The 54018-nt window shown below is 70.1% G+C and carries 59 protein-coding genes, 1 tRNA gene and 4 pseudogenes (2 of these 64 cut by a window edge); 22 read left to right on the top strand and 42 right to left on the bottom strand.

Features of this window, described 5'->3' with window-relative positions:
• A protein-coding gene (locus tag SALPAC2_RS24975; protein WP_018217707.1) for an arginine deiminase crosses the window boundary here: on the top strand, nt 1-719 show its 3' portion. 502 nt of this gene lie to the left of the window's left edge; only the last 719 of its 1221 coding nucleotides appear in the window; the start codon falls outside the window, past its left edge; it ends in the stop codon at nt 717-719.
• Between the two features lie 83 nt (nt 720-802).
• On the opposite strand, the gene SALPAC2_RS0116300 is transcribed toward SALPAC2_RS24975, so the two are convergent.
• The 12 genes from SALPAC2_RS0116300 to SALPAC2_RS26290 all read right to left on the bottom strand — a co-directional run bounded on the left by SALPAC2_RS0116300 (nt 803) and on the right by SALPAC2_RS26290 (nt 11898).
• Nucleotides 803-1687 (bottom strand): DUF5926 family protein, encoded by an 885-nt coding sequence (locus tag SALPAC2_RS0116300; protein WP_018217706.1) that lies wholly within the window; start codon nt 1685-1687, stop codon nt 803-805.
• Nucleotides 1688-1748: 61 nt separating this feature from the next.
• Nucleotides 1749-2225 (bottom strand): ATP-binding protein, encoded by a 477-nt coding sequence (locus tag SALPAC2_RS0116295; RefSeq protein ID WP_018217705.1) that lies wholly within the window; start codon nt 2223-2225, stop codon nt 1749-1751.
• A gap of 64 nt (nt 2226-2289) precedes the next feature.
• Complete coding sequence (locus SALPAC2_RS0116290) at nt 2290-3747, bottom strand: sensor histidine kinase (protein WP_018217704.1); 1458 nt, start codon at nt 3745-3747, stop codon at nt 2290-2292.
• Nucleotides 3748-3800: 53 nt separating this feature from the next.
• Nucleotides 3801-4592, bottom strand: a complete 792-nt coding sequence (locus SALPAC2_RS0116285; RefSeq protein ID WP_018217703.1) for a glycerophosphodiester phosphodiesterase — start codon at nt 4590-4592, stop codon at nt 3801-3803.
• Nucleotides 4593-4601: 9 nt separating this feature from the next.
• Nucleotides 4602-4937, bottom strand: a complete 336-nt coding sequence (locus SALPAC2_RS0116280; RefSeq protein WP_018217702.1) for a rhodanese-like domain-containing protein — start codon at nt 4935-4937, stop codon at nt 4602-4604.
• Between the two features lie 48 nt (nt 4938-4985).
• On the bottom strand, nt 4986-5927 hold the full coding sequence (locus tag SALPAC2_RS0116275; RefSeq protein ID WP_018217701.1) for an LCP family protein: 942 nt from the start codon (nt 5925-5927) through the stop codon (nt 4986-4988).
• Between the two features lie 229 nt (nt 5928-6156).
• A complete protein-coding gene (locus tag SALPAC2_RS0116270; RefSeq protein ID WP_080636937.1) occupies nt 6157-7464 on the bottom strand; it encodes an LCP family protein in 1308 nt (435 codons plus the stop codon).
• Nucleotides 7465-7534: 70 nt separating this feature from the next.
• Nucleotides 7535-8512, bottom strand: coding sequence for an NAD-dependent epimerase/dehydratase family protein (locus SALPAC2_RS0116260; RefSeq protein WP_018217698.1), 978 nt, complete (start codon nt 8510-8512; stop codon nt 7535-7537).
• Nucleotides 8513-8673: 161 nt separating this feature from the next.
• Nucleotides 8674-10347: a solute symporter family protein gene (locus tag SALPAC2_RS0116255; RefSeq protein ID WP_018217697.1), complete on the bottom strand. Its 1674-nt coding sequence runs from the start codon at nt 10345-10347 to the stop codon at nt 8674-8676.
• Nucleotides 10325-10702, bottom strand: a complete 378-nt coding sequence (locus SALPAC2_RS0116250; RefSeq protein WP_018217696.1) for a DUF485 domain-containing protein — start codon at nt 10700-10702, stop codon at nt 10325-10327. The genes SALPAC2_RS0116255 and SALPAC2_RS0116250 overlap by 23 nt, the downstream gene beginning before the upstream one ends.
• A gap of 135 nt (nt 10703-10837) precedes the next feature.
• Nucleotides 10838-11545 (bottom strand): flavin reductase family protein, encoded by a 708-nt coding sequence (locus tag SALPAC2_RS0116245; RefSeq protein WP_018217695.1) that lies wholly within the window; start codon nt 11543-11545, stop codon nt 10838-10840.
• A gap of 131 nt (nt 11546-11676) precedes the next feature.
• Nucleotides 11677-11898, bottom strand: a complete 222-nt coding sequence (locus SALPAC2_RS26290) for a hypothetical protein (protein ID WP_109745392.1) — start codon at nt 11896-11898, stop codon at nt 11677-11679.
• A gap of 191 nt (nt 11899-12089) precedes the next feature.
• Here SALPAC2_RS26290 and SALPAC2_RS0116240 point away from each other — a divergent pair, with 191 nt between their 5' ends.
• From SALPAC2_RS0116240 to SALPAC2_RS0116230, 3 genes are all read left to right on the top strand, one after another.
• Nucleotides 12090-12875, top strand: coding sequence for a helix-turn-helix domain-containing protein (locus SALPAC2_RS0116240; protein WP_018217694.1), 786 nt, complete (start codon nt 12090-12092; stop codon nt 12873-12875).
• Nucleotides 12872-13057, top strand: coding sequence for a DUF397 domain-containing protein (locus SALPAC2_RS0116235; RefSeq protein ID WP_027657299.1), 186 nt, complete (start codon nt 12872-12874; stop codon nt 13055-13057). Before SALPAC2_RS0116240 ends, SALPAC2_RS0116235 begins: the two co-directional genes overlap by 4 nt.
• A gap of 155 nt (nt 13058-13212) precedes the next feature.
• On the top strand, nt 13213-13401 hold the full coding sequence (locus SALPAC2_RS0116230; RefSeq protein WP_018217692.1) for a DUF397 domain-containing protein: 189 nt from the start codon (nt 13213-13215) through the stop codon (nt 13399-13401).
• A 101-nt stretch (nt 13402-13502) separates the two neighbouring features.
• Here SALPAC2_RS0116230 and SALPAC2_RS0116225 read toward each other — a convergent pair whose 3' ends face one another.
• From SALPAC2_RS0116225 to SALPAC2_RS0116210, 4 genes are all read right to left on the bottom strand, one after another.
• Nucleotides 13503-14753, bottom strand: coding sequence for a hypothetical protein (locus tag SALPAC2_RS0116225; RefSeq protein WP_018217691.1), 1251 nt, complete (start codon nt 14751-14753; stop codon nt 13503-13505).
• Entirely contained in the window at nt 14746-15309 is a 564-nt protein-coding gene (locus SALPAC2_RS0116220) for an RNA polymerase sigma factor (RefSeq protein WP_026184794.1), read from the bottom strand. The genes SALPAC2_RS0116225 and SALPAC2_RS0116220 overlap by 8 nt, the downstream gene beginning before the upstream one ends.
• 95 nt (nt 15310-15404) lie before the next feature.
• A complete protein-coding gene (locus SALPAC2_RS0116215) occupies nt 15405-17096 on the bottom strand; it encodes a hypothetical protein (protein ID WP_018217689.1) in 1692 nt (563 codons plus the stop codon).
• A complete protein-coding gene (locus SALPAC2_RS0116210) occupies nt 17081-17848 on the bottom strand; it encodes an ABC transporter ATP-binding protein (RefSeq protein ID WP_018217688.1) in 768 nt (255 codons plus the stop codon). The genes SALPAC2_RS0116215 and SALPAC2_RS0116210 overlap by 16 nt, the downstream gene beginning before the upstream one ends.
• Nucleotides 17849-17972: 124 nt before the next feature.
• On the opposite strand from SALPAC2_RS0116210, the gene SALPAC2_RS26285 reads away from it, so the two are divergent.
• Nucleotides 17973-18473: a SigE family RNA polymerase sigma factor gene (locus tag SALPAC2_RS26285; protein WP_026184793.1), complete on the top strand. Its 501-nt coding sequence runs from the start codon at nt 17973-17975 to the stop codon at nt 18471-18473.
• Nucleotides 18466-19320, top strand: a complete 855-nt coding sequence (locus SALPAC2_RS0116200; RefSeq protein ID WP_018217686.1) for a hypothetical protein — start codon at nt 18466-18468, stop codon at nt 19318-19320. Before SALPAC2_RS26285 ends, SALPAC2_RS0116200 begins: the two co-directional genes overlap by 8 nt.
• Nucleotides 19321-19363: 43 nt before the next feature.
• Here the strand turns inward: SALPAC2_RS0116200 and SALPAC2_RS26280 are convergent.
• The 6 genes and pseudogenes from SALPAC2_RS26280 to SALPAC2_RS0116175 form a co-directional block, all read right to left on the bottom strand.
• A pseudogene (locus SALPAC2_RS26280) lies at nt 19364-19765 on the bottom strand (sodium:solute symporter family transporter); the annotation flags it as partial.
• A pseudogene (locus SALPAC2_RS24965) lies at nt 19765-20370 on the bottom strand (hypothetical protein); the annotation flags it as partial. The pseudogenes SALPAC2_RS26280 and SALPAC2_RS24965, both read right to left, overlap by 1 nt.
• A gap of 67 nt (nt 20371-20437) precedes the next feature.
• Nucleotides 20438-20803 (bottom strand): annotated as a pseudogene (locus SALPAC2_RS24960) (ATP-binding cassette domain-containing protein); the annotation flags it as partial.
• 245 nt (nt 20804-21048) lie between these two features.
• Complete coding sequence (locus SALPAC2_RS27350) at nt 21049-22020, bottom strand: trypsin-like serine peptidase (protein WP_162561357.1); 972 nt, start codon at nt 22018-22020, stop codon at nt 21049-21051.
• Between the two features lie 252 nt (nt 22021-22272).
• Nucleotides 22273-23907, bottom strand: coding sequence for a sodium/solute symporter (locus SALPAC2_RS0116180; RefSeq protein WP_018217682.1), 1635 nt, complete (start codon nt 23905-23907; stop codon nt 22273-22275).
• A 2-nt stretch (nt 23908-23909) separates the two neighbouring features.
• Nucleotides 23910-24314 (bottom strand): DUF485 domain-containing protein, encoded by a 405-nt coding sequence (locus tag SALPAC2_RS0116175; protein ID WP_018217681.1) that lies wholly within the window; start codon nt 24312-24314, stop codon nt 23910-23912.
• An 83-nt stretch (nt 24315-24397) separates the two neighbouring features.
• Here SALPAC2_RS0116175 and SALPAC2_RS0116170 point away from each other — a divergent pair, with 83 nt between their 5' ends.
• A complete protein-coding gene (locus tag SALPAC2_RS0116170; protein ID WP_397540872.1) occupies nt 24398-25264 on the top strand; it encodes a prepilin peptidase in 867 nt (288 codons plus the stop codon).
• A gap of 4 nt (nt 25265-25268) precedes the next feature.
• On the opposite strand, the gene SALPAC2_RS0116165 is transcribed toward SALPAC2_RS0116170, so the two are convergent.
• The 4 genes from SALPAC2_RS0116165 to SALPAC2_RS0116150 form a co-directional block, all read right to left on the bottom strand.
• Nucleotides 25269-26021, bottom strand: a complete 753-nt coding sequence (locus SALPAC2_RS0116165) for a LytR/AlgR family response regulator transcription factor (RefSeq protein ID WP_018217679.1) — start codon at nt 26019-26021, stop codon at nt 25269-25271.
• The gene (locus SALPAC2_RS0116160) at nt 26018-27244 is read right to left on the bottom strand and encodes a sensor histidine kinase (protein ID WP_018217678.1); all 1227 of its coding nucleotides are present in this window, start codon (nt 27242-27244) and stop codon (nt 26018-26020) included. Before SALPAC2_RS0116160 ends, SALPAC2_RS0116165 begins: the two co-directional genes overlap by 4 nt.
• An 84-nt stretch (nt 27245-27328) precedes the next feature.
• Nucleotides 27329-28894, bottom strand: coding sequence for a sugar transferase (locus SALPAC2_RS0116155; RefSeq protein WP_026184792.1), 1566 nt, complete (start codon nt 28892-28894; stop codon nt 27329-27331).
• Between the two features lie 266 nt (nt 28895-29160).
• Nucleotides 29161-30021, bottom strand: coding sequence for an Fpg/Nei family DNA glycosylase (locus SALPAC2_RS0116150; protein ID WP_026184791.1), 861 nt, complete (start codon nt 30019-30021; stop codon nt 29161-29163).
• 24 nt (nt 30022-30045) lie between these two features.
• Here SALPAC2_RS0116150 and SALPAC2_RS0116145 point away from each other — a divergent pair, with 24 nt between their 5' ends.
• Nucleotides 30046-31242, top strand: coding sequence for a glycosyltransferase (locus SALPAC2_RS0116145; protein WP_018217675.1), 1197 nt, complete (start codon nt 30046-30048; stop codon nt 31240-31242).
• Here SALPAC2_RS0116145 and SALPAC2_RS0116140 read toward each other — a convergent pair.
• The 3 genes from SALPAC2_RS0116140 to SALPAC2_RS0116130 are packed head-to-tail and all read right to left on the bottom strand — an operon-like array spanning nt 31231 to nt 33717.
• Nucleotides 31231-31947, bottom strand: a complete 717-nt coding sequence (locus SALPAC2_RS0116140) for a CDP-alcohol phosphatidyltransferase family protein (RefSeq protein ID WP_018217674.1) — start codon at nt 31945-31947, stop codon at nt 31231-31233. The genes SALPAC2_RS0116145 and SALPAC2_RS0116140 overlap by 12 nt on opposite strands.
• Entirely contained in the window at nt 31931-32998 is a 1068-nt protein-coding gene (locus tag SALPAC2_RS0116135; protein ID WP_018217673.1) for an iron-containing alcohol dehydrogenase family protein, read from the bottom strand. Before SALPAC2_RS0116135 ends, SALPAC2_RS0116140 begins: the two co-directional genes overlap by 17 nt.
• A complete protein-coding gene (locus tag SALPAC2_RS0116130) occupies nt 32986-33717 on the bottom strand; it encodes a phosphocholine cytidylyltransferase family protein (protein WP_018217672.1) in 732 nt (243 codons plus the stop codon). Before SALPAC2_RS0116130 ends, SALPAC2_RS0116135 begins: the two co-directional genes overlap by 13 nt.
• 213 nt (nt 33718-33930) lie before the next feature.
• Between SALPAC2_RS0116130 and SALPAC2_RS0116125 the strand changes: the two genes are divergently transcribed.
• From SALPAC2_RS0116125 to SALPAC2_RS0116115, 3 genes are all read left to right on the top strand, one after another.
• Nucleotides 33931-34320, top strand: coding sequence for a CBS domain-containing protein (locus SALPAC2_RS0116125; protein WP_018217671.1), 390 nt, complete (start codon nt 33931-33933; stop codon nt 34318-34320).
• Between the two features lie 85 nt (nt 34321-34405).
• Entirely contained in the window at nt 34406-35500 is a 1095-nt protein-coding gene (locus SALPAC2_RS0116120; protein ID WP_018217670.1) for an aminotransferase-like domain-containing protein, read from the top strand.
• A gap of 155 nt (nt 35501-35655) precedes the next feature.
• Nucleotides 35656-36804: a magnesium and cobalt transport protein CorA gene (locus SALPAC2_RS0116115; protein WP_018217669.1), complete on the top strand. Its 1149-nt coding sequence runs from the start codon at nt 35656-35658 to the stop codon at nt 36802-36804.
• Between the two features lie 7 nt (nt 36805-36811).
• On the opposite strand, the gene SALPAC2_RS0116110 is transcribed toward SALPAC2_RS0116115, so the two are convergent.
• Complete coding sequence (locus SALPAC2_RS0116110) at nt 36812-37639, bottom strand: hypothetical protein (RefSeq protein WP_018217668.1); 828 nt, start codon at nt 37637-37639, stop codon at nt 36812-36814.
• Between the two features lie 117 nt (nt 37640-37756).
• On the opposite strand from SALPAC2_RS0116110, the gene SALPAC2_RS0116105 reads away from it, so the two are divergent.
• Both SALPAC2_RS0116105 and SALPAC2_RS0116100 read left to right on the top strand, forming a co-directional pair.
• Nucleotides 37757-38287 (top strand): peptidylprolyl isomerase, encoded by a 531-nt coding sequence (locus tag SALPAC2_RS0116105; RefSeq protein ID WP_018217667.1) that lies wholly within the window; start codon nt 37757-37759, stop codon nt 38285-38287.
• 59 nt (nt 38288-38346) lie between these two features.
• Nucleotides 38347-39258 (top strand): rhomboid family intramembrane serine protease, encoded by a 912-nt coding sequence (locus tag SALPAC2_RS0116100; protein WP_026184790.1) that lies wholly within the window; start codon nt 38347-38349, stop codon nt 39256-39258.
• Between the two features lie 3 nt (nt 39259-39261).
• Here SALPAC2_RS0116100 and SALPAC2_RS0116095 read toward each other — a convergent pair whose 3' ends face one another.
• Complete coding sequence (locus SALPAC2_RS0116095) at nt 39262-39702, bottom strand: PH domain-containing protein (RefSeq protein ID WP_018217665.1); 441 nt, start codon at nt 39700-39702, stop codon at nt 39262-39264.
• A gap of 68 nt (nt 39703-39770) precedes the next feature.
• On the opposite strand from SALPAC2_RS0116095, the gene SALPAC2_RS0116090 reads away from it, so the two are divergent.
• The 5 genes from SALPAC2_RS0116090 to SALPAC2_RS0116070 all read left to right on the top strand — a co-directional run bounded on the left by SALPAC2_RS0116090 (nt 39771) and on the right by SALPAC2_RS0116070 (nt 44440).
• The gene (locus tag SALPAC2_RS0116090; protein ID WP_018217664.1) at nt 39771-40943 is read left to right on the top strand and encodes a thiolase family protein; all 1173 of its coding nucleotides are present in this window, start codon (nt 39771-39773) and stop codon (nt 40941-40943) included.
• A gap of 120 nt (nt 40944-41063) precedes the next feature.
• On the top strand, nt 41064-41582 hold the full coding sequence (locus tag SALPAC2_RS0116085; RefSeq protein WP_018217663.1) for a hypothetical protein: 519 nt from the start codon (nt 41064-41066) through the stop codon (nt 41580-41582).
• 69 nt (nt 41583-41651) lie between these two features.
• Nucleotides 41652-42338, top strand: a complete 687-nt coding sequence (locus SALPAC2_RS0116080) for a response regulator transcription factor (protein WP_018217662.1) — start codon at nt 41652-41654, stop codon at nt 42336-42338.
• On the top strand, nt 42331-43803 hold the full coding sequence (locus SALPAC2_RS0116075; RefSeq protein ID WP_018217661.1) for a sensor histidine kinase: 1473 nt from the start codon (nt 42331-42333) through the stop codon (nt 43801-43803). The genes SALPAC2_RS0116080 and SALPAC2_RS0116075 overlap by 8 nt, the downstream gene beginning before the upstream one ends.
• A gap of 61 nt (nt 43804-43864) precedes the next feature.
• Nucleotides 43865-44440: a hypothetical protein gene (locus tag SALPAC2_RS0116070; RefSeq protein ID WP_018217660.1), complete on the top strand. Its 576-nt coding sequence runs from the start codon at nt 43865-43867 to the stop codon at nt 44438-44440.
• Nucleotides 44441-44505: 65 nt separating this feature from the next.
• Here SALPAC2_RS0116070 and SALPAC2_RS0116065 read toward each other — a convergent pair whose 3' ends face one another.
• Entirely contained in the window at nt 44506-45396 is an 891-nt protein-coding gene (locus SALPAC2_RS0116065) for a transketolase family protein (RefSeq protein WP_018217659.1), read from the bottom strand.
• Entirely contained in the window at nt 45396-46124 is a 729-nt protein-coding gene (locus SALPAC2_RS0116060; protein WP_026184789.1) for a hypothetical protein, read from the bottom strand. Before SALPAC2_RS0116060 ends, SALPAC2_RS0116065 begins: the two co-directional genes overlap by 1 nt.
• A 46-nt stretch (nt 46125-46170) precedes the next feature.
• Between SALPAC2_RS0116060 and soxR the strand changes: the two genes are divergently transcribed.
• Nucleotides 46171-46608 (top strand): redox-sensitive transcriptional activator SoxR, encoded by a 438-nt coding sequence (gene soxR / locus SALPAC2_RS0116055; protein ID WP_018217657.1) that lies wholly within the window; start codon nt 46171-46173, stop codon nt 46606-46608.
• A gap of 54 nt (nt 46609-46662) precedes the next feature.
• Here soxR and SALPAC2_RS0116050 read toward each other — a convergent pair whose 3' ends face one another.
• Entirely contained in the window at nt 46663-47640 is a 978-nt protein-coding gene (locus SALPAC2_RS0116050) for an NAD(P)H-quinone oxidoreductase (RefSeq protein WP_018217656.1), read from the bottom strand.
• A gap of 147 nt (nt 47641-47787) precedes the next feature.
• On the opposite strand from SALPAC2_RS0116050, the gene SALPAC2_RS0116045 reads away from it, so the two are divergent.
• A tRNA-Ser gene (locus SALPAC2_RS0116045) sits at nt 47788-47874 on the top strand.
• 394 nt (nt 47875-48268) lie between these two features.
• Here the strand turns inward: SALPAC2_RS0116045 and SALPAC2_RS28355 are convergent.
• The 5 genes and pseudogenes from SALPAC2_RS28355 to SALPAC2_RS24935 all read right to left on the bottom strand — a co-directional run.
• Nucleotides 48269-48835: pseudogene (locus tag SALPAC2_RS28355) on the bottom strand (DUF6346 domain-containing protein); the annotation flags it as partial.
• 123 nt (nt 48836-48958) lie between these two features.
• Complete coding sequence (locus tag SALPAC2_RS24945; protein ID WP_018217654.1) at nt 48959-49744, bottom strand: DUF6346 domain-containing protein; 786 nt, start codon at nt 49742-49744, stop codon at nt 48959-48961.
• 15 nt (nt 49745-49759) lie between these two features.
• Nucleotides 49760-50773, bottom strand: a complete 1014-nt coding sequence (locus SALPAC2_RS0116030) for a hypothetical protein (protein ID WP_018217653.1) — start codon at nt 50771-50773, stop codon at nt 49760-49762.
• A complete protein-coding gene (locus SALPAC2_RS24940) occupies nt 50770-51084 on the bottom strand; it encodes a type VII secretion target (RefSeq protein WP_033661833.1) in 315 nt (104 codons plus the stop codon). Before SALPAC2_RS24940 ends, SALPAC2_RS0116030 begins: the two co-directional genes overlap by 4 nt.
• Nucleotides 51081-51470, bottom strand: coding sequence for a YbaB/EbfC family nucleoid-associated protein (locus SALPAC2_RS24935; protein WP_018217651.1), 390 nt, complete (start codon nt 51468-51470; stop codon nt 51081-51083). The genes SALPAC2_RS24940 and SALPAC2_RS24935 overlap by 4 nt, the downstream gene beginning before the upstream one ends.
• A 309-nt stretch (nt 51471-51779) precedes the next feature.
• Here SALPAC2_RS24935 and SALPAC2_RS0116015 point away from each other — a divergent pair, with 309 nt between their 5' ends.
• The gene (locus tag SALPAC2_RS0116015; RefSeq protein WP_018217650.1) at nt 51780-52223 is read left to right on the top strand and encodes a hypothetical protein; all 444 of its coding nucleotides are present in this window, start codon (nt 51780-51782) and stop codon (nt 52221-52223) included.
• 3 nt (nt 52224-52226) lie between these two features.
• Here the strand turns inward: SALPAC2_RS0116015 and SALPAC2_RS0116010 are convergent, their stop codons facing one another.
• Complete coding sequence (locus tag SALPAC2_RS0116010; RefSeq protein WP_026184787.1) at nt 52227-52544, bottom strand: hypothetical protein; 318 nt, start codon at nt 52542-52544, stop codon at nt 52227-52229.
• Between the two features lie 189 nt (nt 52545-52733).
• On the bottom strand, nt 52734-53330 hold the full coding sequence (locus SALPAC2_RS0116005) for a hypothetical protein (RefSeq protein WP_033661832.1): 597 nt from the start codon (nt 53328-53330) through the stop codon (nt 52734-52736).
• A gap of 76 nt (nt 53331-53406) precedes the next feature.
• On the opposite strand from SALPAC2_RS0116005, the gene SALPAC2_RS0116000 reads away from it, so the two are divergent.
• Complete coding sequence (locus SALPAC2_RS0116000) at nt 53407-53853, top strand: NUDIX domain-containing protein (RefSeq protein ID WP_033661831.1); 447 nt, start codon at nt 53407-53409, stop codon at nt 53851-53853.
• An 85-nt stretch (nt 53854-53938) separates the two neighbouring features.
• Here the strand turns inward: SALPAC2_RS0116000 and SALPAC2_RS27990 are convergent, their stop codons facing one another.
• Nucleotides 53939-54018, bottom strand: partial view of a hypothetical protein gene (locus SALPAC2_RS27990; RefSeq protein WP_080636936.1) — the 3' portion only. The gene runs 259 nt beyond the window's last position; only the last 80 of its 339 coding nucleotides appear in the window; its start codon lies beyond the right edge, outside the window — the gene reads right to left on this strand; the stop codon is at nt 53939-53941.

Genomic DNA, 54018 nt, shown 5'->3' with positions numbered 1-54018 from the left:
GTCGGGCCGCCGTCACCAGCCTGGCCATGCCCGCCCGGCGGCGGGAGAGCACGCTGACCGACATCATCTACCGCCACCATCCACGTTTCGCCGGCACCGAGTTCGCGTACCACCCGGGGATGGAGCATCTGGAGGGTGGGGACGTGCTGCTGCTCGCCCCCGGCGTACTGGCGGTCGGGGTGGGCGAGCGGACCACGCCAGCGGGTGCCGAGCGCCTTTCCCGCCAGGTCTTCGCCGCAGAGCTGGCCCACACCATCCTGGTCGTACCGATCGCCCAGGAGCGGGCCACCATGCATCTCGACACCGTCTGCACGATGGTGGACACCGATGCGGTGCTGATGTACCCGAACATCGCCAGCACGCTCGTCGCGTACACGGTGATCGCCGGTGCCGACGGCGACGATCCGCGGGTGCAAGGACCGGCGCCGTTCCTGCGGGCCGCCGCGGACGCGATGAACCTGGACCAGCTTCGAGTGATCGACACCGGCCTGGATCCGGTGACCGCCGAGCGGGAACAGTGGGACGACGGCAACAACACCCTCGCTCTGGCGCCCCGGCTCTGCGTCAGCTACGAGCGGAACACGGAGACCAACGCGCAGCTTGAGCGGGCCGGTATCGAGGTCGTCCCGATCGCCGGCTCGGAGCTGGGCTCCGGGCGGGGCGGCCCCCGGTGCATGTCCTGCCCGCTACTCCGCGCCCCCCTCGGCCGGGGAGACTGAGCCGGCCGCGCACCCCCGTTGCCCCCTCACCTCCACCGGCCGCGCACCCCCGCTGCCCGTTCACCTCCGACGTCCGCGTGGACTCAGCGGAGGGCGAGCTGGCGGCCGAGGAGCCCGTGGCGGGCCCGCCGGGCCGCCGCATCCAGGGGGGCGGTGGCTGCCAAGGCCGCCGCGTAGCGTTCGGCGAACTCGGCCACCGGCTGCTCCCAGTGGCTGGCCGGGGTCTCCTCCGGGAGGTCCCAGACCGGCACGAGGCGGCCGTGCGCGCGGAACATTCCGGCGAACTTCGTCTCCGCGCCCAGGGTCAGGGTGCCGGCCACGCTGAGGCGGGCCAGCGCGTCCAGGGCGGCGTCCTCGTCGTCGGGGAGCACCCACCGGACGTGTGCCTTCTCCGGGACCTGGCACCAGTAGGCGGCGCGGGCCGCGGTGAGCCGCACGGTTGGGTAGATCGCGGAATCGGCCCGCTCCAGCGACGCCTGCACGGTCGGATCGTCGGCTGAGTCCGGGTCGAGCCAGAACTGGAAGCTCTGGTGCAGGGTGATCTCCAGTGGAGCGTCAACCAGCACGTCCGGTAGCCGGGGCCCCGGGCCGGGCAGCGGCGGCACGCCGACCTGGCGGCCCGGCTCGGTGCGCAGCGCGCAGAGCAACGCCTCGGCCAGGTCCCGGGAGACGTCACCGGACTGCTGATGCCGCTGGAGGCCGAGCAGGACCCGACCGGTTGGCTGCACCATCGCCGGTGCCGCCGCCGGCAGGACGGTGGCCAGCAGGACCTCCCGCTCACCGAACTCGGTCACCAGGTCGGGGGCGAGGCGCAGTGGTGCGGTTGCGGCCGGCACGAGCTCGCGTAGGGCGATCCACTCCGGCTCGTCGGTCAGGCCCTCGAAGGGGCGGGGCACGAAGATGTCCCGCACCTTCTCCCGTTTCCCGGTGGTGTCCGCGGCCCGCTGGCTCTTTCGACGCTTGCTCACGGTCGGACAGCCTAGAGGGCCGCGTGGGCTGACGGGGGCCGGACCCACCCGGCCCCGCCGGTCAGGCGATCACCAGATCCGGTCCGTCGAAAGAGTTACGGTCGGACTGCTGTCCGGCCGGCTCGGACTGCTCTCCGATCGGCTCGGCCGGACTTCCGAACGGCTCGAACTCAGCCCAGACGCTCTGCCCGAGGCCATCCCGGTCAACCCCCCAGCGGCTGGACAATCCAGCGACGATGTGCAGGCCACGGCCATCGGGTGCGTCGGGAGCGATGGCCCGGATCCGCGGCTCGACGGGGGCGCCACCGTCAGTCACCCGTAGCCAGATCCGTGGGCCCATCGGGGTGGGGCGCAGCCGCCAACCCACCCGGATCACCCCGCCCGGCAGTGGGTCGGCGTGCCGTACGGCGTTGCCCACCAGCTCTGCGAGGACCGCCACGAGATCGGCGAGCAGCGCTGGCGGTACGGCGGCGCCCAGCTCGCTGGCGAGCCAGTGCCGCGCCTGCCGGGCTCCCACCCCGTCGTGGGGAACCACCACGCACCACGTCCGTTCGGGACTATCCGTCAACACCGTCGCCCTTCACCCCCCACCGCCCCCCTGGTCACCCGTGGGGCAGCCGTACCTCTGCGACCGTACCGCCACCGGCCTTCGGCCGGAGACATACCCGTCCATTTTGTTGCTCCACGATGCGGCGGACGAGAAAGAGGCCGAGCCCGGCTCCGGGGAGGCGATGGCGATCGCCGGAATCGCCCTGCCAGTACTGGTCGAACGCCCGCTCCACGTGCTCCGGACGGATGCCGACGCCCTGGTCGGTGACGCGGACGGAGACGGTCTGGCCGTCGGTACCGGCGGTGATCGTGATCGGACTGGTGGGGGGTGAGTACTTGCCGGCGTTGGTACACAGCTCAGTGAGGACCGTCGCCAGACTGGCCCGGTGACCGAGCGCCCAGGGCAGGCCGACCGGCGCGGTGAGGGTGATCCGGCGCCGCAGCTCGGCGGGGAGCTCGGTCACCGCCGCCCGCAGGGCGTCGCCCAGGTCGTACGGAGCGGGCGGCGCCCCGCCGGAACCCGCCTCGGCGGTGGAGGAGAGGAGCCGGTCGACGAGGCGGGCCAGTTCGTTGGCGCGCTGCCCGATCTTCTGGGCGGCCAGCTGCCGGTCGGCGTCACTCAGCGCCTCCCAGTGATCGGTGAGGGTGTCCGCGTACCCCTTGATGACAGTCACCGGGGTGCGCAGCTCGTGGCTGGTCACCGCGACGAAGAGGTCGTGGTCGGCGATGCTCTGCTGCTGGTCGGTGATATCGCGGAAGGTGACCACGCGGAGCGTTCCGGGCCCCGGCAGCTCTTCCGAGGTGACCCGCAGCCAGCGACCGTCCGGCAGCCGGTGGTCGAGTGCCTGCCCCGGCGGGGGAAGGGGGAACGGCACAGGCCGGCTGAGTACGTCGGTGACCGCGTGGCCGGTGAGCTGGGCGGCGGCGGGATTCCAGAGTCGGACGCGGGCCTCGCGGTCCACCACCGCCAACCCGTCGGCGAGCGCGGCCACGATCGGTCCGTCAACGTGCACCGGCAGGCCGCGTTGGTCGCCGTAGAGGTGGGCGATGCAGGAGGCGACGTAGGCGATGACGCACTGGTGGTCCGGGCCCGGTTGGTCCTCGCCGGCGGGGTAGAGGGCGTGCAGGCTGCCCACGGTGTGCCCGCTGATCTCGGCGCGGGACAGCACCATCTGGGACCCGGTCGGGCCGTTGAGCTTCGTCCCGAGCCGGCCGCTGAGGCGGTCCGTGTCGAGCTGGTGGACTCGGGGTCCGGAGAGCAGACAGCGGGCGTCCGGGTCGTCTGCCGGCAGGGGATGGCCGAGGGTCCATTCGACGGTGCCGGTGGCGGCGATCACCCGTCCACCGGTGGAGGTGAACTCGACGAAGGCCAGCCCGGCGGCCCCCAGCGCCTGCTGGACCACCCGGAGGAGCTGGTTGAGTGCCGTCGCGCCAGCCTCGCCCGCGTTGATCATTTCGATCACCGCGGTGTGGCCGTTGATCAGAGCAGAGAAGTCCGTGCGTCTCGGCATGCCCCGAGTGTGCCCCGCCGACCGGATCCGGGACAGGCCCGTTGGTCCCACGCTCAGCCGCGGAGCCGGGTGAGGGTGGGGGCCGGCCGGTCGGTGATGATGCCGTCCACCCCGGCGTCCAGCACCAGCTCCAGGTCGCGGGGTTTGTTGACGGTCCAGACGTACACCTGGTTGCCGGCTGCCCGCAGCGTGGGGATCAGGGTGGGGTGGGAACGCACCAGCGCGAGGCCGGGACCGGCGATCTGGATGCCGAACGGCAACCGACTCAGCCGAAACCCGCGCGGCAACCTGTCCAACAGCAGCACGGCGGGCAGCGCGGGGGCCAGCGCCCGGAGTCGCCGCACCGCCAGCAGGGAGAACGACATGACGGTGACCTGGAGCGGGTGGTCGGGCCTCGGCACGGTCAGCCCGTGCCGTTCGAGTAGCGCGACGAGCCGGCGTTCGACGTTTCGCCCGTACCGGGACGGGTGTTTGGTTTCGATCAGCAGCCGGACCGGCCGGCCGGCGGCGCGGGTCGCTTCCAGGAGCCGGTCCAGGGTGAGCAGCCGCAGGTACGACTCGTCCAGCACCTCGTCGCCGTCGGCTCGGGCTGGTCCGGGATGCCAGGACCCGAAGTCGAGCCCCTCCAACTCGGCGAGCGTGCGGGTGCTGACCGGGCCGTGCCCGTTGCTGGTGCGGTCCAGGCGACGGTCGTGTACGCAGACGAGGTGCCCGTCGCGGGTCAGCCGAACATCGCACTCCAACCCGTCGGCGCCCTCGTCGAGGGCGCGTAGGTACGCGGCCAGCGTGTGTTCCGGTAGGTCGTACGACGAGCCGCGGTGGGCGAAGACCAGGGGGTGGGCCATGACGTGCGGCTACAGGACTCGGCCCGGCTGTCCGTCGCCGCCGACCACCGGCCGGCCCGTGGCGGCCCACTCACCCATCCCGCCCTCGACATTGCGCACCTGCTCCCAGCCGTTGCGCAGGAGGTAGGTGACGACCTGCGCGGAGCGCCCGCCGGATCGGCAGATGACGGCCACCTCGCGGTTGTCGGGCACTTCGGACAGCCGGGTGGGGAGCTGGGTCATCGGCAGGTGGTGGGCGCCGGGTGCGTGGCCGGCGAGCCACTCGTCGTCCTCGCGGACATCGAGCAGGTACGCATCGTCGTTGATATCAGTCACGGTCACGGTGGGTACGCGGGGTCCGAACACGGCTTCCAGCTTAGGGGCGGGGCGCTCCGGGTGGGTGTTGCCGGTCGGTCAGAGCTGCGTGACCCACCGGGGGTTGGCCCGGGCCCACTGCGGCACCCGTTGGTTCTGGATCGCGGTGAAGATCCCGGCACCGCCCTCTTCCAGGACGACGTAGGAGACCTCGTCGATGGTGAGCGGGTAGGACGGCAGCCGGATCCCACGTAGGGAGTCCGCCGGCAGGTCCCGCAGCGCGAGAATCAGATCCGCCAGGGGTACGCCGTTGGTGTCCACCGTCAGCGAGTTACCGACCGCCCGGATCACCTGGTCCAGGCGGACCGGGTTGGTTCGGATCGAGGTCTCGGAGGTGCGCTGCAGTATCGCCCGGATGAGCTGCTGCTGGTGGGCCTGCCGGTCGTAGTCGCCGTTGGGCAGGTCGTAGCGCTGGCGAGCGAAGTCCAGCGCGGTACCGCCGTCCATCTCCTGGCAGCCGGGGGTGAACACCCGGTCGGTGTGGATCGAGCGGAACTGGGTGTCGACGCAGATGCGTACGCCGCCGAGGTGGTCGATGACGTCGCGGAAGCCGGAGAAGTCGACCTTGACGGCGCCGTCGAAGCGGATCCCGGTGAGTTGGGCGAGAGTCGCGGAGAGGAGTTGGGTGCCGGACTCTCCGCCACCGCCGAGTTGGTACGCGGCGTTGATCTTGTCTTCCCCGCCGCCGAAACCGGGAGCGGCGGGGATGATGACCCGAAGGTCCCGGGGTACCGACATCAGGAACGCCTCCCGCCCGCCGGCCGGGACGTGCACGATGAGGATGGTGTCCGACCTTCGGTCGGCGGTGGCGCTGCTGCTCCGCCAGCGGTCGGTCCCGATGAGCAGGAAGTTCAGCGGACCGTCCAGGTCGGTCCGGCTCCGTCGGGCGTCCGCGTCGAGCAGTTTCTCCCGGGTCACTGTCTGGTCGTACCGATGGGCGAGCCGGTAGAGGCCGACGGCCGCGAGGCTGGCCAGGATCACCAGCGCGAGGCCGACGCCGAGGAGGAGGCGGGGCCAACGTGGCCGTCCGCGCCGGACGCCCGCGTCGGCCCGCTCCTGTCCACCCCTCGACCTGGACGTGGTTCCTCCCCGCCACCGTCTGTGAGTAATCCTCGCATCAGGCTACGGTTCGGCGCCCCGCTGGCGGGTCCGTTCGCTGGATCCCAACCCGGTCGGGTCTACGTCGGCGGCGCTGCCCCGGCGGGTGGGGTCAGCTGTCGGCGTCGCTCTCGTTCGCCGCAACCCAGTCGGCCATGCTGTCCGCGGAGATGGCCTGGTACATCGCGAGCGCCTGCTCCCGGTCGGAGACCACGACCGATTCGCCGTTGATGTTCTGGCTGCCGTTGTGCGGGCTGGTCATGAAGGTCAGATTCTCCCCCCGCAGGCTGCGGAACTGGAGGGCCATGTCGATCAGGGAGAAGTCCTCGTCAACGGTGACCGCGGCGGTTACCGCCTTGAGGAAGTCGTTCATCTTGATCGGGTTGGTGAGCGTTCCGGTGCTGGCCGCCTTGTTCATCAGCGCGCGCAGGAACTCCTGCTGGTGCCGCATCCGGTCGAAGTCGCCCCGGGTGAACTGCTTGCGCTGCCGGACCCAGTCCAGCGCCTCGGCGCCGTCCATGTGGTTGACGCCCTCGGTGAAGGTCCGGTAGGGCTTGTGGATCGAGGTGATCGTCTTCTCCACGGTGAGATCAACGCCGTCGAGCGCGTCCGTGACCTCCTCGAACCCGCCGAAGTCGATCGCCATGACATGGTCGAGACGGACATCGGTGAAGCACTCCACGGTGCGGACCGCCAAGGGGAGGCCGCCGAACGCGAAAGCAGCGTTGATCTTCCGCCGCTGCCCCGAGTCGCAGCCCGCGCTCGCGCTCTCCGGGATCGGCACGTACAGGTCACGGGGGATCGACACCAGGTATGCCTCCTGGTGGTTGCTGGGAATGTGCATCACCATGATCGTGTCGGCGCGCCACTCGCCGCGTTGGTCCATCGGCGCGTCCGGATCCCGGGAGTCCGTGCCGACGAGGAGGATGTTCAGCGCCCCATCAACCGTCTTGACCGGCCGGTCCTCGGTTTCCCCCGGCGGGAACGGGTTGGTCCGGGCGAGGTCGTTGTCGAGGCCGCGGGCGTAGAACCAGGCCCCGGTGCCGGCGAGTAGCGCGCAAACCAGCACCGCGACTCCGGTCACCAGTGCGATCCGACCCCAGCGAGGACGCGGGCCACGCCGGCCCGGACGGCCCGGACCGGGGCGACCACTCGGGCCACCCGGGCCACCCGGGCCACCGGGGCCACCCGGGCCACCGGGGCCACCCGGGCCACCGGGGCCACCCGGGCCACCGGGACCACCCGAGCGGCCGGGACCGCCAGGGCCGAGAGGCCCGCCACCGGTCGGTCCGGCCGGCGCGGGGTGCCAGCCCGCCGGTGCGGGGCGGGCACGTCCGGTGGTGGGGCCGGGCACCCGGGCCCGCCCGGAGCTGCGGCTCAGGTGCGGGAACGGGTACGCGGCGGCGGTGGTCGCTGACATGCGAGTCAGGGTACGTCGGGATGCTGTAATCCGGTGACACCCCGATTCGGCGACGGGTGCCCGTGCGCGGCTACCCGAGCCGGTCGCGGAAGTACGCGATCGTGCGGCGCAGGCCCTCCTCGGGCGTAACCTCCGGCTCGAAGTCGAGGAGTTCCCGGGCCCGGGTGAGATCCGGTCGACGCATCTTCGGATCATCTGCGGCCCGAGAGACATAGGTCACCTCAGAGTCGCTCCCGCAGAGTGACACGATCGACTCCGCCAGTCGACGCATGCTCAGCTCGTGCTCGGTCCCGCAGTTGACCGGCCCGGTCTCGGTCGAGTCCAGCAGCAACAGGATGCCCCGCACCAGATCATCGACGTAGCAGATGGAGCGGGTCTGATCCCCGGTGCCGTGCACGGTGATCGGCTCGCCGCGCAGGGACTGGGCGATGAACGTCGGGATCGCCCGGCCGTCGTCCGGCCGCATCCGTGGACCGTAGGTGTTGAAGATCCGGACAATGGCGACATCGGCCCCCCGGCTCCGGTGGTACGCCATCGTCGCCGCCTCGCCGAACCGCTTCGACTCGTCGTAGACGCTCCGGATCCCGATCGGGTTGACGTTGCCCCAGTACGTCTCCCGCTGGGGGTGCTCCAACGGGTCCCCGTACGCCTCGGAGGTGGAGGCCAGCAGGAACCGGGCACCGTCGGCGACCGCCCGGTCCAGCAGGTGCAGGGTGGCGACCGAGCCGACCCGGAGGATCTCCACCGGCAGCTTCTCGAAGTCGGTGGGGCTGGCCGGCGACGCCATGTGCAGAATGGCGTCGAACCGTTCGGCGAGGGCGGGGTGGTGCTCGGGAAGCCCGTCGGAGATATCCGCCTCGACGAGCGTGAAGGTCGACGTCTCCGCCAGGTGGGCGACGTTCTCCTTGGAGCCGGTCACGAAGTTGTCCACCGCCACGACCGTGCAGCCACGGGCGAGGAGGGCGTCAACCAGGTGGGAGGGGACGAAGCCCGCCCCGCCGGTGACGAGGATGCGATGACCGGGGCCGAAGCGTTGCACAACCTTCATGGCGGCCACCCTACCGAGCAGTCGGTTCCCGCCCGGCGGGGAAGGGCCGGGTCGGAGCATCGTCGCCCCGCCCCGCCCCGCCCCGCCCCGCCCCGCCCCGCCCCGGCCCGGCCCGGCCGGGAGGTCGCCGGCTTGGCCCGGGATGTCACTGCCCGGGACGGTCAGTGCGCGCCCGCGCCGGTGAGGGAGCGCACCTCCAACTCGGCGTAGCGCTGATCGTCGCGTTCCTTGGAGATCACCGTTCCGAACCAGCCGCAGAGGAAACCGAACGGGATGGAGAGCAGGCCCGGGTTGGACAGGGGGAACCACTGCCAGTCCTGGTCGGGGAACATCGCGGTCGGCGAACCGGAGACGACCGGGGAGAAGAAGACCAGGAAAACCGCGGCGAAGAGGCCGCCGTAGATGGCCCAGACCGCGCCGCTGGTGTTGAACCGCCGCCAGAAGAGGCTGTAGAGGATCGCCGGCAGGTTGCCCGACGCGGCCACCGCGAAGGCGAGGGCGACCAGGAAGGCGACGTTCAGGTTCTGCGCGAAGATGGAGAGGACGATCGCGATCGCGCCGATCACCAGGGCGGAGATCCGCGCCACGGCCACCTCCTGCCGTTCGGACGCGGTGCCGTTCTTGATCACGTTGGCGTAGAAGTCGTGCGCCAGGCTGGACGAGGAGGCCAGGGTCAGCCCGGCGACGACCGCCAGGATCGTCGCGAAGGCGACCGCCGCGATGACCGCCAGCAGGGTCGCCCCGCCCAGCTCCCCGCCGAGGAAGTCCACCCCCAACGCCTCGGCCAGCTGCGGCGCGGCGGTGTTCCCAGCCCGGTCCTGCGCGGTGATCGCCTCGCTTCCCACCAGCGCCGCGGCACCGAAGCCGAGGGCGAGCGTGAGCAGGTAGAAGGTGCCGATGATGCCGATCGCCCAGAGGACGCTCTTCCGGGCGGCCTTCGCCGTCGGCACGGTGTAGAAGCGGATGAGGATGTGCGGCAGGCCGGCCGTGCCGAGCACCAGCGCGACGCCGAGGGAGAGCAGATCGAGCTTGCTGTAGAAGGTTTTCAGGGCGTCGCCGGGTGTCTCAACGCCGTACCGCAGCCCCGGTTCCAGGAAAGCGGCGCCCTTACCGGAGGCGTCCGCCGCGTCACCGAGCAGGTCGGAGAGGTTGAACTTGTACTTCGCCAACACCAGCAGTGTCATCACGACGGCGCCGCCCATCAGCAGGAACGCCTTCACGATCTGCACATAGGTGGTGCCCTTCATGCCGCCCACCGTCACGTAGGTGACCATCAGCGCGCCGACCATGATGATCGTGGCGATCTTGGCGGCGTCCGCGTCCAGGCCGAGGAAGGTCGTACCCGGCTTGATGCCGAGCAGCAGCGCCACCAGCGCCCCCGCACCGACCATCTGGGCGAGCAGATAGAAGATCGAGACCGTGATGGTGGAGGCCGCGGCGGCCGTCCGTACCGGACGCTGCCGCATCCGGAAGGCGAGCACGTCGGCCATCGTGTAGCGGCCGGAGTTGCGCAGCAGCTCGGCGACGAGCAGCAGCGCCACCAGCCAGGCGACCAGGAAGCCGATCGAGTAGAGGAAGCCGTCGTAGCCGTAGAGGGCGATCAGGCCGGCGATGCCGAGGAACGACGCCGCCGACATGTAGTCGCCGCCGATCGCCATGCCGTTCTGGAAGCCGGAGAAGGAGCGGCCACCCGCGTAGAAGTCGGTGGCGGTCTTGGTCTGCCGGCTGGCCCACACCGTGATCGCCAGCGTCACCGCCACGAAGACGAGAAAGAGCGTGAGGGTCAGGTTCCGGGCGGTGCTGTCACCCGCCTCAGCCGCGAGGACCGTGGTCATGGGTCACCTCCCCGATCTCCCCGATCTCCGCGCGGATCCGGTCCGCCACCGGATCAATCCGGCGGGCCGCGTACCGGGAGTAGAGCCAGGCGATCAGGAAGGTGGAGGCGAACTGGAGCAGACCGAAGACCAGCGCCACATTGATGTTGCCGACGATCTTCGTGCCCATGAGGTCCCGCGCGTACGCGGAGAGGATCACGTAGAGCGCGTACCAGAGGAAGAACGCGACGGTCATCGGGAAGACGAAGCCGCGCAACGCGCGCCGCAACCCGGCGAACTCGGCCGACCGTTGTACGGCCAGATAGCGTTCCGCCGCCGACTCGGCCGGGGCGGACGCGGGTGTGTCTGTGGACATCCGTGGCTCACCACCTTCACAGGTATCCGGGGTTTCGCGCACGGTAGGGAATCCGCTACCGGCCCCGGAAGGCGGCGACCGTCGCCGGTCGTCAGCTGCGCCGAACGGCACCGTGGCTGCGCCGAGTGACCTGGATCACCCCGGTGACCGGCGACCGTCTCCGGTGATCTCGCGGTACCGGCCCCGGTAGTGCAGCAGCGGCTCCGCCTCCTCGACCAGCTCGACGGCGACGATGGTGGCCTCCACCAGCAGCGCCCAGCCGTACTCCCGAGCGGTGTCGAGGCGGCAGCCGGTCCAGCCGCCGGCGTCCGACGGCACCGGGCCGTACTCGGTGTCGGTCCAGTCGCCGGTGGCGAAGAGGCCGCCCGGCGACGGGAAGAGCCCGGCGAAGCGGTCGGCGAGCTGCCGGTGTGTCGGGCCGAGTGGCGCCACCGCGAAACGCCCAGCCGCCTCGGCCGCCGCCCACAGCTCCGACTCCGGGTCGATCAACCCGAGTAGCCGGTCCGGTTCACCCTCCGCCACCAGCGTCGACGACACCGTCAGCCCGGCCGGGCCAGGCGCCGTCCAGAGCGTCACCGGCGTCGCCAGCCGACCCCGCAACCGGCGTACGGGGGACCGCTGGCCGGCGGGAACGGCGAACGGGTCGGTGTGGTGGATGTCAGCGCCCGGCTCATGATTCACGTGGAACATTCTGCCGTCCCCGGCCCGCGCCCAGCCGACGAAGCGTTCCCGCAGCCCGTCCGACAGCTCATTCCGGTGCAGCGGCGCCAGCTGCGTAGCCGCCTCGGCGAGCAGCGTTCCCAGGTAGACGAGGAGCGCCGGTCGATCGTGCCGGTACTCCATTAACAACGCGAGCCGCGCCGGTTGGCAGGGCCAGGGGGCGCCACACGCCCGACACCGCCAGAGCGGGCGCATCGGTACGTGCGGCACCCCTCGACCCGCCGCCGGGCGGCCCCTTGGCGGTCGTACTCCGCTCACCAGCGGCCACCGTTGGCCCGCCAGGTCTGCGCCGGGGTCAGCCAACCGACTCGGCCCGGTTGGGGCGACGCCACCGTCGGCCAACTGGCCCACGCGGGCGGCTGCTGAGGCGGAGCCGGCGCCCCCACCGCAGTCGCCCCCCACGTGCTGGCCGTCGCCGACCGGCCGCTGCGCCGGTACCAGCGCAACGCGCCGTTTCGTCGGAACAGTCTGAGCATCGCTGCCTCCTCCGGCTGGTGGGTCGCCCCGAGCGGGAGTGCTCGGGGCGACCCGACGCAGGACCAGCTGCCGGGCGTCGCCTCCACCAGCCGGGCCGCGCAGCTTCCACCCTGGACTCGGTGCCCCGGTCGGGGGAGGATGCCAGTGCTTACTACAGAACGCGATCACGTACTTACCAGGTAGGTGAGCGATGAAGTTCGAGATGTGGATCCGAGCGCTCAAGGCCGCCCGAGCGGGCGCAGAAATGTCACAAGAGGCGCTGGCCGCCTCGATCAAATGGAGCCCGTCCACGGTGGCCGCGATCGAGACTGGCCGACGTCGCCCGACGATGGAGTTCGCTGTTGCTGCGGATCAAGCACTTGGAACCGGAGGACTCCTCGCCAGCCTGCTCCAGGAAGATGAGGGCAGGGGTGGTCCGTCCTGGTTTGAGTCTTGGCCGGGGCATGAAGAACGAGCCGTCCGACTGTGTTACTTCGAACCCTGTCTGATCCCCGGCCCACTGCAAACCGAGGAGTACGCGCGAGCGGTGGTTTCGGCGGGCAGGTTGTACCGAACCGAGCGGGTGGAGGAGCTTGTCAGCCTCCGGATGAGGCGGCAGCTTGTCCTCCACCAGAACGAGTCGTCCGAATGCGTGTTTGTGATCGACGAAAGTGCCCTGCACCGACCTGTCGGAGGTCACGCTGTCATGGATCGGCAGCTCAGTCGGCTACTCGAAGCGGCCGAGCTGCCTCAGGTGCGTCTACACATCCTGCCGCTTGAGGTTGGTGCCCACGCCTCGATGGGTGGCGGCTTCGTGATCGCGGAACTCCCCGGAAGCGACAACCTGCTCTGCCTCGACAACGCGGCACGGGGACAAATCGCTGACTACCCGGAGTGGATGCGCTTGGTGCAGCGCAAGTGGGAGCATCTACTCGGCGAGGCCCTGAGCGAGCGGGCCTCCATCGATGTGGTTAACAAGCTGAGGGTGACGCCATGATGAGTGCCGGGCCGCGATGGCGGAAGTCGACCAGGTCAGCCAATGAAGGCAACTGTGTCGAGGTGGCGGACAATCTGACCGGGGTGGTGTTGGTGCGGGACAGCAAGGACCGGCTCGGTCCGGCGTTGACGTTCGGTCCCGAGTCCTGGCGCACGTTCGTCGCCGCTACCCGCCTCCGCTGACCAGTTGCTGGAGGAGGCCGGGCTACCGCAACTTTGGCTGCATGTTGTGCCACTCAGCGTCGGCGGGCGCTTCGGCCCATCTGGGGCCTTGTGCTGGCCGAGGCGTTGTCCACAAGCACTTCCCTGGACCTGAATCGAAAACTGAAGGTGACGTCATGACTGCTGTTGAACCGCGCTGGCGCACGTCAACCCGCTCTGGGGACACCGGGGGCAACTGCGTCGAGGTGGCGGACAATCTGACCGGGGTGGTGTTGGTGCGGGACAGCAAGGACCGGCTCGGCCCGGCGTTGACGTTCGGTCCCGAGTCCTGGCGCACGTTCGTCGCCGCTACCCGCCTCCGCTGACCGGCGGCGGGCGCGCCCGCCGCGTCCGGCGTGGCGGCGGCCGGAGAATGCACCGCGCCCAGCGACCGAGGTGGCGGTCGCTGGGCGGCTTCGTGCGTTGATTACGGGGCTGGCAGGAGGTTTCCCTTCGCTGAGTTGTCGCCCTCGGCGCCTTCGGGCTCCGGGTAGGGCCAACCCTTGCCGTCTCCGGTTTCGGTTCCGGTGAAACCCCAGACGATGTCGGCGTCCCACTGGCTGGGCTCCGCCCCATCGAGTACGGACTGCGACGCGGACAGCGGAAGGTTGACAACGGAGTCGGCGTCCGCCGCCAGTGCCGGCAGCCAGCACCGATAGCGCGTACCGCTCGGGGTTTTCGATGTCTCGCACTTCGCGGGTAGCGAGGTGATTGTGACCCCGTCCGGCAGATCCACCGTCAGATAGGGGTCGGTGGCCAGCTGCGGCCCCTGGTTGCCGATGGTCAGGCGCAGCGTTCCAGAAGCCGTGTCCGCGCCGTCCGGGACGAACTGAACGTCACCCCCGCTGATCGAGAGGTCGGTGACCCGTGGGTTCGGCGGGAAGGCACTCGGACCGCCCGACTGGACGAAGCCCTTACCCGACCAGGAGTAGGCCCGCCACTGCGACTGTGGGAACCCGTCCACGACTCCTGCGCCGGCCGCGTCCAGAACCTCCACCTCGACGGCGGTGCCCTTCGCGCGGATCCCCCTGATCCAGGCGATGTCGCCGGTGTGCCCGGTCACCAGGCCCATCGTCACAATGGTGTCGGAGGCGTTCCGGTCAAAGGCGAGCACCCGCGACTCACCCATCTCAATCCCGCTGCAGTTGATCAGTGCGGCCGTCTCCTTCGCCCCGTCTTGATCGAGGTCAGCGTGGACGACCTCGGAGATGGTGATCCGGAGCTCCGAGTTGGACGCCAGTTGGGCGGTGCCGTCGGAGAACTTCACCCGCCCTGCTGGGCAGTGTTCCTTCAGGTGCTCGGGCCAGGCGGGGAGCTCCAGCGTGGCGTTACCCAGCTCCGTCTTGCCGATCTGGCCGTCCGGTGGTGGGGTGCTGGGGGTAGCCGATGGGCTGGGGGTGGCGGTTGGGGTGGTGGGGTTTGTTGGGGCTGGCGTGGTTGGTGTCGTGGTGTCTGCGGGTAGGGCGGGTGGGTCCTGGGGGGTCCAGGTTGCGGCGATTGCTGGGGTTGCGGCGAGTATTGCTACGGCTAGGACGCCGGCGGCGGCGATGCGGGTGGTGCGGCGGCGGCGGGCGACGTGTTGTGCGGCGGCGGCGCCGGCTGGGGTTGCCAGTGGTCCGCCGGAGGTGTATGCGGTGAAGATGTTGTCGAGGTCTGGGGTGTTGTCGTTGTTAGGCATTGGTTTCCTCCGTCCCCGAGTCGGAGAGTGCGGTGGCGAGTGCGGCGCGGCCTCGGTGTAGCCAGGACTTCACGGTGCCGGTAGCGGCGCCTTCTTGTTCGGCGATCTCGGTGATGCTGAGGTCGGCTATGTGGAAGAGCACGATTGCTCGCCGTTGTTTTTCCGGCAGGGTGGCGAGTGCGTGGGCCAGCGCTATCCGGTCTGGGTTTGGTCCTTCGGTGGTGTCGTCGAGGCGGAAGCGGGCGTGGGCGCGGGCGGCGCGTAGCCGGCGCCAGCGGCTGCGGGCGACGTTCATGGCCACGGTGCGGATCCAGGCTGCTGGGTGGTCGTAGTGGACGAGTTTGTTCCAGCGGGGCCAGGCTCGGCTGAACGCCTCCTGGACTGCGTCGCGGGCCTGGTCGATGTCGGCTGTGTAGGCGTAGAGCTGGAGCATCAACGGTTGAAAGGTGGCGGCGTAGAACTCCTCGAAACTGTCACCCACACCACCCGCGCCCTCCGTGACCGCGGGTGGCGGTTCCTCCCGGGTGTCCCCTGGGCCGTGCATGCTTACCATCACGATGGCGTCTCCCCTACTGGCTGGCCGTTGATCGCGGCTCTACTCAGCAGACTCCTTGCCCCGATCAACGGTTGCGGCAATCCGGGGCCGAGTTCTCAACGGCGGGGAGTGATAGTCGCCAGTAGTTCGGGCTGCCGCCGGTCCAGCACATCGCCGGCCAGGTAGGCGCCGAGCAGCGCCGCCCCCAGCCCGTACGCCGCGCCGAAAGGCAGGGCCAGCCAGAGCCAGACGTCGCCGAGTAACGCGGCGGCCACCACCATCGGGATCGCCGCGACCGCCGAGGCGAGCAAGGACAGGATGGCCAGGAGGCTGCGGGCCACCCCGGCGCCGCTGTTCATCGCGAACGGGTTGCTCGTCTCCGGCAAGGAGTACGCCGCGAGTACCGACAGCAGGGTGTTTATCGCGAGCCCGGCGCCGAAGGTGGCGAGCAGGCTCCCCGCCGTCAGGCCGATCCACCCCGGCTGCCCCAGCACCAGGAGGGCGAGTACCCCGGAGATGACCAGAACCAGCGGCAGCAGGTAGAGCGAGAACGCCGCGATCCGGGCCCGCAGCTCCTCCGCGCCCGGCACCCCCACCACCACGTGCGTCGCGTACGCGCTGCCGTCGAAGCCGAACTGGTTGGCCAGGGTCGCGGCGGCGAGCACCCCGACGAAGACCATGGAGAGAGTGGCCAGGACCGGGGACGGGCTTTCCGGGGTGCCGCCGCCCCCGGTGAGGCCGGCGCTGCCGAGGTTGAGCATGACCGGGACGAAGAGGCCGACCACGGCCAGCGTGATCAGGTTCGCCCGTCGGCGGGCGTCCCGCCACCAGTAGCGTGCCTCCCGCGCCACCAACGCGCCGAAGCGGCTCCGGGGGAGCCAGCCCAGCAGCCGGGGGAAGAGCTGCGTGACAGCGGTGCCGGTCGTCGGTGACCGGGTTGACGTCCGGCCGCTGCTCGCGGCGCCGATCATCGCCGACTCCAGCGAGCGCGACCACCAGAGCAGCAGCGCCGCCACGGTCACCGCTGTGATCAGCAGCTTCACCGGTGCGGCCCAGACCCGCCCCTGCGCGACCTCGATGCCCATCGTCCACGGCGCACCGAACGGCGTCCAGCCGACCACGGCCGCCACCGCGGCCAGCCGGTCCCAGTCCGCGTCCTGCAGCGCGGCGGTGGCGGCCAGCTGCACCGGCGCGATCAGGGCGGCAGCCCCGGCCAGCAGGACCGCGGCCAGGTCGCGGACCCGACGAGAACGCAGCATGGTGGCGAAGCCGCTGGTGACGGCGCGGGCAGCGGCGACGCAGAGCAGTAGGCCGGCCAGCACCCCGACTGTTTGCGTGAGGGCGGCCGGCCAGCCGCCGAAGACACCCGCGGTGAAGATCAAACCGCTGGCGGCCAGCAGCACGGCGACCGCCGGAACGCTGACCAGCGCCGCCGTGAAGAGACCGGTGACCAGGGTCCGGCGGGGCAGCGGAAGCAACGCGAAGCGGGCCGGGTCCAGCGTCTCGTCGACCCCGAAGAAGACCAGCGGCAGCAGGAGCCAGCACAGCACCAGCAGCCCGCCGCCCATGGCCGCCAGCAGCGTCGCGTACTGGTCGTTGCCGGCGAAGCCCGGGGCGGCGAAGATGGAGAAGCCGAAGGCGGCGAGCCAGAACCCAACGGCCGCGCCGACTGCGAAGAGGCCGACCCGCCAATCCTGGCCCCGGAAGTTGTTGCCCATCACCCGCAGCTTGAGCCGGACGAAGTGCCAGGCCGAGACCCGCCGAGCCGCCCCCACATCGGATACCGCGTCGGTCACCGCGACAGCCACGCCAGCTCCTCACCGGTGGCGGTGCGTCCGCCGACGACCGTCACGAAGACCTGCTCCAGCGTCTGCTCTCCGCGGACCTCGTCCAGGGTGCCGACCCGCTTGATGGCGCCGTCGGCGAGGATCGCCACGTGCGAGCAGAGCCGCTCCACGACCTCCATCACGTGACTGGAGAAGACGACCGTGCCGCCACCGGTCACGTACCGCGCGAGGATGTCTCGGATCAGCGCCGCCGACACCGGGTCGACCGCCTCGAACGGCTCGTCCAGCACCAGCAGCCGGGGCCCGTGCAGCAGCGCGCAGGCCAGGCCGATCTTCTTTTTCATCCCGGCCGAGTAGTCCACCACCAGGGTCCGCCCGGCGTCGGCGAGCGCGAGCACGTCCAGCAGCTCCGCCGCGCGCTGGTCGACCACCGCCGGGTCCATGCCACGCAGCAGGCCGTGGTACGCGAGCAGCTCGGCGCCGCTGAGGCGGTCGAAGAGGCGTACGCCGTCGGGCATGACGCCGAGGAGCTGCTTCGCCCGTACCGGGTCGGCCCAGACGTCGTGGCCGAGCACCCAGGCGCCGCCGGCATCCGGCCGGAGCAGCCCCACGGCCATCGACAACGTGGTCGTCTTGCCGGCGCCGTTGGGCCCGAGGAGCCCGTAGAACGAGCCGGCCGGCACGGTCAGGTCAACGCCCGCCACCGCCATCTTCGCGTCGAAGCGCTTCACCAGACTGCGCAGCGCGAGGGCGGGGTGCTGCTCTGCTGTCATGGGTACGACCGTAGCCGGCAAGGACCAGCCGGCCTTCCACTGTGGCAACAAATATTTGGTGTCTCCGGCAACCGCCCTGCTTCGTCGCGGGTGATACCGGTTGAGTCGAGAGGGGTGGAACGCAGTGAATGCGGAAGACAACTTTGCGGATTTTTACCGCAGCACGCGACATCGGGTTGTCACAGTTCTTTACGCACTCGGTGGTGACATGGGTGAGGCGCAGGACGCCGCGCAGGAGGCGTACGTGCGGGCCTGGCAGCGTTGGTCAACTATCAGCACGTACGACGACCCAGAGGCGTGGGTACGGACTGTTGGGCACCGGCGGTTGGTCAATCGTTGGCGCAAAATCCGCAATGGTCTTTCCGCGTATCGCCGGCACGGTACCGGCGCAGCCGCCGGACCTCCATCAGAGAACACTGTAGCGCTGGTCGCCGCGCTGCGACAGTTGCCAACCGAGCAGCGGGAGGCGGTCGTCCTGCATTACTTGGTGGATTTGTCCGTTGCTGACATCGCGATCCAGACGGATGCGCCGACGGGCACCGTCAAGGCTCGCCTCGCCCGTGGGCGGAAAGCCCTCGCTTCCCTTCTTGACACCTCGTTTCCGGAGGAGGTTACTCATGCCTGATCCGCTTTTTGCCGAGTTGTACGACGACACCGAAACCCTGAACTGGGACCCGGCCGACCAGGTGCGTGCGCGTGCTCGGCGGCGGACCCGCCATACCCGCCTCGTCGCCGGCTTGGCGAGCGCGGTCGCCGTCGCCGTGGTCGCCACCGGTGCCGTGGCCCTAGCCGAGGGCCCAGACCCCGTACCGCCAGCGGCACCCGCAACGAACAGCCCCACCCCCAGCCCCACCGGTATCCCGACGACGCCGACGACGCCACCCACCCCATCGCCCTCGCCGAGCACGGCTCCGCCGAGCGAGTCGCCGGAGACCACCGATCAACCGACCCTCAGTCCGCCGTCACCGGATGTTCCGGCCGTGGCCCTGCTCCGTACCGAGGATCTCCCGACCGGCTTCCGGGCGGCGGGCGACGATCTGGACGGCGACTGGTCCTTCCATGCGGGAACCAGCTACACCTGCGAGGAAGACGGACAGAAGTGGCCCGGGGAGAAGGCGTTCCGGGGAGCTGTCTTCTACCAGGGGACCGAGGGCACGGTGATCGAGCGCGTGGAGCGGCATTCGGAGGAAGCCGCGAAGACCACGATGGGGAACGTTCGGCGGGAGGTGGCCGGCTGTGAGCCCCTGAACCCGGACAACAGCAAGGGGATGGAGGTCTTCGCCTCCGGCCTCGCGGGTGACGAGTCGTTGCTGGTTGGTCGGAGCGGCGAGCAGGCGACATCCCGCTGGCTCTTCGTGCGACAGGGCGAACTGGTGGCCCAGGTGTGGCTCAAGGGCGTTGATCCGGCCGAGGACCAGCGGATCGCGGAGCGCACCGCCGCCCGGCTCTGCGCCGGTACCGACGCCTGTTGAGATCACTTCCCGGCCAGGGCCCTTCCGCAGTGGAGGGCCCTGGCTACGGTCGTAGGGCTTCGGGGGTGTGCAGGCGGAGCATCGTGGCGCCGACATCGGTCGGGACGCGGCGGCGGGTGGCCGTCGATACCGCCACCATGACGGTGAAGGCGAGTGGGACCGTTCAGGTGGCTGGCTGCGCGAGGAGGGTGGCCGGCCATCCGGTCAGCGGGGGGCCGAGGATGGTCGCCAGTACCGCTCCGGCTGCGGTGCCCCCACCGGCGAGTACGCCGACGGCGGCGCCGCGGGCGGTCAGCCCCCGCCACCAGATGCCCAGCACCAGCAGCGGGCAGAAGCTCGAGGCGGCCACCGCGAACGCCAGCCCCACTACCTGGGACACCTCCAGCCCGGAGACGTTGTGCGCGAACACCGTGGGCACGCTGCCGGCGAGCACGGTGGCGGGTCGTAGAGCGAGGATGCCGCGATCCGGGCCCGTAGTTCCTCCGCGCCCGGTATCCCCACGACCACGTGCGTCGCGTACGCGCTGCCGTCGAAGCCGAACTGGTTGGCCAGGGTCGTGGCGGTGAGCACCCCGACGAGGACCATGGAGAGAGTGGCCAGGACTGGGGACGGGCTTTCCGGGGTGCCGCCGCCCCCGGTGAGGCTGGCGTTGCCGAGGTTGAGTATGACCGGGACGAAGAGGCCGACCACGGCCAGGGTCCGGCGGGGCAGCGGAAGCAACGCGAAGCGGGCCGGGTCCAGCGTCTCGTCGACCCCGAAGAAGACCAGCGGCAGCAGGAGCCAGCACAGCACCAGCAGCCCGCCGCCCATGGCCGCCAGCAGCGTCGCGTACTGGTCGTTGCCGGCGAGGCCCGGGGCGGCGAAGATGGAGAAGCCGAAGGCGGCGAGCCAGAGCCCAAGGAACGCACCGAGCACGAAGAGGCCGACCCGCCAATTCTGGCCCCGGAAGTTGTTGCCCATCACCCGCAGCTTGAGCCGGACGAAGTGCCAGGCCGAGACCCGCCGGGCCGCCCCCACATCGGATACCGCGTCGGTTACCGCGACAGCCACGCCAGCTCCTCACCGGTGGCGGTGCGTCCGCCGACGACCGTCACGAAGACCTGCTCCAGTGTCTGTTCTCCGCGGCGCGCTGGTCGACCACCGCCGGGTCCATGCCACGCAACAGGCCGTGGTACGCGAGCAGCTCGGCGCCGCTGAGGCGGTCGAAGAGGCGTACGCCGTCGGGCATGACGCCGAGGAGCTGCTTCGCCCGTACCGGGTCGGCCCAGACGTCGTGGCCGAGCACCCAGGCGCCGCCGGCATCCGGCCGGAGCAGCCCCACGGCCATCGACAACGTGGTCGTCTTGCCGGCGCCGTTGGGCCCGAGGAGCCCGTAGAACGAGCCGGCCGGCACGGTCAGGTCAACGCCCGCCACCGCCATCTTCGCGTCGAAGCGCTTCACCAGACTGCGCAGCGCGAGGGCGGGGTGCTGCTCTGCTGTCATGTGTACGACCGTAGTCGGCCGGGACCGGACTCGTCGATGAATACTTGCAGGGTAAGGCGATATCAGCGGTGATGACAGAGCGGGCATGACTGGATTCGGATCGGTCATTGTGGTGTAGGAACCTTGATGACTTTCCGAGTCAGCCATGCCCGTCTTGCTGCCACCAAACTGGCGCCGCTACTTCAGAATCCTAAAATCGGACAGCGTCACGACTTTGCCAGGGCCCTGGGCCGTAGCGAGGCGGCTCAGCCGTCGGAAGCTTTCTCTGCAGCATCGTAGAGACCCTTAACGTCAGCGTCGAAATACGGCCCCCAGTCAGATTGAGCGACGCCGATGATGTACCCCAAGTTTGAGCCGGCATCCAAATTGTGCAGGAAGGGCCCGCCACCTTGGGCACGCGAGTCGCACTCAACTTCGATCATTTCGATGTTCCCGTCCGGGTCGGAGTGGATGTCTGGGTGGTTATCTTCGCAGGTCACCTGCTCCTGGCCGTTATTGTAAGGATAGCTGATGCGGGTAGTTCTTTCCACCGACCAGTTGTAGACAAACCCGTGAGCTCCAACCTGACTTTTGACCGTCTTGCCATTTATGGTAGCCGTTTCAGCAAACCCGACATTCCATTCCGCTTTTCCGTTTACCGTCCACCCCTTGAAGGAGTGCTTATGCACAATCGGCCATTTCCCGTGGGGTTCTTTTCCATTGTCGTAGGCTGGCACAAAGACAATATTACTGTGCCATTCGCCGGTAGGCCCCGAGTGTAAACAAGACCCAGTGGTGAAGATCAAGCGGCCCTTGGGGCTGGTTATCGTACTCGCCGAACACCAACGATCAATGCCGCTATGCACGAAAAAGAGTTTCCCGACAGCTGTCGAGCGGGTGTTGATTGCGTTGTTGCGGTTGTGGGTGGTGCTTGGTGGTACTGGTGAGCTGACGATCGTCGGCGGCCCGTCCGGCTGGGGTGCCTGCCGCGTCGCCGTGGGTGCCCACTCCACCTCGAGAGGGGTGGCGTTGTTCATCCGTTCAGGTGTCCAGTATTCAATGACCTCGTTGATGGTCTCGTCGCTGGCGACCATCCGATTACTGTTGGTGAGGGCGACGCTACTAGCGATGCTGTCAGGGTCAGTCGTGGTTGGTGCTGGGTTGGCGTTCACAGGTGCGGTCGCGATCAGCGCGAGCGTTATGCCGGCTGCGGCAGACCAGCGCAGGGGCGGTTTCATCCTCATTCCCTTCGTTCATCACTTTTAGGGCGGTTACATGCTAAGTGTAAAAGGTCAGAGTGGCTAGTATTGCTTTGTAACGTTTTGCACAACATTGTGGACTGTTGGTGTGGCGAGTCGTTGGCACCCTGCTTGTCGGCGCCGGGCAGCAGCCAGTCGCCCGCGTCGGTGGCGGCCCCGGCGACCTCGGGCACCGGTTGTCCGGCGGCGAAGGTCTGCTCGTCGCCGGGGCGTACCTGCGGGTTACGCGCTCTATCGCAGGGCTTCGGGGGTGTGCAGGCGGAGCATCGTGGCGCCGACATCGGTCGGGACGCGGCGGCGGGTGGCCGTCGACACCGCCACCATGACGGTGAAGGCGAGCGGGACCGTCCAGGCGGCTGGCTGCGCGAGGAGCGTGGCCGGCCATCCGGTCAGCGGGGGGCCGAGCACGGTCACCAGTACCGCCCCGGCTGCGGCGCCCCCACCGGCGAGCACCCCGACGGCGGCGCCGCGGGCGGTCAGCCCCCGCCACCAGATGCCCAGCACCAGCAGCGGGCAGAAGCTCGACGCGGCCACCGCGAACGCCAACCCCACCACCTGGGACACCTCCAGCCCGGAGACGTTGAGCGCGAACACCGTGGGCACGCTGCCGGCGAGCACGGTGGCGAGTCGGAACCCGCGTACCGAGCCGCGGCCCAGCACATCCGTGGAGATCACTCCGGCGACGCTGGTGAGCAGGCCGGAGGAGGTGGAGAGGAACGCCGCGAACGCGCCGGCGGCGACCAGCGCGGCGAGGAGCCGGCCGGTGGTCCCCGTACCCAGGGCCGCGCCGGGCAGGAGCAGCACCACCGCGTCGGTCTCCCCGGTGAGCAGCAGGTGCGGGGTGTAGATCCGGCCGAGTGTCCCGTAGATGGTCGGCAGCAGGTAGAAGGCGCCGACCAGGGCCAGGACCACCAGGGTGGTGCGGCGGGCGGCGGCGCCGTCCGGGTTGGTGTAGAAGCGTGCCAGCACGTGCGGTAGGCCCATCGTGCCGAGGAAGGTGGCGAGGATCAGCGAGTAGGTGGTGAACATGCCCTGCTCGTCGGCTCCGGTGCCGGGCAGCAACCAGTCGGCCGGGTCGGTGGCGACCCCGGCCACGTCGGGCACCGGTTGCCCGGCGGCGAAGGTCAGCTCGTCACCGGGGCGTACCTGCCGCAGCTGGCCGTCGGGGAGGGTGAGGGTGGCGGGATGTTCGACCACGACGGTGGTCGCGGTGCGGAAGGTCGGACCCTCCACTGGGGTCACCGCAGGGCGGGCGTCGGCCTGCCACTGCAACACCAGGAAGATCGCCGGTACGGCGAGGGCGGTCAGCTTGAGCCAGTACTGGAATGCCTGGACGAAGGTGATCGCGCGCATGCCGCCGAGCGCCACGTTCGCGGTGACCACCGCCGCGACCAGGAGGGCTCCCAGCGGGTAGGGCGAGCCGGTCAACGTGGCCAGGGTCAGCCCGGCGCCTTGCAGCTGGGGGACGAGGTAGAGCCAACCAATGAAGATCACGAAGGCGGTGGCGAGGGTGCGCAGCCGCCGGGAGCCCAGCCGGAGCTCACAGAAGTCGGGCAGGGTGAACGCCCCGGAGCGGCGCAGCGGCGCGGCGACGAAGAGCAGCAGCGCCAGGTACCCGGCGGCGAAGCCGACCGGATACCAGAGCACGTCCACGCCGTGCTTGAGGATCAGACCGGCGACGCCGAGGAAGCTCGCCGCCGACAGGTACTCCCCGCCGATCGCGGCGGCGTTCCAGGTCGGGCTGACCGCCCGGGACGCCACCAGGAAGTCCGAGGTGGTGCGGGCTAGGCGCAGACCGTAGAAGCCAATGCCGACGGTGATCAGGGTGACCGCGACGAGCGCCGTGGCGACGTAGCCGTTGCCCACACTCAGCGCTCCGGCCGCTGGATCAGGTCGGTGAAGTCCTGCTCGTTGCGTTCGGCCAGGCGCACGTACGCCCAGCCGACCAGGACCAGGAACGGGAAGGGGAGCACTCCGAGCAGCACCCACGGCAGGTGCACCCCGAGCACGGTGACCCGGCTGACCGATGGCGCGATGGCGAACAGCCACGGCAGGCCGCCGAGCCCGACGGCCACCACCAGCCAGAGCCGCAACGCCAGGGACAGCTGCGCCCGGACCAGGCCGCGGACCAGCGCCTCGCCGACCCGGGTCTGCTCGGCGAGCTCGGTGCGGGGGTGCTCGGTGCGGGGACGCTCGCTGTCGGGCTCGCGCCGGACCACATTGGCCAGCACGATGCGGGTCCGCGCGGAGACGCGGTCATCGGCGGCGACCACCCCGGCAGTCTCGCTCGATTCCGGGGAAAGTCAAGCGCTGCCCTGCTGGCCGGTGAAGCAGCGCACCGCCCTGTGGATAACTTGTGCACAAGCGCTCCTTGTTGTGGATAACTTCGACCCACAACCGCTCTGACCTGCGGCGGGACTTGTGGACCGGCGCGGGGAAGACGCCGGGGTGGGACGGGCGAAGACGCCGGGGCGAGGCGGACGGACGCTACGCTCCCGCCGTGCTGCTCCCCCTCGTTGCCGCCGTCGCCGGTGCCGGCTGGGGGCTGCTGCTGCCCGGGCTGATTGACCGGTACGCGGTCGACTGGCCCACCGGTCTGCCCCGACCCGCCTGGCGGAGCGCCTGCCCGGACTGCGCCGGCACGCGGCCACCCTGGTGGCGGGCACCCCGGCGGTGCCCGGACTGTCGTCGTCCACTGACTCCGGGATGGGCGATCACCGTGCCCCTCAGCGCCGCCGTCACCGGCATCGTGGGGGCCGGCGTCGGAGCCACCTGGGCGCTGCCGGCGTTTCTGCTGCTCGCTGCCCTCGGGGTGCCACTGGCCGCCGTCGACCTGCGGGTGCTGCGGCTACCCGACCCGTTGGTGGGGGCCGCCGCCGGCGGTGGGCTGGCGCTACTGCTGCTCGCCGCGGTGGCCGACCCGGCGCTCCCGGCGCTGGGCCGGGCCCTGCTCGCCGCCGTACTCTGCGGGGTTGGCTACCTGACGCTCACGCTGCTGCCCCGGTCCCCACTCGGCTTCGGCGACGTGAAGCTCGGTGCGGCGCTCGGGCTCTACCTCGGCTGGCTGGGGTGGCCGACCGTGGTCACCGGAGTGTTGCTCGCTCCGCTGGTCAACCTTCCGCTGGTCGGCGTCCTGCTGGCGACCGGTCGTGCCGGCCGGCGAACCCCCATCCCGTACGGGCCGGCGCTGCTCGGGGCGGCGCTCGTCGCCGTGCTGCGCTAGCGGGTCAGCGGGCCCAGTCCTGCTTGGCCGCCCGGATCAGCTTCTCCTTCAGCTCGCGGGTGTGCCGCCGGCTGACCGGCAACTCGGTCGCGTCGACCACCACCACGTAGCCGGAGTTCACCAGCCGCAGCTCGGCGATGAGCCGTAACTGGACCAGATAGGAGCGGTGGATCCGGACGAAGCCGGCGTCAGCCCACCGCTCGGCGAGGGTCGCCAAGGAGACCCGGACCAGGTGGGAATCGTCGATGGTGTGCAGTCGCACGTAGTCACCCTGCGCCTCCACCCAGCGCACCGCCGACCGGGGCAGCATCCGGGTCGTCCCGGCCAGCTCGACCGGGATCGTCGGGTCCTCATCCCACGCCGGCGCCGCCGGCTGCACGGTCACCCGCCGCGCTCCGACCACCCGACGCAGCGACTCGGCCAACCGTTGCGCCCGGACCGGTTTGCGGACGTAGTCCGTAGCACCGAGGTCGAACGCGTCCACCGCGCCGTCGTCGTAGGCGGTGACGAAGACGATGGCCGGCGGCCGGGCGAAGCGGCGGAGTACCCGGGCCAGCTCCATCCCGTCCAGCCCCGGCATCCGGATGTCCAGGAAGACCACGTCCACATCGCCGTCCCGGAGCACCCGTAACGCCTCGGTGGCGTCACCGGCGGTGTGTAGCCGGGCGACCCGGGGGTCGCCCCGCAGGTGGTACGCCAGCTCGTCGAGGGCCGGTGGTTCGTCGTCAACCGCCAGGACCCGGAGGAACCCGGTCACGACCCCGCCCGTACGCCGGGATGGAACTTCGGCACCCGCATGCTCACCCGCGTACCCAAGCCGAGGCCGGTCTCCACCACCAGGCCGAACTCGTCCCCGAAAACCGCCCGAAGTCGTTCGTCAACGTTGGACAGGCCCACCTGCCCGCCCGGTGCCCCCGTCGGGGCGCTCCCGGCGGCGGCCAGTTCGGCGATGCCGGCGGTCAGCGTGGCTGGATCCATCCCCACCCCGTCGTCCTCCACCGTGATGTGGCACTCGGTGCCCGCGTCCCGGGCCTCGATGCTCACCATGCCCGTGCCGGGCTTGCCGGACAACCCGTGCCGGACCGCGTTCTCGACCAGTGGTTGCAGGCAGAGGAAGGGCAGGGTCACCGGCAGTACCTCGGGGGCGACCTGGAGCCGCACCTGGAGCCGCTCGCCGAACCGGGCCCGTTCGATGGTCAGGTAGTGATTGATCGACCGGAGCTCCTCGGCCAGGGTGGTGAAGTCGCCGTGCGCCCGGAACGAGTAGCGGGTGAACTCGGCGAACTCGAGGATCAACTCCCGGGCCCGGTCCGGGTCGGTGCGGACGAAGGACCCGATCGCCGTCAGCGCGTTGTAGATGAAGTGTGGGCTTATCTGTGCCCGCAGCGCGCGAACCTCGGCGCGGGCCAGCCGCTCTCGGGAGGAGTCCAGCTCGGCGAGGGCGAGCTGGCTACCGGCCCAGTGCGCGGTCTCCAGCGTCGCCTGCACCAGGCCGGGCGCGGGTGCCCCGTCCGCGATGGCCAACAGCGCGCCGACGATCCGCCGATCCGCGCCGGTCAACGGTGCGACCACGGCACCCCGGACCGGGCAGTCCACCCGGTCGCAGGGCAGCTCCGCCTCCCCGAGCACGGTCGATCGGCCGGCCGCCACGACCCGGCGGGCCGCCGCGACGAGCTGGGCCTGGTGGTGTGCGCCGCGCCCGTCGAGGGCGAGCAACGCCGCGGTGTCGGTCAGCGCCAGCCCGGCCGCCCCGACCAGGACCCGGAGGTGGCGTACGGCCTTGGTGGCGTTCGTGGCGGTCAGCCCGGCGCGGAGCGGCTCGGCGGCGAGGCCGGCGGTGTGCAGCACCTCGTAGGTGGCCCGCTGGGCGGCGGTGGCGATGGTGCGGCGGCCGCGCGGGCGCAGCACCGCGACGAGGGTCGCCGTCAGCGCGGTCGCCAGTGCGACGACACCGAAGACGGCGGAGAGGCTGCCACTCACGGGGTGCATCCTGGCCGGTGCCGGCCGGAGGTGCCAAGGGGCTCCGGCCGGCACCGCGCGGGTGGTGGAGCGGTGTGGTGCCGGCTAGTACGCGCCCTTGCGGGCGAGCACCACTCCGACCGTGCGCCACAGGATGCTCAGGTCGTACGCCAGCGACCAGTTGTCGACGTAGTAGAGGTCGAGGCGGACCGCCTCGTCCCAGGAGAGGTCGGAGCGGCCGGAGACCTGCCAGAGGCCGGTGATGCCCGGCTTGACCAGCAGCCGGCGGCGTACGTCGCCGAGGAAGTCACCGTCGTCGGCGGGCAGCGGACGGGGCCCGACCAACGACATCTCCCCCTTCAACACGTTGATCAGCTGGGGCAGCTCGTCCAGGGACGAGGCGCGCAGGAAGCGGCCCACCGGGAAGACCCGCGGGTCCCGCTTCATCTTGAACAGCATGCCGTCGGTCTCGTTCTGGTCAACGAGGCTGGCCAGCCGCTCCTCGGCGTCCACGTACATGGTGCGGAACTTCCAGACCCGGAAGGTCCGCCCCTCGTGGCCCACCCGGGGCTGTCGGAAGAAGACCGGGCCCGGGTCGGAGATCCGGATCGCGACCGCGATCGCGAGAAAGACCGGTAGCAGGACCAACAGGCCGAGTCCGGCGGCCACCCGGTCGAGCATGTTCTTCGCCAGCAGCGCCGGACCGGAGAGGGTCGGCTCCTCCACGTGCAGCAGCGGCAGGCCCTCGATCGGGCGGATGTGCACCCGGGGCCCGGCGATGTCGGTCAGCTGCGGCACCACCGCCAGGTCGACGCCGGAGCCTTCGAGCTGCCAGGCCATCCGGCGCAGCTCGCCGGGCTCGGCGCTGGCTGACCCGCAGACCGCGATCGTGTCGCCGCCGACCTCACGAACCAGGGTGAGGAGGTCCCGCCCCGCGTAGACCGGGACCGGGGTCTCCACGCCGCGGGCAGCCGCGTAGCCGTCGGTGAGGTGGATGGCGACCGGCACCAGGCCGGCGGCGGGGCTCCGCGTGACCTGGCGGTGGACCTCCAGGCACTCGGGCAGGGTGCCGACCAGGACCATTCGGTGCGCGGCCCGGCCAGCGTTGCGCCGGAGCACGTGCAGCACGAATCGGGCCAGGATCCGGACCAGCAGAATCAGCAGCAGGGCGAGGAGTAGCGCGGTGCCGACCGAATATCGGGACAGATCTGTCTTGGTGGCGAACGCCAGGAAGGAGACGGTCGCGCAGACCGCCACGCCGGCCCGGAGCACCCGCTTGAACTCATCCGGACCGAGGCCCAGGTAGCGCCGGTCGTAGGACCCGTTGAACCAGAGGATCGCCAGCCAGCCGAGCGGTAGCAACAGGCACGCCACGGTGTAGAACCAGGTCGGGCCGTCGTTGTAGAACCCGGACCGTGCCTGGTCGAAGGCGCGGATGGCGGTGAAGCTCGCGAAGGCGGCGGCGGCGAAGTCCAGGAGCACCAGGGCCGCGGTGTAGGGGCGGTGCCAACGGGAGACCCGACGATGGCTACGGGCCCAGGCCGACCGAGGTACGCCGTTGTGAGACGGCGGTGCCGGCGGCTGGATCTCGAAGCTGTCGACGTGCGGCACCGTTCTGCTTTGGCCTCCGTTGGTTACCGGGCGCTGGAGGCTTGTCGTCACCTCATTCATGTCCTCCCGCAGGACGCGGACCGCTCACTCGGAGTGAGGGACCGTGTCGCCCACCACTTCAGTCTCCCATGCGTCACCCGGGCCCGAGCGCGGACCGGTAGGACCTCGCTTCTGGGGGGTGGCGATCGGCAGCTGGCCGGCTCCGGACCTTTGCGGAAGCCGGGACCGGGCCACTATACCGATGGATGGCCGTTCGAGTAGAACCCCAATCCCGACCTTCGTCACAGCCGGGCGGATTATTTACGCCCAGAAGTGAGCGTCCTCACTCACCGTACAATTCTCGACAACCGTCGGTCCGCGAGGGGCTTTCCGCCGGTCTGACAACTGGGGCAGTACTGGAGGCTGGAGTCGGCGAACGAGACCTCCCGTACGGTGTCGCCGCAGACGGGGCAGGGCAACCCGGTGCGGGCGTGTACCCGCAGACCGGAGCGCTTCTCGCTCTTGAGCTCGGCGGCTCGTTGCCCCACCGACCGGGACACCGCGTCGCCGAGCACATCCCGGGTCGCCGCGTGCAGGGTGGCGAGCTGGTCGTCGGTCAGCCGGGTGGTCAGCGCGAACGGGGACAGCCGCGCCGTGTGCAGAATCTCATCGGAGTACGCGTTACCCACTCCGGCGAGCACCGTCTGGTCGGTGAGTACCCCCTTGACCTGGCCTTTTCGGCTGCGGATCCGCTCGGCGAAGGTGGCCGCGTCCACGGTGAGCGCGTCCGGACCGAGCCGGGCCACCCCGGGCACCACCGTTGGATCGGTCACCAGATAGACGGCGAGGCTTTTCTGGGTGCCGGCCTCGGTCAGGTCGAACCCGGAGCCGTCGTCGAGACGGGCCCGTAGCGCCACCGGTCCCTTGCCCGGGCGCAGCGGAACGCGGGTGGAGAACTCTTCCCGGAAGTGCAGCCAACCGGCGCGGGCCAGGTGAACGACCAGGTGCAGGTCGGCGCCGAGCACCAGGTCGAGGAACTTGCCGTGGCGCCGGGCGTCGGTGACCGGTCGGCCGGCCGCGGCCGTGAGCGCCGGGTCGTACGTCTTCAGGGCGTTGATCGCGGAGATCTCCAGCCGGTCAACCCGGCGGCCTACGGCGCGTTGGCGCAGGTAGTCGGCGAGCGCCTCCACCTCTGGTAGCTCGGGCACCCACCAACGGTAGCCTCAAGTTCCATGAAAATCGTGGTGGCGCACAACCGGTACCGGGAGGCTCAGCCGTCCGGCGAGAACACCATCGTCGACGCGGAGATCGCCCAGCTGACCGCGGCCGGGGTTGAGGTGCTGCCGTTCCTGCGTAGCTCCGACGAGATCGCGTCGATGTCCCGGCCCGCGAAGGCGCTGCTGCCGATCTCCCCGATCTACGCCCCACGAGCCCAGCGGGAGCTGGGTCGCCTGCTCGCCGAGCACCAACCGGACGTGCTGCACCTGCACAACCCGTACCCGCTGCTCTCGCCCTGGGTGGTGCGGACCGCGCACCAGTACGGCGTGCCGGTGGTGCAGACGGTGCACAACTACCGGCAGGTCTGCTCGTCCGGGCTGTACTTCCGGGACGGGGCGATCTGCCAGGACTGCCGGGGGCGGGCGCTGGGCGTACCGGCGGTCGTGCACCGCTGCTACCGGGGGTCGCGGGCGCAGAGCGCGTTGATGGCGACGACGCTCGCCGTGCATCGGGGTACCTGGCGTTCGGTGGACCGGTTCATCGCGCTGACCACCTCGATCGCGGAGCACCTCCGGGACTACGGCATCCCGGAGCAACGGATTGTGGTGAAGCCGAACGCGATCCCCGACCCGGGTGCCCCGGCGCCGCTGGGCACCGGCTTCCTCTTCCTCGGCCGGCTCAGCCCGGAGAAGGGGCTGGACCTGCTGCTGGATGCCTGGCGTCGGCATCCGGAGGGTGCGCTCGGCCCGCTCCGGGTCGCCGGGGACGGTGAGCTGCGACCCCTGGTGGAGGCGGCGGCGGCCGAGCGGGCAGATGTGACCTTCCTCGGTCCGCTGGGCCGGGACGGGGTGCACGCCGCCTTGGCGGCGAGCGCGGTGGTGCTGGCCACCTCCACCTGGCACGACGTGCTGCCGACGGTGATCATCGAGGCGCTGGCCGCCGGTCGGCCGGTGCTCGGCACCGCCCTCGGCGGTATCCCGTTCCTGGTCGGTGCCGACACTCCGGAACCGGCCGGTTGGGTGGTGCCGCCGGACCCGGCCGCGCTGGCCGCCGCGCTGCCGGCGGCAGCCGCCGAAGCCGCCAGCCGGGCACCGGCTGCTCGGGCCCGCTACGAGCGCACCTTCCACCCGGACGTGGTCACCCGGCGACTGCTCGACATCTACGCCGACACCGCCCGGACGGCCGAGTCGGGCCGCCGGTCAGCGCAGTGAGGCCCGAGCGGCGAAGGCGATGCTGGCGAGCAGGAAGCCGCCGTTGATCGCGGTGAAGGCGACGATCACCCAGCTGGTCAGGCCGGGCGCGAAGAGCAGCACCAGCGCGGCAACGAAGATCACCGCGCCGTAGTCGCGGATCAGCTTCACCAGCCGCACCAGCAGCGAGGTCGAGGTGACCATGCTGGTCGCGTTCGGCCCGGCCTGCATCACCGAGGTGACCAGGTTCACCATCCAGGTGCCGGCGAAGGCCGCGATCAGCCAGGCGGGGATCGACGGTGACTGCGCGACCGCGGTCGCACCGAGTGCGGCGACCAGGGCGATCTGGGCCGCCACGTCGCTGAGCACATCCACCCGCGCCCCGGCCGGGCTGCCCTGGCCGGTGACCCGGGCGAGTTGCCCGTCCGCGCAGTCCAGCGCGTACGCCACCTGCCAGCCGACCAGCGCCACCAGCCCGACCAGCCAGGCCGATACGCGGCCCGTGGCGACCGGCTCGGCCAGCGTCGCCACGATCACCGAGGTGATTAGGCCGAGGAGCAGGTTGGTGATGCTCAGCGTGGTGGGCCGCAGCCCGAGCCGGTGTGCGCCGCTGGCGAGGGCGGCCCCGATCCACTGGCTGATCGTCTCGCTGAACAGCCCGCCGCCCCGGTTGGTCCGGTAGAAGTCGGCCGCGGTTGGCCGGGACAGTTCAGGCAAGGTGTTCACCGAGGGCGTCCAGGCAGTCTCCCAACCGAGACCGGAGCTCGTCGGGGGAGAGGGCGAGGTGTTCGAGGATCGTGTATCGGTCCGGCCGGGTCCGGGGCGCGAAGTGCACCGCCTCGACGAACTGCTCGTCGGTGAGACCAAGTTCGGCGGGGCGGGTAGCCAGGCCATGCCGGTGCAGGCAGCGGGCGAGCTGGCCGAACCGGTCCCGGTCGCCGTGCAGCCAGGTGCAGAAGAGGGCCCCGAGCCCGGCCTGCTCGCCGTGGGCGCCGGTGCCGGGCCAGAGGTGGTCGATGGCGTGTGAGATCTCGTGGTCGCCGCCGCTGGCCGGCCGGCTCGAACCGGAGATCGACATAGCGATGCCGCCGAGGATCAACGCCTCCGCCAGCGTGGTGAGGAAGGCGTCGTCGGTGAATTTGCCGGGGTGGTTCAGCAGCGCCTCGGCGCCGGTCCGGGCCAGCGTCACGGCGAGGCCGTCGATCGGCTCGCCGCGCAGCTCGTGGGCGAGCTCCCAGTCGGCGCAGGCGTTGAGGTTGCTCACCGCGTCACCGATCCCGGCCTGGGTCTGCCGGTCCGGGCCGTTTTCCACGAAGTCGAGGTCGACCAGGACGGCGATCGGGATGTGGACCCCGTACGAGCCTTTGCCGCCGTCGTGGGTCAGCGACGCCACCGGGGAGGCGATGCCGTCGTTGGCGAGGCTGGTGGCGACCGTGACCATCGGGATGCCGTAGCGGGTGGCGGCGTACTTCGCGGTGTCGATCGTCCGGCCGCCGCCGATCCCGACCACCGCGTCGTAGTGCCGGCGGCGGATTCGGTCGCCCAACTCGTTGGCGGCGTCGACACTGCCGCCGGTGACGGTGAAGACGTCGGCTGAGCCCAGCGTCGGCCGGCACAGCTCGGCGATCTTCTCGCCCTGTCCCGGTCCGACCACCACGGCCACGTCGCCGCCGGCGGAGATCCGCCGGTCGGCGAGGAGCCCGCCGAGGTTGGCGACCGCCCCCCGGCGGACCTCGATGGCCAGCGGAGTGGCGACGGTACGGGCTAGTAGCGGCACGCGATCTCCCGAGCCCGTGCCAGGTCGTCGTGGTTGTCGACCTCGACCCAGTCGACGTCGCCGATCGGCGCCCCGCGTACCTCGCCACCTCGGTCGGCGAACTCTTGGTAGCCGTCCTCGTAGTAGCGGTTCGGGTCGTGTCGCCAGGTCGCCTCCAGCGCGTCGGCGAGCGCCTCGGCGACGTGTGGCTCGATCAGCGTCGCACCGATGTACTCCCCGCGGGCCTCGTCCGGGTCCATCAGCTTGGTGATCCGGGTGAGCTGGCCGTCGGCGTCGAAGGTGGTCTTCATCTCCTCCTCGGCCAGCGTCTTGATCGTGTCGATCGCCAGCAGGATCCCCGGCCCGCGCTCGGCGAGCAGGGTCTTCTCCACGCTGACCGGATGGACGGTGTCTCCGTTGACCAACAGAACCCCGCGGGCGAACCAGCTGCGGGCCAGCCAGAGCGAGTACGCGTTGTTCCACTCCTCGGCCCGGTCGTTGGGTACCAGGGTGAGCGTGACGCCGTACTTCTGCTCCAGGTCCGCCTGACGTTCCCGAACCGCGTCGGCGGCGTAGCCGACCACGACGACGATCTCGGTGAGTCCGACCTCGGCCAGATTACGTAGCGCAATGTCGAGGATGGTTGTCGCGCCGTCGACCGGTACCAGCGCCTTCGGCAGCGTGTCGGTGTGCGGGCGTAGACGGCGTCCCGCCCCAGCCGCTAGCACCATTCCGACCATTCCGGCGTCTTTTTGCGTTCGTTCGGCTGTCACCGGAGGAGGATAGCGCTGTCGAACGGGAGCCGGGGCGACCGACCGGCGGTAGCGCAGCGCTGCTGGCGCCGCTCGACTGAATCGGGCTGGTCAGATCGCATGCGGCAGCCTTGTCCCGGTAACACACTAGGTGCACCATGTTTTTACCGAGTGCCACCATTCCGCAGGGGTTGATGTGTGATGCAGGTTCGGGAAGTGATGTCCAGTCAGGTTTTGGTAGTCGGCCCGGAGCACACGCTCCGGCAGGCGGCGCGAATGATGTCGGAGCGGGGCATCGGGTCGGCCGTCGTGATCGATCCGGACTCCGAAGGGGTCGGGATCATGACCGAGCGGGACCTACTCAACGCGATCGGGCGCGGGCTGGACTGCGACAACGAGCCGACCGGAGCCCACCTGACCTGGGACGTGGTGTACGCGGGGCCGGAGTGGACGGTCGAGGAAGCGGCGACCGCGATGGCCCGAGGCGGGTTTCGGCACCTGGTGGTGCTCGACGGGCGGGAGGTGGCCGGGGTGATCTCGCTCCGCGACGTGGTCCGGGTCTGGGCGACCGAACGGGTCGTCCCCGGGTGAGGCCGGTCACCCATCCGGTGGCTCCGCGACGGCACTCGTCGTGCCGTCGGCGGATCCGCTGCCGCCTTCCGTACGCTGAACAGCCATGACCGCCGAGCAGTTGATCTCCTTCGCCCGTGGCGCTCCCTCGTTGGACATCGTCGATGTCGAGGGGCTGAAGGCCGCCGCCGTCCGTGCGTTCGACGCCGATCCCACCGGTGTGACGGCGTACGGCCCCTCCGCTGGGTACCTTCCGTTGCGGGAGTGGATCGCGAAGAAGCACGGAGTGGGGACGGACCAGGTCCTGGTGACCAACGGTTCGTTGCAGGCCGACGCGTTCCTCTTCGACCACCTCGTCCGACCCGGTGACGCGGTGGTGGTGGAGCGTCCGACCTACGACCGGACCCTGCTGAACCTGAGGCGGATGGGCAGCGAGCTGCACGGGATCACCATCCAGCCGGACGGTCTGGACACCTCCGAGCTGCGTAAGCTGCTGGAGTCCGGGGTGCGGCCCCGGCTGGCGCACGTCATTCCGAACTACCAGAACCCGGCCGGGGTGACGCTGAGTATCGACAAGCGGCGGGAGTTGCTGGATCTCGCCGTCGAGTTCGATTTCACGATCTTTGAGGACGACCCGTACGCCGACGTCCGGTTCCGCGGCGAGGCGCTGCCCTCGATGCTCTCGTTGGACACCCACAACCGGGTGGTGCACGCCTCCAGCTTCACCAAGACGGTCTGCCCGGGCGTCCGGGTCGGCTACCTGGTCGGGCCGGCGGACCTGATCGCCGACATCGCCAAGAAGGCGACCAACCTCTACATCTCGCCGGGCATGGTCTCCGAGGCGACCGTGCACCAGTTCTGCGTCTCCGGGGACATCGACCGCTCGATCGCTACCGTGTGCCGGGCCCTCGGCGAGCGGGCCCAGGCGCTGGCCGAGGCGCTGCGGCGGCACCTCCCGGAGGCCCGGTTCGTCGAGCCGGACGGCGGCTACTTCCTCTGGGTGGAGTTGCCGGAGGACGTCGAGGTGGACCGGCTGGCTCCGGCGGCGGCGGAGCGCGGGGTCGCCGTCGTGAAGGGCAGTGACTTCGTGCTCGACGGCGGGCAGCACGCGCTGCGGCTGGCGTACTCGGCGGTGACCGTGGACCAGATCGACGAGGGTGCGCGTCGACTCGCGGCGGCGATGGCGGCCGTACGCGGCTGACCTCCGCCACCGGCGCCGGGCTGGTTCGACTCGGTCGGTCCGGCGCCGGGCTGGTGCGACTCGGTCGGTCCGGCGCTCGCCCCGACCCCCGCGGCACCGCCGTTGACCCGGTTGGCGGCGTACGCTGCAACGCGTCGTCGAGCGGGGAGGGTGCGATGGCGGACCGGTTGCGGCGCGGACCCAGGGGCACCCGGTCGGACGGCCGGGTGATCCGACCGCGGGACTGGGCGGCCCCGGTGCGGGCGATGACCCGCCGGCTCAGCTCTGACAGCGCGGCCCGGCCACCGGCGCCGGCCGCACCCCATGATGCGGTCGTTGACTGTGCGCTCTACCTGGACGGGGAGCGGCAACCCGGCCACCGGCACCACGCCGAGGCGCTGGCGGCGGCGCGCGAGGCGGGCAACGGCTTCGTCTGGCTTGGCCTGCACGAGCCCGACTTGGCCCAGATGACCGAGATCGCGGCCACCTATGGCCTGCACGAACTGGCCGTCGAGGATGCGGTCAAAGCCCAGCAGCGGCCCAAGCTGGAGCAGTTCGGTGCGGTGAGCTTCCTGGTGCTGCGAACCGCCCACTACCGCGACCAGGCCGAGCTGACCGAGCACTCCGAGGTCGTCGAGACCGGCCAGGTGCTGCTCTTCATCGGCCCGAATTTCCTGGTCAGCGTCCGGCACGGGGACGCCTGCCGGCTGGCGCCGGTGCGCGCCGACCTGGAGGCGAGGGGGGAGTTGTTGCCGCACGGCCCGTGGGCGGTGGCGTACGCGGTGACCGACCGGGTGGTTGACCAGTACCTGGAGGCCGTCGACCGGCTGGAGGACGACCTGGACACGCTGGAGGCCGACGTCTTCGACCGTCGGCCGGGCGGCGATCGGATCCAGCGGATCTACCAGGTGAAGCGGGAGCTGGTCGAGTTCAAGCGGGCGGTGATGCCGCTCCAGCGCCCGCTCCTGCGGATCACCGCTGAGCGCAACCGCGAGGTGCCGATGGAGATCCGCCGGTATTTCGGGGACGTGCAGGACCACCTCAGCCGTACCGTTGAGCAGGTCAACTCCGCTGACGACCTGCTCAACTCAATCCTTCAGGTGCGGTTGGCCCAGGTCACCGTGGACCAGAACGACGACATGCGCAAGATCGCGGCGTGGGCGGCCATCGCCGCGGTCTGGACCGCCATCGCCGGCATCTACGGCATGAACTTCGAGTTCATGCCGGAACTGGGGTGGGCCTACAGCTACCCCACGGTGCTGGCCCTGATGCTCGGGGTCAGTTTGGCGCTGTACCGCTGGTTCCGCCGGCACGGCTGGCTCTGACCCGGGGTCAGCGGCGACCGTTCTTCATGGCCTTGGAGAGGTCGTTGGGGGTCCGGCCGGTGGAGCTCTTCCCCTCGGTCGTCGCGGAGGCCGTCTTGGTCGGTGTCGCGGGGGCCTTGTCGGTGGTCGTCGCGCGGACCTTCTCGGTTGGTGCCGCGGGGGCCTTGTCGGCGGTCGTCGCGCGGACCTTCTCGGTCGGTGTCGCGGACGCCTTGGCGGCGGCCGGTGGCGGCACCTTCTCGTTCGGCGTCGGGGTGGCCTTCTCGGCCGGCGCCGGGGTGGTCTGCTCGGCCGGGGTCCGAGTGGTGACCTCGATCATGTCCACCTCGGCCTGCATCGGGTCCAGGCTGGGAACCGCGTCGTACTCGACCCACTCCCGCCGCTCGTAGCGGCGTCGCAACGCCATCGCGCCGACCAGCCCCACCACGACGCTGGCCGCCAGCAGGCCGGTCATCCTGCCCCGCCCGGACCGCTTCTTCGCGCGTGTCGCCCGCATCCTCTTCTCCTGCACTTTCTTGCTGGTGGCGGTCGAACTGCCCGCGCCGGTCCGCCGGCCGGCGGCGGCCCGGCCGGCCGCCTCCGCCTGGGCCTCGCGGACGGCGATGGCCAGCGGCGCGAGGGCCGCCACGGTCGAGACGTAGCCGCTCGCCGCCCGGTCTCGCATGACCAGCGCGGTCGGGGCAACAGCGCTGCGGGCCGCCCGCACCCGTGGGCCGACCGTGGCGCCGGTGCCGTTCGTGGCGTGCCCCGCCGCCCGCTTCAGGTGACCGAAGCTTCGACCAAGCTCGATCTTGGCAAGCTGGCTCTGGGTCTTACGCCGCCCGTTTCCAAACACGGTCCCACCTCCTCGGAGTTGTCCCTTCGTCATCCTCCACCCTCGGATGCCTCCGCATGGCCAGATCGGGCACATGGGAGGATCCGCATGGAACTGAACACCTAGTGAGGAGTACCCGTGGCCGAGGATCTCTACGCCACCCTGCACACCAACGCCGGCCCGATTCGGCTGCAGCTTTTTCCGAATCACGCGCCGAAGACCGTTCGCAACTTCGTGGAGTTGGCCGACGGCACCAAGCAGTACACCGACCCGCGGACCGGCCAGCCGGGCAGCGGCCCGTACTTCGACGGCACCATCTCGCACCGCGTGATCAGCGGTTTCATGATCCAGATGGGTGACCCGACCGGTACCGGCCGGGGCGGCCCGGGCTACACCTTCGCCGACGAGTTCCACCCCGAGCTGCGGTTCGACCGGCCGTACCTGCTGGCGATGGCGAACGCCGGGCCGGGCACCAACGGTTCGCAGTTCTTCATCACGGTGGCGCCGACCCCGCACCTGACCAACCGGCACACCATCTTCGGGCAGGTCGCCGACGAGGAGTCGGTGAAGGTCGTCGACGCCATCGCCAACACCCCGACGAACCCCGCCGACCGCCCGCTGCGCGACGTCGTCATCGAGCGGGTCGAGATCGAGCGCTCCGGCTCCTGAAGGCGCGGACAGGGTACCTTTGCTCGCATGACTGAGCGCTCGGGCACCTGGGCTGTCCGGTGAGTGAATCACCACCGACCACCCCGGTCTGCTACCGCCACCCCGGCCGGGAGGCCTACATCCGGTGCAACCGCTGCGACCGGGTCATCTGCCCGGACTGCATGCGGGAGGCCTCGGTGGGCTTCCAATGCCCGGAGTGCGTCAACGAAGGGCGCCGCAGTGTGCGGCCGGCGCGGACCGCCTTCGGTGGTGGTCTCGCCGGCCAACACGGCTACGTCACCAAGGCGTTGATCGCGTTCAACGCCCTGGTGATGCTGCTCTCCATCGGCACCGACCGGGGCGGCGACGCGGCGGTGGGGGGCTCCGGCTTCGGCGGCCTGCTCGGCGGCAGCACCCCGTTGACCGAGTGGGGAGCCGTGATCGGGCTCGCGGTCTTTCCCAACGGCACCGTGGGTGGCGTCGCCGATGGCGAGTGGTACCGCCTGGTCACCGCGATGTTCCTGCACTACGGCGTGATCCACCTGCTGCTGAATATGTACGCGTTGTGGATTCTCGGCCGAACCCTGGAGGCGAGTCTCGGCCCGGCCCGGTTTTTGGCCCTCTATCTGATCGCCGGCCTCGGCGGGAACGTCGCGGCCTACCTGTTCAGCGCGCCGAACGCGGCCACCGCGGGCGCGTCGACGGCCGTCTTCGGGCTCTTCGCGGCCCTGTTCGTCGTCGGCCGGCGGTTGGGGCGGGACGTCTCCCAGGTGCTCCCGATCCTGGTGATCAACCTGGTCTTCACGATAACTGTGCCCGGGATCTCGATCCCGGGTCACCTGGGCGGTCTCGTGGTCGGCGGCCTGATGGCCTTCGTCCTCGCCCACGCCCCACCGTCGCGGCGTACGTTGGTGCAGGTGGGCGGCGGTACGGTGCTCGTGGTGGCCCTACTCGGCCTGGCCCTGATCCGGACCGCGACCCTGCTCGCCTGACGATCAGGTCGGGCGGGCCGCCCGTAGCTGCGCCGCGACATCAACCGGGTCGGCGTCCAGGTCGAACCGGCCGAACAGGTGCAGTGTCTCCCCGGCATCCACCTCCAGGGCGGCGTTCGACCGGCCGAGCCGGGCCCGCTGGTCCACCCGGATCTCCGCCACCTGCGACCACGGCAGCCGCCGACGGCCGGCGAAGCCGCTGACCACCGTCAGCCCTTCCGGGTCGACCGCGAGGCGGACCGGTACCAGCAGGTCCCGCGCGGCCCAGACCAGGAGCGCGGCGGCGGCCAGCACGGCCAACGTGAGCCGGACCGGGTCGCCGTCGGCGAGCAGGAGACCGAGCGCGACCAGCGCCCCGGCCCCGCCGGCCTTGACCGCTGGTAGGGCGGCCGAAACCCGCCACTGCCGGATCTCGGACGAAGTCGTATCCATATTGCCCAGCATGCCAGGGCAGCGGGTTGCCGGGCCGGCCGCGTAGCATCGACGCCACACCAAGTTACCGGGGAGTAGACATGAGTGACGCAGTCATCGTCGGCGCGGTACGCACCCCCGTCGGGCGGCGCAAGGGCAGCCTCGCCGACGTACACCCGGTCGACTTGTCGGCGCACGTGCTGCGCGCCCTCGCCGAACGGACCGGCATCGATCCGGGCCAGGTGGATGACGTCTTCTGGGGCTGCGTCTCGCAGGTCGGTGAGCAGTCGTGGAACGTCGCCCGCAACGCCGTCCTCGCGGCCGGCTGGCCCGAGACGGTTCCCGGCACCACCCTCGACCGGCAGTGCGGGTCCAGCCAGCAGGCGCTGCACTTCGCCGCCGCGACCGTGCTCTCCGGGCAGGCCGACCTGGTGGTGGCGGGCGGGGTCGAGTCGATGACCCGGGTGCCGATGGGCTCCAGCGTGGCCGGGGGCGTGCCGTTCAGCGCGGCGATCCTGGACCGCTACCGGGGCGTGGAGGGGGTGGCGGAGGATGACCCGCTCCCGTTCAGCCAGGGCGTCGGCGCGGAGCTGATCGCCCGCCGGTGGCGACTGACCCGCAGCCAGCTCGACGAGTTCGCCCTCGCCAGCCACGAGAAGGCGGGCGCGGCGCAGGACGCCGGCGCCTTCGACGCCGAGCTGGCACCGGTCCCCCTCGCCGACGGGGGCACGGCCGCCGCCGACGAGGGCATCCGTCGGGACACGTCCCTGGCGAAGCTGGCCGAGCTCGCCACCCCGTTCCGGGCCGACGGCGTGGTGACCGCCGGATCCGCGTCCCAGATCTCCGACGGCGCGGCGGCGCTCGCGGTCACCACCACCGAGTGGGCCGGCAAGCACGGCCTGCGCCCGCTCGCCCGCATCCACACCGCGGTGGTCTGCGCCGACGATCCGGTCGCCATGTTGACCGCGCCCATCCCGGCCACCGCCAAGGCGCTGCGCCGGGCGGGGCTGGGCATCGAGGAGATCGGGGTGTACGAGGTCAACGAGGCGTTCGCCCCGGTGCCGCTGGCCTGGCTCGCGGAGACCGAGGCCGACCCGCAGCGGCTGAACCCGCGCGGCGGCGCCATCGCCCTCGGGCATCCGCTCGGCGGGTCCGGGGCCCGGATCATGACCACCATGTTGGCGCACATGCGAGACGAGAACCTCCGGTACGGCCTGCAAACCATGTGCGAGGGCGGCGGCATGGCCAACGCGACCATCGTCGAGCTGCTCTGAACCACCCCGCCCCGGCGTGGTCACGTCTCCCGGTGGTCAGGAACACCGGGGGGCGTGGAAGATGCAAGGTTCGGCCGTCCCGCCCATATCACCCCGTGTCGGGGCGTCGTTGGGCAGGGCATGGACGTCTTCTCCCGAACGTTCCTTCCCGCTGCGGCCGAGGCTGGTATCGCGACCCAGACCGCCAACCGACACCTGCCCGTCTTCCGGCGTTGCGTCGGCTCGGGTGACGCCCCCATCCTGGTCACCCGGTGCCGCCGCCCGAACCGGTCGGGCACCGCCGACGAGTACCTCCTGCTGTTGACCCACCGACGGCTGGTCGTCACCCGGCAGACCCGGGTGCTGCACCGGCTCCGCCTGCACCTCAACACCGAGCTGCGCGAGCTGAGCGACGTCACCTGGGGGCCGGACCCGCGGCTGCACTGCCTGGAGCTGGCCGCCACCGCTATCGATGGCGTCCGGGAGCGGTTCGTCATCCGGACGCGGCACCCGAAGCAGGTGTGGCAGCTCGACGAGCTGCTCAACCACGCTTTCCGGACCCGCGTCCGCGCCGCGCGCGAGCGGCTCGTCGCCACGATCGGCGACCCCGGTCCGGCCCTGGCCCGGCCGGCCGCCTTCCGACCCGCCGCCGTCCGCTGACCGTCTCCTTACCGAACCCGAACATGTCCCGAGCAATGCCGGGCCATCCCAGTCGGCCATCATGAGCCGGTGACCGTTGACGCGCCGCATCGCGGGCTCGTCCTCCTCGTCGAGGACGAACCGGCCATCGCCGATCTGGTCCGGCTCTATCTGACCCGGGACGGGTTCGGCGTACACCTGGAGCGGGACGGCGACGCCGGCCTCGCCGCCGCCCGCCGGCTCCGGCCGGTGGCCTGCGTTCTCGACATCGCACTGCCCGGTCTGCCCGGCACCGAGCTCTGCCGCCGGTTACGCGAGTCCGGAGACTGGACGCCGGTCATTTTCCTCACCGCCCGCGACGACGAGGTGGACCGCGTCGTCGGGCTGGAACTCGGCGGCGACGACTACGTCACCAAGCCGTTCAGCCCGCGGGAACTGGTGGCCCGGGTGCGGGCGGTGCTGCGCCGGGTCGCCGGGCCGCCGCCGGGCCAGCCGCGGACCGTCGGCGCGGTCAGGCTGGACCTCGACCGCCGTACGGTGACCGCCGCGGGGGATCCGGTGCAGTTGACCTCCACCGAGTTCGACCTGCTTGCCCACCTGATGGCCCGCCCCGGTCGGGTGTTCACCCGGGAGGAGCTGCTCGCCCGGGTGTGGGGGTACGCCGTTCCCGCGGGTACCCGAACCGTTGACGTGCACGTGGCGCAGGTACGGGCGAAGCTCGGCGCGGCGAGTGTGATCCGTACCCACCGGGGGGTTGGGTACGCCGCCGATGGGTGAGCACCAGGCCGACCCTTCGACCGTGCCGACGTCCGACGCCTCGCGGCCCGCCCGCACCCGATCCGCCCGGCGTGATCGCACCCGCCGTGGGCCGACCCTGACCGTCCGGGCGGTGCTGGTCACCTGCGCGGTCGCCCTGGTCTCGGTCCTGGTCACCGCGATCGTCGCGGTGCCGCTCGCGGTCCGTGGCGTGGAACACCGCGAGCAGCAGGCGCTGGCCGCCCAGTCCCGACTCGCCGCCGAGGCGTTACGCAGTCGGTTGGACACCCCGCGCACCGTGGACGAGGACCGGTTGCTACGCCAGCTGCGGGCGCAGGGCATCGAGGCGTACCTGGTGCGAAACGGGGTGGTGGACCGGCCGGGACTGCCGGCCCAGGTGGTGGAGCGGATCGCCGAGGGGCGGCACGTCGCCGACCGGCATTTGGTCGCCGGACGACCGGCGCTGGTGCAGGGGCGCGCCCTGCCCGGCGGCGACGGGGTGGTGCTCGCGCGGGCCGGCTCGCTCGGCGGCATGTGGCGGCAGGTCGCCCAGAGCCTCTGGCTGCCCCTGCTGGCTGGGCTGGCGGCCGGGGTGGTCGCCGGCCTGCTGCTCGCCCGTCGCCTGGCCCGGCCGATCCGGCGGGCGGCGGACGCCGCCGCTCGGCTGCGGGCGGGCGAGCGTGCCGTTCGCGTACCGGTGGAGCCCCCGCACGAGGTGGCGGACCTGGCGGAGGCCCTCAACGGCCTGGCCGCCGCGCTCACCACCAGTGAGGGACGGCAGCGAGAGTTCCTGCTCTCCGTCTCGCATGAGCTGCGGACCCCGCTGACCGCCATTCGCGGGTACGCGGAGGCGTTGGCGGACGGGGTGATCGACTCGGCGGAGGTGGCCGGAACCGGGCGTACGGTGCTGGCCGAGGCGGAGCACCTGGACCGGCTGGTACGGGACCTGCTGGCCTTGGCCCGGCTGGAGGCCGTGGATTTCCCGCTGGAGCCGGTACGGGTCGACCTGGTTCGGCTGGCCGCGGAGGCGGAGCGGACGTGGGCGGCGCGGTGCGCGGCCGTCTCGGTGGCGTTCCGGGTCGAGGCGCCGGATCCGACGGTGCCGGTGCACACGGATCCGGGGCGGATCCGGCAGGTGGTGGATGGGCTGCTGGAGAACGCGTTGCGGGTGGTGCCGCCGGGGGCGCCGGTGGTGCTGGCGACCCGGTGGGCGGGCGCGGACCCGGCTGCCGGCGGGGTGATCGAGGTTCGGGACGGCGGCCCCGGCCTGACCGACGACGACCTGGCGGTGGTCTTCCAGCGGGGTGCGCTGCACCAGCGGTACCGGGGGGTGCGCAAGGTCGGTAGTGGGCTGGGCCTGGCCCTCGCCGCCGGCTTGGTCCGGCGGCTCGGTGGCGAGATCAGCGCGGGGCACGCGGCCGAGGGCGGGGCCGCGTTCGTCGTCTCGCTGCCGCCGGATCCTTACCAGGCCCGAACATCGACCTGACCTGGCGCTCGCCGAGACCGGCCAGGCTGGACTCCCACCCACAGGGATGAGAGGGAGAGTCATGGCACGTTGGGGAGTCGCCGCCACCACGCTGTTCGCGGCGGTCACGCTCGGGCTCAGCGGCTGCGGTGCGGCGCAGGTGGCCGGGCCGGGCGGAGAGCAGGCCGTCGAGGTCGCCGCGGCGTTGGGCGTGGAGGGTCAGGCGCTGGCCGCGCTGGGCCTGGACCCCGCCGAGCTGGACGTGGTGCCCGCCGCCGCGTCGGAACCGCCGTCTTCGGACGCGGAGCCGGGCCGGAAGGAACGGGCCGAGGAGTGGCGCAAGCGGCGGCCGGCGCGGGTGATGCTGCGGAAGAACACCCTGCACGGCGAGGTCGTGGTGCAGACGAAAGAGGACGGTCCGAGAACGGTGGCGGTCCAACGTGGCGAGGTGGTCGCTGTCGACGGGCAGGAGATGACCGTCCGGTCGTCCGACGGCTTCGAGATGACCTGGACCTTCGGGCCGGAGCTGCGGGTGGTGGAGCGCCGCCAGACGGTTCAGCCGGAGGCGGTTGAGGTTGGCCGGGTGCTCGGTGTGGCCGGCACGAAGGACGGGGAGAACGGTGCGGCCCGATTGATCGTGCTGCCCAAGAGCGGGTAGTTCACCCGCCGGCGGCGGCTCGGCGCGATGACCGCCGAGCTCTCGTCGGCTGCCGGGACGGTAGGTCAGCGCAGCGCTGGTGAGACGAAGTCCAGCACCGATCGGCGCAGCCCCGACGCGTCCAGGCCATGCCAGTGGGCGTGGTCGTCGGCTGACCCGTACCGCCGGAGTTCTTCGCGCCCGACGCCGAGTGCCAGGAGCCGGTGCGGGCGGTCCGCCAGCGCCGCCGAGACCACCCGGCTGGAGGTCCCGGCGAGGTAGGGCTCGACGAGGATCACCTCGGTGCCGGCCCGGTCGCGGAGCCCGGCGGTGTCGAACGGCCGCGGCCGGTTGGTGTACGCCACCGTGACGGGCAGGTCGGCCAGCGCTGCGGTGGCCGCGTCCAGGGTCGGTCCGACGGCCACCACCAGGGGCGCTCCCGGCCCGGCGTCCCGTACCACCTGCAACGCTCCGTCGCCGCCCAGCGGCCGGTCGTTGCTCAGCACCGACAACCGCAGGTACGCCGAGGTCTCCGCGGCTACCGCGGTCCGCAGCAGCGGCGCGACCTCACCGGGGTGGCCGGGCACGTGCACCGTCCAGCCGTGCAGGGTGTCGATCAGCGAGACATCCGCCGGCGACAGGTGGGTCCGGCCCGCCTCCGGCCGGTCGTACGAGGCGCCCACGCTGACCAGCACCGCGCTCGCGCCCTGGTGGTCCAGGTCGAGCTTGAGCTGCTCGTACGCCCGCTCGACCAGGAACGGCGCGTAGGTGTGCACGATCGGCCGCAGACCGGTCAACGCCAGCCCGCCGGCGACCCCGACCATCAGCTGTTCCCGGATTCCGACGTTCAGTACCCGGTCCGGGTGCCGGTCCGCCGCCGGGACGAAGAGGCCGGCGGAGATGTCGGCCAGCACCAGCGCGGTACGCGGGTCGTCGGCGAGCAGCGCGGTGGTGGTGTCGACGAAGGTGTCGCGCACTAGTCCTCCTTGGGGTCGACGACCGCCACGACGACGTGGGGCCGGTTGCCGTCATGCCCGGTCAGGGCGGTGTGCAGGGCGTCGTGGTCGCGCCCGTCGACGGTCGCAGCGGTCCAGCCGTCCACGGTGAACCGGGCTGCCGGTCCGCCCGGCCAGCCGTGGGTGGCGGAGGCGTTGTCGATCACGATCGCGGTGAGGTTGGCCAGGCTGTTCGTCCCGGCGTAGGTGATCGCCTCGTGGTTGGAACCCTCGTCCAGTTCGGCGTCGCCGAGCAGCACGTACACCCGGGGTTCGAGCCGGCCTTGGGCGCGTAGCCCGAGTGCGGTTCCGACGCCGAGGCCGAGGCCGTGGCCGAGGGAGCCGGAGCCGATCTCCACGCCGGGTACGAGCATCCGGTCGGGGTGCTCGCCGAGCCGGCTCGCCGGCCCACCCTGGTCGTCGAGCCAGTCGGCGGGAAAGAACTCCGCGGCGGCGAGCACCGCGTAGTACCCGGCGACCGCGTGCCCCTTGGAGAGCAGGAACCGGTCCCGGTCCGGGTCGTCAACGGTCGTCGGGTGGACCCGCAGGACGCGGTGGTAGAGCACCTGGAGCACGTCGATGGTGGAGTAGACGTTCGCGCCGAACTCCCGGCCGGCCCGGATTCGCTCCAGCAGGGGGGCGACCGGCGGTCGGCCGTCGAGCGGCGCGGCGGCCTCGGCGATCGCTGTGGTGGTCGTGGTGGCTGTCATGCGGCTAGCCTGCAACTTGAAGCCCACTTGAGCTCAAGGTGACGTGATGCAGGATTTATTGACCATCGGCCAGCTCTCCGCGCGCAGCGGGGTGGCGACATCCGCCCTGCGCTACTACGAGCGGATGGGGCTGCTCCGCGCCGACCGTACCGGCGGCAACCAGCGCCGGTACGCGCGCGGTGAGCTGCGCCGGGTGGCGTTCATCCGGATCTCCCAACAGGTCGGCATCTCGCTGGAGGAGATCCGCGAGGCGCTCGAATCCCTGCCGGCCGCCCGGACCCCGACCCCGGAGGACTGGACCCAGCTCTCCAAACTGTGGCGCAACCGGCTGGACGAGAAGATCACGCTGCTGACCCGGCTCCGGGACGACCTCGACGGGTGCATCGGCTGCGGGTGCCTGTCGTTGCGTCGCTGCATTCTCAGCAACCCGGGCGACCAAGTCGCCGCCGAGGGCCCCGGTGCACGCCTGGCCGTGCCGCGCTAGCGACGCGAGGGCCACGCCTGGCCGTGCCGCGCTAGCCGATGAGGGTCCGTCGCGCTAGCCGACGGTCAGCAGCACCTTGCCGACGTGCTCGTTTGACTCGACGAGGCGGTGGGCCTCGGCCACGTCGGTTATCGGCAGCCGGCGGTCCACGACCGGGTGGACCTGGCCGGTCACGATCAGCGGCCACACCTGCTCGCGTACCCCCTCGACGATCTCCGCCTTCTGGGCCAGCGGGAGGGAACGCAGCGCGGTCGCGATCACCGTCCCCCGCTTCACCAGCAGCGCACCGAGATCCAACTCCCCCTTCCGGCCGCCCTGCAGGCCGATCACCAGCAGCCGGCCGGCGGTGGCGAGCGCGGCCACGTTCTGCCCCAGATAGGCCGCGCCCATGATGTCGAGGATCACGTCCGCGCCCCGGCCGCCGGTGAGCTGGCGAACCTCCGCGGCGAAGTCCTGCTCCCGATAGTCGATCGTGTGGGCGGCGCCGAGTGCCCGCAGCCGGTCGTGCTTGGCCAACCGCGCGGTCACCAGCACCGTCGCCCCGAGGGCCGCGCCGAGCTGGATCGCGAAGGTGCCGACCCCACTGCCGCCGCCGTGCACCAGCAGCGTCTCCCCGGCGGCCAGCTTCGCCCGCTGCACGACGTTCGACCAGACCGTGCAGGCCACCTCCGGCAGCGCCGCCGCCTCCACCAGATCCATGCCGTCCGGCACCGGCAGCAGCTGACCGGCCGGCACCGCCACCCGCTCCGCGTACCCGCCGCCGGCCAGCAGCGCGCAGACCGGCTGCCCCACCGCCCAACCGGAGACGTCGTCGGCGACCGCGCTGATCACCCCGGAGCACTCCAGACCGGGGTACGGGGGCGCGCCCGGGGGTGGCGGGTAGAAGCCCTGCCGTTGCAGCACGTCGGCCCGGTTGACCGCGCTGGCCCGTACGTCGACGATCACCTCGCCGGGGCCGGGCACCGGGTCGGGCACCTCGGTCCAGACCAACGTCTCGGGCCCGCCGAACTTCTGGATCGTGATCGCCTGCATGGTCCCTGTCTACCCGACGCCGGTACTCGCCCGGGAGCCCGTACTGCTAACCCGCACTGTGGACGGCATGTGGTGGGCGTGCCTGCCCACCGGCAGGGCCGGCGTGGCAGACTGGGCACGGTCGCCGCCCCGCGGGGTGGCACGCCGGGAGGGTTCGCCTAGTGGCCGATGGCGCTGGTCTTGAAAACCGGTAAGGCAGTGATGTCTTCGTGGGTTCGAATCCCACACCCTCCGCTCACCTGGGCAGCAAACGCCCCCTAGCCGGCGCAAACGCAGGTCAGGGGCGTGCCGGCAGCAGGCGAGCGGGTCTCGCTTGGGACCGCTTGGGCTCACTGGTTGCGGCAAATGGGCGGCAGAGTTTGTCGGGGACTCGGTGTCATTTCCGGATGGCATTCCACCGACTTTATTATGGGAATGTCAGGATAGATAACAACGGTTCAAACCAGGTGACTAGCCGAAAGGCGAGCCAGGCCGCCAACGCCAGCAGTGCGATTCGTCGTAACCACACCCAGCCCGTTACCTTCCGGACCGGCTCGCCGGACTTTTGCTGCTGTGGGCCGAACCAATACCATTTCATCGTGGACTTCAGAGTGAAGACGATGACCAACATCAGCAGAATGAACGGGATGATGGCGATCAAGCTAAGGACGAAGCCGGCTCGGGCTAACCAGGGCCGGGTTGGTGCGTCTTCGACAGCATACGTCTTGTCGTTCCGCTTGAACCCGCTTTTCGTGCGGGTGCTTACGTTCCTCTCGCTGATGCGTATGTCCGTGCCGATGTCGGCGCTGGTAAGCACGGCTTCTAGGCTCAAAGTGTCGTGGAGGCCGTTGTCCCAGTCGACTTTCACGGTGCATCGTTCCCAGTAGCCGAAGCCCCGAGACGTCACGGGGCCCTGCTCCGTGCATTGGGTGACGTGTGCGGTACCAGTACGATGATCGTCGCTGAACTCCTCGCCGCCAAGCCTTGACAGGGTCAGGGCGGTAAGCAGTACGGCGCCGGCGAGCAGGTAAACACCGATGACGTACATGACAATCCGACCGCGCTTCCCGCGGGTGGCAGGAAGTTTCTTCCGGATGCCGGCAGGTTTCGGTGTGGTGCGCTCAGCCTGGGGTCCGGCGAACTCTTCACTCCACTTGTCCCGCCGCGCTTCGGATTCGGCTCTGCGTTTGGCTAGCCGCTGCTTGTAGGAGTCCAATGCTGGTTCTCTCGGTCAGGGCTTGATATCGATAGCCCGGGGTGGCTGGATCTTGGAATAGCCGTCAGTTGTCGGCCTTTCCGGATGACGGTTTCCGCCCGGACACCGGAAATATTCGGGCCACTACATCAGCCCGAGCGTGGTGAGGAAATCGGCGAGATGCCGGAGGATCCTGAGGAGTCCGGTGCCGACATAAAAGACGAGCCAGGCCGTCAATGCCAGCAGTGCGATTCTCCGGAACCACACCCAGCCCGTTGGCTTCGGGGTTGGTTCGCCGGGGTATCTGCGCTGCATGCCGAACCAGTACCAACTGAGAATGGGCTGCCAATAAAAGGCAATGAGTATTGGCGTCGCTATAAGCGGAAGATAGCCGAGCATGAACATAGACTTGCCGGATGCATCCAGCCACGGCCGGTGTGGTGCGCCTACAACAACGTAACTTAGCGCCCCTTTGTACTTGTGTTCTCCGATGGGAACGTCCGTGCCGATGTCGGCGCTGGTGAGCGTGGCATCGATTTGGACTTGGTCGGGGAATCCATCGCCCCAATCGACGGCAAGGGTGCATTGCTCCCAGTAGCCGAAGCCCTGATACCACGTCAGCGGGCCCTGTTGCGTGCACTTGGTGACGTGTCCGGTGCCGGTCCGGTAGGGGTCGCTAGAGTCCCTGCCGGCGATCCTGTCCAGGGTTGCGCCGGTAAGCGTGAGGGCAACTGCGAGCAAAGAGAGGCCGATGGCGTAAATGATCTTCCGGATCGGCGCGCTGCCGGTGGAAGTCGGTTGCTGTCGGATGGCAGTAGGTTCCCGTGTGGTGCGCTCAACCTGGCGTCCGGAGAGCTCTTTATCCCGCTTGGCCCGCAGCGCTTCGGATTCGGCCTTGCGTTTGGCGAGCCGTTGCTGATAGGAGTCCAAGGCTGGTTCTTTCTGTCAGGGTTTAATTTCGACCGGCCGGTATTCGTCGTCTTCGGTGAGAGTGGCTCCGACCGAGCCGGCGTTCTGTAAGGCGTTGGAACTGGCAGAAAGTGCGGTTGAGTCGATATTTCCTTGCTGATTGTATAGTTTGGCGCTTGGGGAAGCGAGTTCGGACGGCGTCCCATACGCTGTATCTTGGCCTTGGCCGGGCAGTTGCTTATAGGCGTCCTTAAAGGCGCTGAAGCTAATGTCGCCCGTTCCTGCCACTTCAGTGCGGGTGTTTACTTCGAGTGTCACCTTGCGATTGACCTGTCCGACCATCTCCAGGCAGGAGACTAGAAGGTTGGCGGCTTTGCCGAGCTCCTGCAGCCGGGCCAGCAGTCCCTCGAGCACGTTGAAGATTCTGGCGATGGTCTTGCTGACCAGGATGGCGACCTCGGTGACGACTTTCGGGATGAGTACCACCGTGGCTGCTTGCAGGGCTTTGGAGATGCAGGCGCCAATGACATCGGCGACGATGTCGCGGACGGTGTTACGGACCACCCCGACGGTGGCGCCGATGCTGGTGGTGAGGACGCTGAGGTTATCGGCAATCTGACCCAAGGCCCGGGTGCTTTCTGCGTGCTCACGGGCGAGGTTGCGGTATGCGTCCGCGGATGCGGCTGCCCATGCTGCGGTGCTCTTGTTGACCTCGTGGGCGAACTCGTCGGTGGCCTGGTAAATGTGAGCTTGAATATTCCTCCAGCTCGCCGCGTGGCTGTCGATAGCTTTCGGGTCTCCCATGAGCGCATCGAGTGGTTCACGCAGGAAGCTGACGTGCTCCATGAGCCAGCCCACGCCGGCTGAGAAGATCGATTGTAGTGGGTCCATGACTGCGCCGAGGGCCCCGAGCGCGGCAGCTGCAGTGTTTCCATTTAACGCCCATTGGTTATTGGCCTCCATCATGCCCTGAAAAGATTCGAAGATGCCGGCGCCCTCGAATGTATTGGTTTGCTCCTCAGCTGCGAGGAGGAAGTCCCCGTTGGTCATGCTCCGGCCTCCCAAAAGGAATGCGCTGCCTGGCCGTCGGTGACCTCGGTGTTGTAAGCGACCGAGCGCACGGCATCTGACAGCTGCATGATGGCGTCGGTGGTGCTCCGCAACTCGTCTATCGCGTCGCCCTGAACCAGGTCCATCAGCGGAACAATGTACGGTCCGGCAAAAAGCCCGTACACCTCGTGGTGTGTGGCGATCTGGCCGGCGGCTGAGGTCGCTTGATCAAGCTTGTCGGCCCACTGGTCGATCGCCCGGGCGTGCTCGCGCAGGGCCTGCGGGTCCATTTCCATCGCGGGCTGACTCATCGGCGGCTGCGCTCCTGCTCCTCGTCCGGCGGCTGCGGGAACTGCTGGTTGTAGGCACCGGTCACGAAGGCGGCGGTGGGGGAGTCCGAGCCGTACATGCCCTGCACGAGCTCGCCGACCTGCTGGGCCATCTTGGCCTGGGCCTGTTGACTGGTGGCTAGGACGAGCGAGGAGAGATCGGCTGCTGGCAACCGCATCGCGTAGTCGGCGATCCTTAGGGCCGTCATCGAGCCGGTGTGGTCGACGGTGACCTCGACCTCATCGTCGGTCGACCTGGCGGTGGCGGTGACCTCCTGCATGCGCCGGCTCATCTCCAGGCTCAGCTGGGCATGTTGGTCCGCACGTTGCTGCCAGTCGTGGAGTAGATCTTCGGAATTCAGCGGCATTACCTCTCCCCTCGTGTGTTCGAGGAGTCTAGGCCACGGTGGCCAAGGGTGTGGCCCTGCCCGATTCGGCTATGGTGCGACCGCAGGCCGCCCTCAATCCACGCTGATCGTCCATCCTCTACCTGCGGGTACTCCGAAGTGGATGGAAGGGGTCAGCGTGGGAAACCGTGTCGGTAGCCGGCAGCTTGAACCCGTGCGTTGGCAGCGAGGTAGTCTCCGGAACGGCACCGTTGTCTGGTGTGGCTTGAGGTTCTGAGCGGCGGTACGTACGGTCGCTCCGAACTATCGACGGGCCGGAGGTGTTTAGGGATGAGCAGTTCGGTCAGTGTTGCTGAGGCCGACGAATTTCCCCGCCCGTGGTCCTTGGTTGTGCGGTGCGCGACCTGGCTTCAATTGGCGTTCGGGATGAGCTATCTTTCCGTGCTCCTTCTTTATGGCTTCGCTCGACTGGTGTTGGGGAGCCACGAGGCCGTAACCGGCGGGGAAAACGATCCGAAGGATTTGGGTGCGGGTCTCGGCAACCTGCTTGCGAGGGCTCTGCACGCGCTCGGCATGGCTGCGGCAGTGATGAGTCCCTTCACCGGGGTTGTGCTTGGCTCCCTGGTTCTGCTCGGCTACGCGGTGAGTCGGCGAGTGCGAGCGGACTCAACAAGGCATTCACTGGTCTTCGTGGCGCTCTGCGGGTCTGCGGTCGTCGCTGTGCTCGGCAGCACCGAGGTGTTTTCGGACCTGCGGAGCTGGATCCTGGATTAGCGGTCAGACGAGGCCCCCGGTGAGGAAGTGCAGGGCGAGCCAGGTCACGAATGCCAGCAGCGCGAACCGCCGCAGCCACACCCAGCCCGTGACCTTCCGGGCTGGCTCGCCGGGCTTGCGGCGCTGCGTGCCGAACCACAACCAGACGTGCTCGGACAGGGTGTCGCCGTCGCGACTGTTGAGCACCGCCGTCACTTCGACCACGCCGAAGTACAGGAGCCAGACGATCCATGCGGCCGTGTAGTTACTCAGGCCGAAGGAGAGCCCGGCGACGGCACCGAGCAGTGCGCCGCCCGCGATGAACGGAAGGACGCGGCTCATTTCATCACCACGCAGGTGGACCTCCGCATGCTTTGCCTCCCAGCCGGTCATGGAGACGGGGGCGGCCTTGCCGCGCATGGGGCGCTTTTGGAGGCAGTCACCGTCGTGGTCGCCGCGCGGGTGTAAACGTAGGCGGTCCTTCGCGTCTCCTCAAGCCTCGTGTCGGGTTCGGAGCGCTGGCGACTGCCGTCAGCCGCGCAGGGCGAGATGGTACGACGAGGCCCACAGCACCACGGCGCAGCCCAGGCCGACCACGATCCGTACGGTCTCGTTCGCGAAGCCGGCCACGACGAGCAAGAAGCCGACGACCGCGACGACGGTCAGCAGGGACGCGGTCCACCGGTACTGCCACTGGTCATACAGCCGGGCGAGTGGGAAGAAGTGCAGGCCCACCACGAGGGCGATGCCGGCGGGGATCACCTCGGGACGGCCCATGGCGTTGGAGGTGGCGATGACGGTGAGGATCGCCGTCAGCTCGACGGCGTTGACGATTCCCACGTTGCGTGCCCAGTTGGCCGGCAGGTTCACCATTCGTGGCGAGGGCGCGGCGCCCTTGCGGTACCCCAGATAGAGCGCCGCCGCGGTGAGTAGCAGCGCTACCACCTCGATTGCAAGCGGCGCGACATCCGTTGCTGTGCCGGTCCCGGTGGCCGCCGCTACGGCCCAGACCAGACCGAAGACGGAGAGCACCAGTACGCCTCGGCGGCGAAGTGTGCGGGTAAGGGTGCGGCACTCGGCATCCGTGGCGGACGGAATGGGAGGCGTGGTGCGGGACGTGGATGTCACTTCGAACCTCCGGAGCCAATCACGGTAGTCGGGCAAGCTATCCATACCCGTACCCGAGCTGGATTAGGCTGCGCGCATGGTGACGCGAGTGGACGTACGGATCGCCGGTGTGATCTTGGTTGATCCCCGGGGTCGGTTGTTGTTGCAGCTTCGGGACGGTAACACCGAAGTAGATCCGCACCGATGGTCTCTACCGGGTGGTCACCTGGATCCGGGCGAGGAGCCGCTGGTGGCTGCCCATCGAGAGCTCTATGAGGAGACCGGTCTCAAAGTCGATGAGCTGCGCCTGTTCTGGCGGGGCTTGGCTCCGGCGGGGGGCTTCCCCGGCGTGGTCGGCGAGTTTTCGATCTTCTACGCGCCGACCAGCGCCACCGATGCGGATGTGGTGTGTGGGGAGGGGGCGGCGATGCGATTCGTTGACCGGGATGACGTGCTCACCCTGGAGTTCGGGCGGGCCAACGCGGAGATTGTGCCGCGTTTCCTGGGCTCGGCGGAGTACCGCCAGTTGGTCCGGGCCGGTTGATCGCTGCTGCTGCTGCTGCTGCTGCTGCTGCTGCTGCTGCTGCTGGTGCCGACGACGGTCCCCGCCTCGCCTCGGCGTCGAAGCCTCAATCCGGGAGCTTCCGCGCCGACCGCCGGAACGGCCCCCAGGCGACGAAGCGTTCGAATAGTTCGCGGGGGTTTGGTC

This window comes from Salinispora vitiensis, from assembly GCF_000378825.1.
Lineage (GTDB): Bacteria > Actinomycetota > Actinomycetes > Mycobacteriales > Micromonosporaceae > Micromonospora > Micromonospora vitiensis.
Note: the sequence above shows the minus strand (reverse complement) of the source record. Positions and strands in the feature narration are given on the sequence as shown.

Bases quoted from the DNA above. Each gene is read 5' to 3' on its own strand.
- SALPAC2_RS0116290 (WP_018217704.1), bottom strand. From the start codon at position 3,747: ATGCCGAGACGCACGGACTTCTCTGCTCTGATCAACGGCCACACCGCG.
- SALPAC2_RS0116285 (WP_018217703.1), bottom strand. From the start codon at position 4,592: ATGGCCCACCCCCTGGTCTTCGCCCACCGCGGCTCGTCGTACGACCTA.
- SALPAC2_RS0116270 (WP_080636937.1), bottom strand. From the start codon at position 7,464: ATGTCAGCGACCACCGCCGCCGCGTACCCGTTCCCGCACCTGAGCCGC.
- SALPAC2_RS0116260 (WP_018217698.1), bottom strand. From the start codon at position 8,512: ATGAAGGTTGTGCAACGCTTCGGCCCCGGTCATCGCATCCTCGTCACC.
- SALPAC2_RS0116255 (WP_018217697.1), bottom strand. From the start codon at position 10,347: ATGACCACGGTCCTCGCGGCTGAGGCGGGTGACAGCACCGCCCGGAAC.
- SALPAC2_RS0116250 (WP_018217696.1), bottom strand. From the start codon at position 10,702: ATGTCCACAGACACACCCGCGTCCGCCCCGGCCGAGTCGGCGGCGGAA.
- SALPAC2_RS0116245 (WP_018217695.1), bottom strand. From the start codon at position 11,545: ATGGAGTACCGGCACGATCGACCGGCGCTCCTCGTCTACCTGGGAACG.
- SALPAC2_RS26290 (WP_109745392.1), bottom strand. From the start codon at position 11,898: ATGCTCAGACTGTTCCGACGAAACGGCGCGTTGCGCTGGTACCGGCGC.
- SALPAC2_RS0116240 (WP_018217694.1), top strand. From the start codon at position 12,090: ATGAAGTTCGAGATGTGGATCCGAGCGCTCAAGGCCGCCCGAGCGGGC.
- SALPAC2_RS0116235 (WP_027657299.1), top strand. From the start codon at position 12,872: ATGATGAGTGCCGGGCCGCGATGGCGGAAGTCGACCAGGTCAGCCAAT.
- SALPAC2_RS0116230 (WP_018217692.1), top strand. From the start codon at position 13,213: ATGACTGCTGTTGAACCGCGCTGGCGCACGTCAACCCGCTCTGGGGAC.
- SALPAC2_RS0116225 (WP_018217691.1), bottom strand. From the start codon at position 14,753: ATGCCTAACAACGACAACACCCCAGACCTCGACAACATCTTCACCGCA.
- SALPAC2_RS0116210 (WP_018217688.1), bottom strand. From the start codon at position 17,848: ATGACAGCAGAGCAGCACCCCGCCCTCGCGCTGCGCAGTCTGGTGAAG.
- SALPAC2_RS0116200 (WP_018217686.1), top strand. From the start codon at position 18,466: ATGCCTGATCCGCTTTTTGCCGAGTTGTACGACGACACCGAAACCCTG.
- SALPAC2_RS27350 (WP_162561357.1), bottom strand. From the start codon at position 22,020: ATGAAACCGCCCCTGCGCTGGTCTGCCGCAGCCGGCATAACGCTCGCG.
- SALPAC2_RS0116155 (WP_026184792.1), bottom strand. From the start codon at position 28,894: ATGAATGAGGTGACGACAAGCCTCCAGCGCCCGGTAACCAACGGAGGC.
- SALPAC2_RS0116145 (WP_018217675.1), top strand. From the start codon at position 30,046: ATGAAAATCGTGGTGGCGCACAACCGGTACCGGGAGGCTCAGCCGTCC.
- SALPAC2_RS0116130 (WP_018217672.1), bottom strand. From the start codon at position 33,717: ATGGTCGGAATGGTGCTAGCGGCTGGGGCGGGACGCCGTCTACGCCCG.
- SALPAC2_RS0116125 (WP_018217671.1), top strand. From the start codon at position 33,931: ATGCAGGTTCGGGAAGTGATGTCCAGTCAGGTTTTGGTAGTCGGCCCG.
- SALPAC2_RS0116120 (WP_018217670.1), top strand. From the start codon at position 34,406: ATGACCGCCGAGCAGTTGATCTCCTTCGCCCGTGGCGCTCCCTCGTTG.
- SALPAC2_RS0116115 (WP_018217669.1), top strand. From the start codon at position 35,656: ATGGCGGACCGGTTGCGGCGCGGACCCAGGGGCACCCGGTCGGACGGC.
- SALPAC2_RS0116095 (WP_018217665.1), bottom strand. From the start codon at position 39,702: ATGCTGGGCAATATGGATACGACTTCGTCCGAGATCCGGCAGTGGCGG.
- SALPAC2_RS0116090 (WP_018217664.1), top strand. From the start codon at position 39,771: ATGAGTGACGCAGTCATCGTCGGCGCGGTACGCACCCCCGTCGGGCGG.
- SALPAC2_RS0116085 (WP_018217663.1), top strand. From the start codon at position 41,064: ATGGACGTCTTCTCCCGAACGTTCCTTCCCGCTGCGGCCGAGGCTGGT.
- SALPAC2_RS0116075 (WP_018217661.1), top strand. From the start codon at position 42,331: ATGGGTGAGCACCAGGCCGACCCTTCGACCGTGCCGACGTCCGACGCC.
- SALPAC2_RS0116070 (WP_018217660.1), top strand. From the start codon at position 43,865: ATGGCACGTTGGGGAGTCGCCGCCACCACGCTGTTCGCGGCGGTCACG.
- SALPAC2_RS0116060 (WP_026184789.1), bottom strand. From the start codon at position 46,124: ATGACAGCCACCACGACCACCACAGCGATCGCCGAGGCCGCCGCGCCG.
- soxR (WP_018217657.1), top strand. From the start codon at position 46,171: ATGCAGGATTTATTGACCATCGGCCAGCTCTCCGCGCGCAGCGGGGTG.
- SALPAC2_RS0116050 (WP_018217656.1), bottom strand. From the start codon at position 47,640: ATGCAGGCGATCACGATCCAGAAGTTCGGCGGGCCCGAGACGTTGGTC.
- SALPAC2_RS0116030 (WP_018217653.1), bottom strand. From the start codon at position 50,773: ATGACCAACGGGGACTTCCTCCTCGCAGCTGAGGAGCAAACCAATACA.
- SALPAC2_RS24940 (WP_033661833.1), bottom strand. From the start codon at position 51,084: ATGAGTCAGCCCGCGATGGAAATGGACCCGCAGGCCCTGCGCGAGCAC.
- SALPAC2_RS24935 (WP_018217651.1), bottom strand. From the start codon at position 51,470: ATGCCGCTGAATTCCGAAGATCTACTCCACGACTGGCAGCAACGTGCG.
- SALPAC2_RS0116015 (WP_018217650.1), top strand. From the start codon at position 51,780: ATGAGCAGTTCGGTCAGTGTTGCTGAGGCCGACGAATTTCCCCGCCCG.
- SALPAC2_RS0116010 (WP_026184787.1), bottom strand. From the start codon at position 52,544: ATGAGCCGCGTCCTTCCGTTCATCGCGGGCGGCGCACTGCTCGGTGCC.
- SALPAC2_RS0116000 (WP_033661831.1), top strand. From the start codon at position 53,407: ATGGTGACGCGAGTGGACGTACGGATCGCCGGTGTGATCTTGGTTGAT.